The sequence below is a fragment of the Novosphingobium capsulatum NBRC 12533 genome (assembly GCF_001598375.1).
Taxonomy (GTDB): Bacteria; Pseudomonadota; Alphaproteobacteria; order Sphingomonadales; family Sphingomonadaceae; genus Novosphingobium; species Novosphingobium capsulatum.
The window spans coordinates 169,672-225,234 of sequence record NZ_BCYV01000006.1; the positions used below are offsets into that span (position 1 = coordinate 169,672).

The following is a 55,563-nucleotide window of genomic DNA, read 5'->3' on the forward strand; positions in this document are numbered from 1 at the left end:
AACCGCCCGCGCCGCCTGCAGCTGGCGATGTGCCGCCGGAGCCCCCTGCACCGCGAGCACCCAAGGCGGCACCGAAACGCGATAACGTCAGCGTGCGCCATCATGCTGATGGCACTACCGAAATCACCGCGCCCGGCGTGCATATCATCACGCGCGAACCAGCCACGCCCGCCACCACCGCGCAGGAGATCAACCAGGATATCAACAAGGACGAGGGCTGGCAGGAACTGACCGATATTGCGCTGGGCCGCTATTTCCTGCTGATCGCCTGGGCGGCGCTCTATCTGGCGCTGGGCAATGCCGAGCAGCGCCGCGCCGCCGAATGGCGCGAAGGCGAATATCGCCGCGCTGCCAAGGCGGCGGAACTGCGCAGCTTGCGCTATCAGGTCAACCCGCACTTCCTGTTCAACACCTTGAATTCGCTCTCGGCGCTGGTCATGGTCGGCCGCACCGAAGAAGCCGAGCGGATGATCCAGACGATTTCCAGCTTCTATCGCCACAGCCTGGCCGGCGATCCCACCGCTGACGTTACCCTGGCCGACGAGATCGCGCTGCAGCGGCACTACCTGGCGATCGAAGGCGTGCGCTTTCCCGATCGCTTGCGCGTGGAATTCGATGTGCCCGAGGATGTGAGCGAGGCCTGCGTGCCGGGCATGATCCTGCAACCGCTGGTTGAAAATTCGATCAAGTATGCCGTGTCGGCCACCACCCGGCCGGTGACGATCAGCATCCGCGCGCGCCTTTCGGCCGGGCTACTGGTGCTGACCGTGGCCGATGATGGCCCTGGCGCCGATCATGCCAGCCTGCCCACGGGCGGCACCGGCATTGGCCTTGCCAACGTGCGCAGCCGCCTGGCCGCACGCTTTGGCGCCCAGGCGCGGGTGGAAAGCGCGCCTTTGCCGGCCGGCGGCTATGCCACCGTGCTGACCCTGCCCATCGTATCCATTCTTGCTTGAGGCCCCCATGCGCACCCTGATCGTGGACGACGAACCCCTGGCCATCGAACGCATGCAGATCCTGTGTGCGCGCATTCCCGCGTTGCAGATCGTGGGCACCGCCGCCGATGGGGCGGCCGCCCTGCGGCTGGTAGAGGCGCTTTCGCCGGCGCTCGTGCTGCTCGACATGACGATGCCCGAACTCGACGGCCTGAGCGTGGCGCGCGCCCTCGTGCGGCAGAATCCCAAGCCGATGGTGATCTTCGTGACCGCGCACGATCACTTCGCGGTCGAGGCGTTCGATTGCGAGGCGGTCGACTATGTGCTCAAGCCCGTGGCGCAAGAGCGGCTGGAACGCGCGGTGGAGCGTGCCCTGTCGCGCCAGGCTGCCTTGGCCGATCCGGTCCTTGCCCCGGCGCCCACCGTGCCCGCGGCTGTCCCCGCTCATGACGATGCCACGGCGCCGGCCGCGCAGTGGATCGAGGAATTCTGGGTGCCCCACCGCAGCGAACTGGTGCGCGTGGCCGCCGGCGATATCGATCGCATCGATGCCGAGCGCGACTATGTGCGCCTGCACGTGGGCCAGCGCAGCTATCTCATGCTGCACACCATCCAGCGGCTGGAAGACCGGCTCGACCCGGCGCATTTCATCCGCCTGCACCGCTCCACCATCGTGCGGCGCAACCGCATCCTGGGTCTGCGTCACGATGGCCTGGGCGTGTGGTCGGCCGAACTCGCCGATGGCACCATGCTGCGCATCGGCCGGACCTATCTGGCCAAGGCCAAGGCCATGGCCGGACGGTAGGGGGTCAGGCCCGGGGCGCTGTCCGGCGATAGCTGAGCGCCTCGGCCACATGCACCCGGCCGATGCCTTCGGCCCCGGCCAGATCGGCAATGGTGCGCGCCACGCGCAGGATGCGGGTGTAGCCGCGCGCGGAAAGGCGCATCGCCTCGGCCGCCTTGAACAGCAGCTGGCGCCCGGCCTCGTCCGGCGTGGCAAAGCGGTCGAGCAGGTCGCCGTCCAGCTCGGCATTGTTGCGCCGGCCGCTGCCTTCCAGCCGCGCGGTCTGGCGCGCTCGCGCCGCGCCCACCCGCGCAGCCACTTGCGCCGATCCTTCGGCCGGTGGCGGCAGGGCCAGATCCGCCGCCGATACCGGATCGACTTCTACATGCAGGTCGATGCGGTCGAGCAGCGGACCGGATACCTTTGACTGGTAATCGGCGGCGCATTTGGGCGCGCGGCTGCAGCCCAGCGCCGGATCACCCAGGTGGCCGCAGCGGCAGGGGTTCATTGCCGCGATCAACTGCACCCGCGCCGGGAACGTCACGTGGGCATTGGCACGGGCCACCGTGACTTCCCCGGTTTCCAGCGGCTGGCGCAGCGAATCGAGCACCGCGCGCTGGAATTCGGGCAGTTCATCGAGGAACAGCACGCCCAGATGCGCCAGGCTCACTTCGCCCGGCCGCACGCGCAGTCCGCCGCCGGTCAGCGCCGCCATCGAGGCGGAATGATGGGGACTGCGAAACGGCCGTGCGCGGCTGATCCGGCCCTCTTCCAGCGTGCCCGCCACCGAGGCGACCAGCGAGGTTTCGAGCGCCTCGCCCGGCGTGAGTTCGGGCAGAATGCCGGGCAGGCACGAGGCCATCAACGATTTGCCAGCGCCGGGCGGGCCGATCAGCAAGAGATTGTGCCCACCGGCAGCGGCGATTTCCAGGGCGCGCTTGGCGGTTTCCTGGCCCTTCACCTGCTTGAGATCGGCCAGCCGCACCGGCGGCAGCGCCTCGCCCACCTCGGGTGGGGCCAGGCGTTGCGTGCCTTTCAGGTGGTTGAGCAGCGCGATCAGATCGGGTGCGGCAATCACATCGATGCCGCTGGCCCAGCGCGCCTCGGTGCCTTGCGCGGCGGGGCAGATCAGGCCCTTTTCGGCCCCGCTGGCATGCAGCGCGGCCAGAAGTACGCCGGGGCTGGGGATGATCCGCCCATCCAGCGCCAGTTCGCCCACCGCCACGTAATCGGCAATGGTTTCGCGATCGACTACGCCCATCGCTGCCAGCAGGGCCAGCGCGATCGGCAGGTCGTAATGCGATCCTTCCTTGGGCAGGTCGGCCGGTGACAGGTTGATGGTGATGCGCTTGGGCGGCAGGCTCAGGCCCAGCGCCGCCAGCGCGGAATGCACGCGTTCGCGGCTTTCGCCCACGGCCTTGTCGGGCAGGCCGACCACGCGGAACGAAGGCAGCCCCGGCGCCACCTGGCACTGCACTTCCACCGCGCGGGCTTCCAGGCCGAGATAGGCCACGGTCGAGACAAGCGAAACCATGCCGGCACGGTGGCCGATGGCGCCGCGGGGTCACAAGGGGGCGGGTGGGGGTGCTGCCAAATCGGTGGCAGTTGTTGGTGTCACATGCCCTCCCCCCGACCCCCTCCCGCAAGCGGGAGGGGGAGAAGCAGGATGATCCCCTTCTGCGTCCGGGAAGGGGAGAAGGGTTAGCTCCCCTCCCGCCTGCGGGAGGGGCTGGGGGGAGGGCGTGTTGCGCGTTTAGTGCGCCGCGCCCCAGCTCCGCCCGGTGCCGATCTCCACGCCCAGCGGCACGGTCAATTGCACCGATGGCGCTGCCGCCCCCGCCATCACCGCGCGAATCACCTCGCTCGCGGCGGCCACGTCTTCCTCGGGCAGTTCGAACACCAGTTCGTCGTGCACCTGCAGCAGCATCTTCACGCGCGGCAGCCCGGCTTCTGCCAGCGCGGGCAGCATGCGGGCCATGGCGCGCTTGATGATATCGGCGCTGGTGCCCTGGATCGGCGCATTGATCGCTGCACGCTCGCTGCCCTGGCGCTCGGCCTGGGTGCCCGAATTGATGCGCGGGAACCAGGTCTTGCGGCCAAACAGCGTTTCGGAAAAACCGTTGGCGCGCACGCTTTCCAGCGTTTCGTGAATATAGCGCTGGATGCCGGGGAACCGCTCGAAATAGCGGTCGATCATCGCCTGGGCTTCGTCGGCCGTGGTGCCCAGCCGCGTGGCCAGGCCCCAGCGGCTGATGCCATAGAGGATGGCGAAGTTGATCGTCTTGGCACGGCCGCGAGTGTCGCGGTTCACCTCGCCGAACAGCTCGCGCGCGGTGCGGGCGTGGATGTCCTCGCCCTGCTCGAACGCTTCGCGCAACGGCGCAACGTCAGCGATATGCGCGGCCAGGCGCAGCTCGATCTGCGAATAGTCGGCGCTCAGCAGCACATGGCCCGGCTCGGCCACGAAGGCCTCGCGAATCTCGCGCCCGATCTCGGTGCGGATCGGAATGTTCTGCAGGTTGGGATCGTTGGACGAAAGCCGCCCGGTCTGCGCGCCGACCAGGCTATAGCTGGTGTGGACGCGGCCGGTATCGGGGTTGATCGCGGCCTGCAGCGCATCGGTGTAGGTGCTTTTGAGCTTGGATAGCTGGCGCCATTCCAGCACCAGCGTGGCCACTTCCGCGCCCTGGCCGGCCAGCGTTTCCAGCACCGACTGGTCGGTGGAATACTGCCCGCTCTTGCCCTTCTTGCCGCCCTTGTAGCCCAGCTTGTCGAACAACACGTCGCCCAGCTGCTTGGGGCTGCCGATGGTGAACGGGCCACCGGCCTTTTCGTGGATCACGGCTTCGAGCCGCGCGATCTCGGCGGCAAAGCGGGTGGACAGGTTGACCAGCTGCTCGCGATCGACGCGGATACCGTGGCGCTCCATCTGCGCCACCACCGGCACCAGCGGACGATCGACCCGCTGATAGATGCGCGTGCCGCCCTCGTCGGCCAGGCGCGGGGCAAACAGCTGGTGTAGCCGCCAGGTCACGTCGGCATCCTCGGCGGCATAGCGCGTGGCGTCGGGCAGCGGCACTTCGGCGAACGAGATCTGCTTCTTGCCGCTGCCGCACACGTCCTTGAACAGCATGGTGGTGTGCTGGAGATGGCGCCCGGCCAGTTCATCCATGCCATGGCCGGCCAGGCCGGTTTCGCTGCGCCCGGCATCGAGGCAGAAGCTCATCACCATGGTATCGTCGATCGGCGCCACAGCAATGCCGTGCCGGGCCAGCACGGTCAGATCATACTTGATGTTCTGGCCCACCTTGATCACCGCCGCGCTTTCCAGCAGCGGCTTGAGCGCGGCCAGCGCCGCCTCGCGCGGGATCTGCCTGGGCACCTCGCTGAACATGTCGGTGCCGCGATGGCCCAGCGGGATATAGCAGGCCTGGCCTGCGCCCACCGCCAGGCTCACGCCGACCAGATCGGCGCGCATCGAATCGAGGGCCGAGGTTTCGGTATCGATCGCCACCAGCCGCGCGGCAAAGGCGCGGTCGATCCATTCCTGCAAGGCCTCCAGCGTTTGCACGCACGGATAGGCGTCGCGGTCGATCGCCGGCCAGGTCGGCAGTGGCTGGCGCGTCGATTCGGCCGGGGCGGGCGTGGCCGCCGTGCCCGATGCCGGCGAATCGCCCGCCGGCGCGGCCGCAGCGGCAGGCGCGGGGGTGCCCAGCTTGCGCAGCAGGCTGGTGAAACCATGGGTCGTCAGGAAGGCGGCCAGCGGCTCGGGCGGGATCGCCCCCAGGACAAAGTCTTCCAGCGGCACGGGCAGCGGGCAGTCTTCCTTGAGCGCCACCAGCTGGCGCGACAGGCGCGCCATGTCGGCCTGCTCGATCAGGCTGTCGCGCAGCTTGCCCGCCTTCATCGTCGGCGCGGCGGCGAGCGCGCCTTCCAGGCCGCCGTGTTCCACGATCAGCTTGGTCGCAGTCTTGGGGCCGATGCCGCGAATGCCGGGTACGTTGTCCACCGCATCGCCCATCAGCGCCAGCACATCGCCCACCAGTTCGGGCGGAACGCCAAACTTTTCCACCACTTCGGGAATGCCGATGCGCTGGTTCTTCATCGTGTCGAGCATGTCGACGCAGCCCGTGCCGCCCTGGGCGCATTTGCCCACCAGCTGCATCAGGTCCTTGTCGGACGACACGATCGTCACGTCCCAGCCCTGGGCCGTGGCGGCGCGGGCATAGCTGGCGATCAGGTCGTCCGCCTCCAGGCCTTCTTCCTCGATGCAGGCCAGGCTGAACGCGCGCGTCGCATCGCGGATCAGCGGGAACTGCGGCTTGAGGTCTTCAGGCGGCGGCGGCCGGTTGGCCTTGTACTGATCGTACAGGGCGTTGCGGAACGTGATCGAGCTTTTGTCGAGGATCACCGCCAGGTGGGTGGGGCCATCGGCCTTGTGCAGGTCTTCGGCCAGGCGCCACAGCATGGTGGTATAGCCATAGACCGCGCCCACCGGCACGCCTTGCGGGTTGGTCAGCGGCGGTAGGCGGTGATAGGCCCGAAAAATATAGGCCGAGCCATCGACGAGATAGAGGTGGTTGCGGGAATCCATGGCCAGTGTCCTAGGCGGGGTGGACAAATTCCACAACGCCGGGCGTGGGGCCGGGCGTTGCCCGGCATGGCCGATCACGCGCGGGTCAGGCAAATCCGCCCATGCAGGCAGTATGTTGGATCATATTCGCACAGGTCTGGTGCTGAATCTGGAACAGGCCGCGCCGTTTGCGGTTGCACCCTTATGAATGTGTGCAGTTGCGTAAGGGAATGACGCGGATTTAACGGCTCATCGCTTTGACAGGGCGCTTTGGCGCAGCAGCGCTCGCGCAAAAAACCCTTGCCGCTAAGGGCGATAGCGACGGCCCGTCGCAATGCTGTCGTCTTGTGCTTGCAAGCCGATGAATTGCCGATTAATTGGGACGTCGAAGTCTACCGTGGGAGTAGGCTTTGCGGCGGGCTTTGCCCGGCGCGGTTCACTTCAATCCAGGGATTGTAACGCATGCGCAAGCTCATCCTCGCCGCCGTCGCCGGCACCGCCTTCGCCCTCGCCGGCTGCTCGGAAAAGCCGGCTGACACCGCCACTGAAGCTGCCAGCGAAGCTGCTGACGCTTCGGCCGACGCTTCGGCTGCTGCTGCTGACGCCAGCGCTTCGGCTTCGGAAGCCGCCGCTGACGCGAGCGCTGCCGCGAAGATGTAATCCCCGCCCGCAAGGGCAGGTTACAGATAGAAAAGGGCGTGACCTTCGTGGTCGCGCCCTTTTTCGCGTGTGCGGCGCGAATCGCGATAAAACGGCTTGTGCGGCGCAGCGATGTCAGTGGCGTCCATCACCACCCCCGCTCCCCTCGGAAGAGGAGGAGCAGAACGCCAAAAGCCCCCTCTTCTTTAGAGGAGGGGGCTTGGGGATGGTGCTGGGCCTTGCGCTAACGGGCTTCGACAAGCTCAGCCCGAACGGCGCTCGTGCTGGACTGTCAACGGTCCCGTCCGCCCTGAGCCTGTCGAAGGGCGCTAGCGCGACGCGGCGTTACCGCCGGCGCGAAACTTCGCCCGTCAGGTTCGGTCCGTCTGACGGCTGGAGGAATCCGGTATAGAGCGCGCTGGCAATGCGCGCGATCATCCCGGCCTGGGCCGTGTGGTTTTCCGGCCCGGCCACGAAGATCGCCATGGCCAGGTGGCGGCCATCGGGCATGCGCACGATGCCCACGTCATCGGTCACCCCGGCCAGCGTGCCGGTCTTGTGGGCCAGCAGCACGCCCTCGGGCAAGCCGGCGCGGATGCGGTTGCGGCCGGTGCTGGTGCGGGTCATCGTATCGAGCAGCACGGCGCGGGCCTGTGGGCCCAGCGCGCCACCGCGGTCGATCGCCGAAAGCAGCGCGATCATCGCCCGCGGCGTGCTCGACGTGCCGGTGTCGATGGCGCGGGCCGGGTTGATTCGCCCATCGTCACGCACCAGCGTGGCCATGGTGTGATCAAGGTGCTGGCCGGAAATGCCGGTCTGCGTCAGGAAGCGGTTGACCGCGCCGATGCCACCCACCGCCGCGATCAGCCCATCGGTGGCGTGGTTGTCGCTGCGCGTGATGGATTTTTCGATCAGGGTCTGTGCGGTATAGACCGGGCCAGGGCGAACCATCGCCACGAGATTGCGGCGTCCGGCCGCCTCGGGCACCGGCATCATCATCGGCAGGGGCTGGTCCAGCCGGAACCGGCCCTGCTCCACCATCTGCAGGAACGTGGCGGATACGGCCACTTTGGCGGTGCTCGCCATGGGAAAGGGCATGTCGCCATTGATCAGCACTTGCCCGCCGCCGTCCAGGTCCATCGCGGCAACGCCCACGCGGCCGCGCGCGGCAGCAGCAATGGAGGCGACGCGTTGCTGAATGGCAAGGTCACGCGCGCTTTGTACTGCGGCCGGCGGGCGGCTTTGCACCGCAGGCGATGTGGCCGCCAGGGCCGGAAAGGCTGCCAGTGCAGCAGCCAGGATGCGCAATTTACGCTTTGATGGAAGCCCGACCATTATGAGGGATTAACCCAACCCGCCTTATTATTTCGTTGCGCCACGATAAGCCATTGTGACTCTGGCGCAAAGGCGGGTGGTTCCCTGATTCGACGCCGCCCGGCGCATGCGCGCTGCGTTTCGTCGCAACTGTAAAACCGGTGGCCGGTTGAAAGCGCGGCGGCGGGCAAATTGCACGGCCCGCCAAGGGCATCAATCGTCCATGTCGTGCATCATCTGGTCGGGCGCCAGATCGCTGAATCGGGTGATCCGCGCCTCGAAACGCAGGCGCACCTTGCCGGTGGAGCCATGGCGCTGCTTGGCCACGATCAGCTCGGCCAAGCCGAACACGCGCTCCATCTCGGCCATCCAGGCGGCATGGGCTTCGTGGGTCTTGGCGTCATCGCTTTCGACCGGGCGCTTGGGCTCGCGCGAGGCAACGTAATAGTCTTCGCGGAACACGAACCAGACCATGTCGGCGTCCTGCTCGATCGAGCCCGATTCGCGCAGGTCCGAGAGCATCGGCCGCTTGTCGTCGCGCTGTTCCACCGCGCGCGACAGCTGCGACAGCGCGATCACCGGAACCGCCAGTTCTTTGGCCAGAGTCTTGAGCCCGCGCGAGATTTCCGAGATTTCGTTGACGCGATTGTCAGATTTGCCCGAGCCGGACAGCAGCTGAAGATAGTCGACCACGATCAGGCCGATATCGTGCCGGCGCTTAAGCCGGCGGGCGCGGGTGCGCAGCGCACCGATCGATAGGCCGGGGGTATCGTCGATGAACAGCGGCAGCTCGGCCAGGCGCTGGCTGGCGAACGACAGCTGCTGGAAATCCTCGCGGCTGATCCGGCCCATGCGCAGCGATTCGGAACTGATGCCCGATTGTTCGGCCAGAATACGCGTGGCGAGCTGATCCGCGCTCATTTCCAGGCTGAAGAAGGCGACCGCCGCACCGACCGAATCCTTGGCCGGGATGCCGCGCGCCATGTCATCGCGCAGCCGGTCGGCGCAGTTGAACGCGATGTTGGTGACCAGCGAGGTCTTGCCCATGCCGGGGCGGCCAGCCAGGATGATAAGGTCGGAATCGTGCAGGCCGCCGATCTTTTCGTTGACCGAGGTAAGGCCGGTGGTCGTGCCCGAGATGTGGCCGCCCGACAGCAGCGCCTTCTCGATCATTTCCAGGCTGGCGCGGGTGGCTTGGCCAAAGGTCTGCGCTTCGTTGCCGGTCTGCGCGCCTTCGGCCACGGAAAACAGCGCGGCTTCGGCCTGCTCCACCTGCTTCAACGGCTCGACCGTCTCGCTGGTGTCCATCGCGCCTTCGACCAGGTTGCGGCCCACGCTGATCAATTCGCGCAGCAGCGCCAGGTCATAGATCTGTTGCGCCAGCTCGCGCGGTGCCAGCAGGCCCTGGCCATCGGCGGTGAGGCGGGCAAGGTAGGCGGTGCCGCCCAGTTCCTTGAGTTCCTCGTCGCTTTCGAAATAGGGCTTGAGCGTGACCGGGGTGACCACGGCCTTGCGATCGATCAGCGCCAGGATGCGCTCGAACACGCGCCCGTGCACCGGGGCAAAGAAGTGATCGGGCCGCAGCGGCACGGTCATTTCTTCCATGATGCGGTTGTCGATCAGCACGGCGCCCAGAAAGGCGGCCTCTGCCTCGACATTGGCGGGAAGCGCACGGACCTCACTGGCCGGACGCGCGAGAATGGCTTCGCTGGCGGACATGCCTGTCAAAATGAACCAGTCTCAAGGGTGTGGCAAGGCGGCGACGTGCGCGATCCGCGCAGGCGTTTTCCACAGGCTGTGGACGGTTTGGCCCCCTCTTCCACCAAGGTAGCATGCTCTGCGCCCGGCAAGGCGCTTGCTGCGCGGCCCGCCATGTTGCAACACTCGAGATCTTATGGCGGACCCGCGCATCTCGCATATCGAGCTGGACGAAACGACGATCGTCTGGCGCAACGCCGATGTGGAGCAGGAGCGCCGCGTGGCGATCTTCGACCTGATCGAGGAAAACACGTTCCGCCCCTTGCGCTCCTGCGCCGCCGGTCATGAAGGCCCCTATCGCCTGCGCCTCTCGGTGCTCGATGGCCGCCTCACGCTCGACATTGCCGACGAGAGCGGCAGCCTGCTGGAAAGCATCGTGCTGGGCCTGGGGCGGTTCCGCCGCCCGATCCGCGAATACTTCGCGATCTGCGACAGCTATTACCAGGCGATCCGCCGCGCCACCGCGCAAGAGATCGAAACGATCGACATGGCCCGGCGCGGGGTCCACAACGAAGCGGCTGAAATGCTGCTCGAACGGCTCGACGGCAAGGTGGAAACCGATTTCGCCACGGCGCGCCGCCTGTTCACCCTGATCTGCGTGCTGCATATCCGGGGGTAGGTACGCAGGGGCATGGCCCCCCTCCGACGGCCTGCGGCCGCCACCTCCCCCCGCGAGCGGAGGGAGGATCAAAAGCCCCATCCTCTTTAGAGGAGGGGGTTTGGGGGTGGTGGAAATCTGCGCGAGTCCGGACGCCGTCAATTTTGACGTCATCCTGCCCATGCCCTATGGGCCGCGCTTTCACACCAGGGCTTGGGCGAATCTCTTTCATGGCAAAGCGCAGGAATTCGGCGTTGCGGCGCGCGCTGGCGGCATTGCTGCTGGCCGTGCTGGTGGGCGCGGGCCTGCTGTGGTGGCAATCGCGTGTGTGGCGGCCTGATCGGCAGCATTTTCCGGTGCAGGGCGCCTGGGCCGATGTGCATGATGCCCCGATCGATTGGCGCCTCCTCAAGGGCGATGGCGCCGATTTCGTCTATCTGACGGCCAGCGAAGGCCCGCAGCGGCGCGACGATGCCTTTACCGACAGCCTCGACCAGGCGCGCACCGCCGGGCTGCAGGTGGGCGCGGTGCATGTCTATGATCTGTGCGCGCCGGGCGATGCGCAGGCGGCCAATTTCGTCACCATGGTCCCGCGCGAGGATGCGCTGCTGCCCCCGGCGGTCGCGCTCGATATCAACCAGCGCAGCTGCCCCACCCCGCCAACCGAAGCCGCGCTGCAAAGCGAGTTGACGACGTTCCTCAACCAGGTGGAAATGCACGCTGGCAAGCCGGCGATCCTGATGCTCTCGCGCGGGATCGAAAGCCGCTATCACCTGGCCGCGGTGATCGATCGCAACATCTGGGTGCGCCAGGACTATATCGAGCCTGGCTATGCCGGCCGGCCTTTCGTGATGTGGACCGCCACCGATCGCTACCACGGCAAGGCCGCGCCCGGCCCGCTGCGCTGGGTGGTGGTGCAACCCTGATGGATTTGAAGATGATGCCTGATGACGCAAACCGCACCGCGCTGATCGCCGCTGCCCGCGCTGCGCGTGAAACTGCCTATGCGCCCTATTCGCATTTCACCGTGGGCGCTGCGCTGCTGTTCGGCGATGGCAGCGTGGTGACCGGCTGCAACGTTGAAAATGCCAGCTATGGCCTGTCGCTTTGCGCCGAGACCGTGGCCAGTGCCACGGCCACCGCCGCCGGTGGGCATGCCGGGCAGCGCGGCGGGCTTGTTGCCGTGGCCGTGGCCGGCGGGCCCGAGGGCGTGGATGGCGAGCCGATCACCCCGTGCGGCCGCTGCCGCCAAGTGCTGTATGAACAGGCTGCGCTGGGCGGCACCGACCCGCTGGTGCTCAGTGCCGGGGGCGACGGGGTCGTGGTTGAAGAACGCCTGTCATTCCTGCTACCGCGCGCGTTCGGCCCAGCCTACCTGGGCTGAGCTTTTTTCTGGCTGCACACGCAAAGGACCGGCCTTGTCCATTCTTTCCGACAAGTGGATTCGCAACAAGGCGCTGACCGAGGGCATGATCGAGCCTTTCGTGGAAAATCAGCGCCGCGATGGCTGCATCAGCTATGGCCTGTCATCCTATGGCTATGACGCGCGCGTGGCCGATGAATTCAAGATCTTCACCAATGTCGATTCGGCCGTGGTCGATCCCAAGGATTTTGCCGCCAACTCGTTCGTCGATCGCAAGACCGATGTCTGCGTGATCCCGCCCAACTCTTTCGCCCTGGCGCGCACCGTCGAATATTTCCGCGTGCCGCGCGATGTGCTGGTGATTTGCCTCGGCAAGTCCACCTATGCCCGCTGTGGCATCATCGTGAATGTCACCCCGCTCGAACCCGGCTGGGAAGGACACGTGACGCTGGAGTTTTCCAACACCACGCCGCTGCCCGCGCGCATCTATGCCAACGAGGGGGCGTGCCAGTTCCTGTTCCTTCAGGGCAACGAGCCGTGCGAGATCAGCTATGCCGATCGCGCCGGCAAATACATGGGCCAGCGCGGGGTAACCCTGCCGCGCCTGTAATGGCGCGGCAGTTCAATGCGCCTCATGCCGCGGCATAGGCTTCCGCTTCGGCGGCGATGAGAATGTCGGCCAGCATCCAATAGGCTTCGCCCCAGGCGGCCAGCACGGCATCGGTCGCCACCTCGGCGCCCAGCACATCGCGAATCGCCGGCAGCAGCGCTTCTGCCACCAGCGGATAGTGTTCCGCCTTCACGCCGGTTTCCACGTGGCGCGCCACCATGCGCTGTACCGGACCGGTGAGCGCGCCGAGTTTGTCGATATTGCGGGCATAGGCCAGGATCGCGGCCGCCAGCCGGCGTGGCTGTTCGCCGCTGTCCTGCGCCGCACGATCAAACATCGCTGCCACTTCCGCGTTTTCGAACAAGCGCTTGTACATGGCGGTGGTGATGGCGAGCCCGTGCTTTTCCAGCGCCGGGGCAGTGGCCTTGACCGTGGCGATGGCTTGGGCGGAAGCGGTTCGCATCGACGTTCTCCTAATGTGGTATCCAAAATACCGGTATTTGTTTTACTTGATTCGTGCAAGCGCTTTGCCGCAGGCTGGGCCGATGCAATTGACCCAGCACACCGACTATGGCCTGCGCCTGCTGATCGCCATGACGCGGCACCCGGATGCGCCGCTGGCGCTGCCCGGCTTTGCGGCAGAACAGGGGCTGTCCTACCATCACGTGGCCAAGGTGGCGCAGGCGCTGGTCCATGAAGGCTTTGCCATCAGCGTGCGGGGCCGCAACGGCGGGCTGTGCCTGGCCCAGCCGCCGGCAGCGCTGCGCGTCGGCCAGGTCGTGCGCGCGCTGGAAAAGGGGTTGCGCCTGGTCGATTGCGCCAATTGCCGCATGAACGGGGATTGCGCGCTGAGCGGCGCCCTCGCCCGCGCACTGGAGGCATTCCTGGCGGTGCTGGACGAAGTGACGCTGGAACAGGCCGCGCGCCCCGGTGTGTCGGCCTTTGCCCCATGGCTGGTCAGCAGCGATTCGCGCCCGCAATCAGCCCTGCCGTTGGGGGGTGATGGTGTGCCCTGTCGAGCGGGCCAAGGAACCTAACCGGCCTTGCCACCATTGTTGCCCCGTAACCTCATCGGAGGACGGGGGTGGACACTGGCATGGAAAGGTACGCCCATGAACACCATCGCGGCCTTGGCAGGGCGAATCCTGCTGTCGCTTCTTTTCATTATATCTGGCATGGGAAAGCTGTTTGACGTCAGCGGCACGCAAGTGGCGCTCGCCGGTGTCGGCCTGACGCCCGATCTGGCGCTGCCCGTCGGGCTGTTCGAGCTGATCGGCGGGTTGGCGCTGATGTTCGGCGTGGCCACGCGGATCTTTGCCGTGCTGCTGGCCGGCTTTACCCTGCTGACCATACTGTTCTTCCACCACAACCTGCTCGATCATACGCAGGTGGTCGAAGCGCTCAAGAACCTGGCGATTGCCGGCGGCCTGCTGGCGCTGTTCGCCCACCGCCAGGTGGCGTGGAGCTATGACGGGCTGCGGAACCGTCGTGATCGCGAGAGCGCCGCGCGTGACGCGGAAATGCGCGCGGCGCGGGCGGAAGGCCGGGCCGAGGCGCTGTCTGAAATGCCCGTGGTGGAAACGCCGGCCACGCGCGTGGAAACCATTACCGATGTCGATGGTCATCCCACCGGCACCGTGGCGGTCGCCCGCCGCAAGTGGTGGCAGGTCTGACCTGATCGCGCGGCATACCGGCCCGGCACGATGCCGCGGCCGGTATAGCCCCGCGGCTCAGGGGCGCTGGCGCAGGGCCGCGACGCAGGCGGCGCGGTCCACCTCGCGCCCATCGCCCCGCCGCGCATCGACATAGGTGGCGATGGGGCGGCCACCGCCCTGTGGCGGGTAGAGATAGGCATCGAGAATGCACGCGGTGCCGCTCCATTGCAGCTTGCGCGCGTCTTCTTCCTTGATGTCCAGCCGGGGCTGGCCGAACTGGCGCACCAGGCCTTCGGCATCGCTGCCGATCACGCCCTGCAATCCGGGGGCGATCTGGATGGTGGGGGCAGGGCGCGGCTGCGGCGCGGGCAGATGCGTGGACGGCCGGCCGCCCGGCGTGCGGCCTGGCGCGGGCAAGCGCCCGGGACCCTTGCTGCTCGGCACGGCGCCGCTGCACCCGGCCAACAGCGCCGCGCCGATGGCGGCGGCCATCCATGCCCGCCACGCAGGGCGGGCGGAAGCGTTCGCGAAAGGGCTGGGAAGGGCGGCGACCGGAACAGGGCGTAACATGGCGCGGTGATGGCGCGGCGCGGGCGCGGATGCAAGCCAACGCATGCAGCCTTGCGGCCGGCCGACGCTGCGGGTAGGCGGCAGGGTTATTGCCTTCCCCATTCGTTGCGAAAGAGACCATGGCCGACACTTCCGCCGCCCAACCCGCCGTAGCGCGCCGTTTTGACGTCATTGCCATCGGCAATGCCATCGTCGACGTCATGGCCCCTGCCACCGACGATGCGATTGCCGAACTGGGCCTCGCCAAGGGCGGGATGACCCTGGTCGACGCCGAACGCGCTGCCGCGCTCTATGCCGCGATGGGCCCGGCGCGCGAAATCTCTGGCGGTTCGGCCGCCAATACGCTGGCCGGCCTCGCCGCGCTGGGCGCCTCGTGCGCGTTCATCGGCCAGGTGGCCGATGACCAGTTCGGCCGGGTCTTTGCCCACGATATCCGCGCCGGCAAGATCGCCTTCGATACGGCTGCACGTGCGGGTGATCCGCCCACGGCGCAGTGCCTGATTTTCGTGACGCCCGATGGCCAGCGCACGATGAACACGTTCCTGGGCGCTTCGCAGTTCCTGCCGGCGGCCGCGCTGGATGAAGGCGTCATCGCTGCATCGGGCGTGCTCTATCTCGAAGGCTATCTGTGGGACCCGGAAGAGCCCCGCGCCGCCATGCGCAAGGCGATCGCCGCGGCGCGCGCCGCTGGCACGCAGGTGGCCTTCACCCTGTCGGATGCCTTTGTCATCTCGCGCCATGGCGATGATTTCCGCGCGCTGATCGCCGATGGCATGATCGATATCCTGTTCGCCAACGAGCACGAACTGGCCGCGCTGACCGGGCATGACGACTTTCACGATGGCATGGCCGCGCTCAGCGGCAAGGTGCCCACGCTGGTCGTCACGCGTGGCGCGCAGGGCGCCCATGCCTGCCACGCCGGCGAGGAAGCCCATGTTTCGGCCCAGCCGATCGACAAGGTGGTCGACACCACGGGTGCGGGCGATCTGTTTGCCGCCGGGTTCCTCTATGGCCATGTGCGCGGGCTGCCGCTCGCTGAAAGTCTGCGCCTGGGCGCGGTCTGCGCGGCTGAGATCATCTCGCACTATGGCGCCCGCCCCGAAGCCGATCTCAAGGCGCTGACCGGGCTGGCCTGATCACAAGATCTTTTACACAAAGCCACGAAGCCGCCAAGGAAACCACAGTTTCTCTTTGTGCCTTCGTGGCTTCGTGTGAATGACGTTCTTACAACATGTCTTTCAGCGGCACGCTGGCATCGGCCAGGCGCTCTGCCGCGATCTGCGAACGCGCTTCCACCAGTTTCTTGCCCTGGACATAGTCCTTGACCATGTTCACGCAATCGAGCGCGATCACCTTGCCCTGCTTGAGATAGACCACCGAAAAGCTGCGCGTGGCCGGATCGCCGCGCAGCACGGCGAGATCATGGCCGGTCGACAGGCCCACGGTCTGCAGGCGCAAGTCATACTGGTTGGACCAGAACCACGGCGTGGCCTTGTACGGCACCAGCGTGCCACAGATCGCCTTGGCGGCCGTGGTCGCCTGGTCGTTGGCATTCTGCACCGATTCCAGGCGGATCACCGCGCCATCGGCAAAATCGTTGGCATGGGCGGCGCAATCGCCGATCGCATAGATATGCGGCAGCGACGTGCGGCAATATTCGTCCACGTCCACCCCGTTGCCTCCGGCGGCGCCAGCGGCCAGCAGCGGGCCAACCTGGGGAATGATGCCGATACCCACGATCACCAGATCGGCCGGCAGCACATGGCCATCGGCCAGGCGCACGCCGGTCACCTTGGTGCCATCGCCTTCCAGGCAATCGACCGCCACTTCGGTGCGCAGGTCAACGCCATGGGCGCGGTGCTCGTCCTGGTAAAAGGTGGACAGCGCCTCTCCGGCCACGCGCGCCAGCACGCGGGGCAAGGCTTCCAGCAGGGTGACATGGCAGCCCAGCTTGGTCAGCACCGCGGCTGCTTCCAGCCCGATATAGCCGCCGCCGATCACCACCGCACGCTTGGCCCCGGCGTCGAGCTCGGCCATCAGGCGATCGGCATCGGCGCGGGTGCGCACGCCGTGCACGCCGGCCAGATCGTGCCCGGCGCAGGACAGGCGCCGCGCGTCGCCGCCGGTGGCCCAGATCAGGTTGCCATAGCTGAGCGTGGCGCCATCGGCGGTGCGCAGGCTGCGCGCCTCGGGATCGACTGCGACCACTTCGTGGCCCAGCGCCATTTCCACGCCCTTGTCCTGCCAAAAAGCGCCAGGGCGGATCATGATCCGCTCGAACGTCTTGTCGCGGGCCAGGTATTCCTTGGACAGCGGCGGGCGTTCATAGGGCAATTCGGGCTCGCGACCGATCACCAGGATCGATCCCTCAAAGCCGTTCTGCCGCAGGGCAATGGCCGCCTGCGCGCCGCCATGGCCTGCGCCGACGATCACCACATCTGCAAAACCGGCCTCGAATGTACCCATGAAGTCCTCCTCTCGCGTGGGGAGGAGGGTTGTGGACAAATGGTGCGGCGCGTCAAGCGCGCCGCACCATTAATTTACGTCATTCAACGCAGCAGCAGGCTGCGCGCCTGGCTGGCGATCTGGGCCAGCATGGCCGGGGTTACCGCTGCGGTTGCCTGGGCGCGGGCGATCAGGCTGCGCAGCTGGCGCACGGGATCGGCCTTGGCCTTGAGCCACTGATGCGCGCTGGCATCGGGATTGCTGCCGCCCATGCGGCGCAGGAATTCCATGCGCATCTGCTGGAAATCACGGGCCAGGCCAGCCACCAGCAGGCGCTCCCACGGATCGGACGGGTTCATCCGTGCGGCCGTCTGCTGGGCCCAGTCGATCCCGAGGTTGGCCCCCAGATCGGCAAAGGCGCCGGTCAGCACCACCGCGTCCACATCCAGCTCGTCGGCCAGGTGCGCCAGGCCGATCGCGCCATCCAGATCGAACAGATGCACCACGCGGTCAGCCACGTCCTGCGGCGTGCCTGCATCGGTCAGTTCCTGGCCCAGCCGCCGGGCCTGCGCCTGCGCTTCGCCGCGCAGCAGTTCGGCCGTGGTGTGCGACAGCCGGCCCACCCCGCCGCACAGATCCTCGATCAGGGCGTCGGGCTTGAGCGTGCCATGGCACGAGCGCAGCACATCGGCGATGTGCCCACGCAGCGCCTGCGCGGTGCGTTCGAACAGCGACAGGCGCAGTGCCTCGCCCATCGGCGCGGTATCGAGCAGCGCCCAGGTTTCCGCCAGGCCGAGCAGGCGCTCTGCCGCCACGAATGCCGCAGCGACCTGGGCCAGGGTCATCCCTTCTTCTTCGGCCAGCTCGAACGGGTGCACCGGGCCAAGCCGGTTGACGATGCGGTTGGCCAGCTTGGTCGCGATGATTTCGCGGCGCAGGCGGTGATGCACGATATCGGTCTCGAACGTCTCGCGCATCGCGGCGGGGAAGGCGCCGAGCAGTTCTTCTTCCAGCACCGGATCGTCAACCACCGGGCTTTCTTCCAGCGCGCGCTGCAAGACCAGCTTGGTGGAAGATACCAGCACGGCCAGTTCGGGCCGGGTCAGCCCCATGCCGGCCGCCGCGCGGCGGGCATAGTCATCCGACGGCGCTAGCCCTTCGGTCTTGCGATCGAGATCGCCACTTTCTTCCAGCACGTCGATCAGTCGGGTCAGCGCCGGCACCGCCTGCGTGCCGCCCCGCTCGGCGATGGACAGGCCCAGCGCCTGCAGGCGGTTGTCCTCCAGCACCAGGTGCGCCACCGCGTCGGTCATGCTGGACAGCAGGGCGACGCGGCCATCCTCGTCCAGGCGGCCGGCGCGCTTGGCACTGGCCAGCGCGATCTTGATGTTGACCTCGTTGTCCGAACAATCGACGCCGGCCGAATTGTCGATGAAGTCGGTGTTCACGCGGCCACCGTGCAGGGCATATTCGATGCGCGCGGCCTGGGTCATGCCCAGGTTGGCGCCTTCGCCGATCACCCGCGCGCGCACTTCGTTGGCCGAAATGCGATAGGCATCGTTGGCCGGATCGCCGACGTTGACGTTCGCCTCGCTCGACGCCTTGAGATAGGTGCCGATGCCGCCAAACCACAGCAGGTCGACCGGCGCCTGGAGGATCAGCGCGATCAGCGTGTCGGGATCGAGTTCGTCGACCGCAACGCCGAGGATCGCCTGGACCTGCGGGCTGAGCGGAATGGCCTTGAGGCTGCGCGGGAACACGCCGCCGCCTTGCGAAATCAGGCTCTTGTCATAATCGTCCCAGCTCGACCGGGGCAGCGCGAACATGCGCGCGCGCTCTTCCCAGCTCTTGGCCGGATCGGGATCGGGATCGAGGAACACATGGCGATGATCGAACGCCGCCACGATCTTGAGCGACTTGGACAAGAGCATGCCGTTGCCGAACACGTCGCCCGACATGTCGCCCACGCCGACCACGCGCACAGGGTCGGTCTGCACATCGACGCCCAGTTCCAGGAAGTGGCGCTGAACCGACAGCCAGGCACCCTTGGCGGTAATGCCCATCGCCTTGTGGTCATAGCCCTTGGAACCGCCGCTGGCGAAGGCGTCGTCCAGCCAGAAGTTGCGCTCGGCCGCGATCGCATTGGCCACGTCGGAAAACGTCGCCGTGCCCTTGTCTGCGGCGACCACGAAATAGGGGTCTTCGCCGTCGCGGATCAGCACGCCTTCGGGATGGACCACGGCGCCATCGACGATGTTGTCGGTGATCGACAGCAGCGTGCGGATGAACACCTGATAGCTCGTCTTGCCCTCGGCCAGCCAGGCTTCGCGCTCGCGCACGGGATCGGGCAACTGCTTGGGATAAAAGCCGCCTTTGGCCCCGGTCGGCACGATCACCGCGTTCTTCACGCGCTGCGCCTTCATCAGGCCGAGGATTTCGGTGCGGAAATCGTCGCGGCGGTCAGACCAGCGCAGGCCACCGCGCGCCACTGGCCCGGCGCGCAGGTGAATGCCTTCCACTCGCGGCGAATAGACGAAGATTTCGCGCCACGGCACCGGCTTGGGCAGGCCGGGCACCAGCGCCGAATCGATCTTGAAAGCCACTGCCTCGGCCGCTGCCGGGGCAAAGGCATTGGTGCGCAGGATCGCCTCGACCAGTGCGCGGAAGCTGCGCAGCAGGCGGTCGTCGTTGATCGCGGCGACCTGGCCCAGGCCCGTGCGGATCTGCTCGGCCGCGGCCTCGCCGCCGTGCTTGCGGTCACCGGCAAAGGCGGGATCGTGGCGGGCGCGGAAGAAGCCGATGAGGCCACGCGTGACGTCGGGCGCGTTCTTGAGCGCGTCGACGACGGTGGCGATGCCAAAGGTCATGCCGGCCTGGCGCAGATAGCGATACCAGGCGCGCAGCCAGTTGGCCTCGGTCGCGGTCAGGCCCACGGCCACGATCAGGCGATTGAACGCATCATCCTCGGCCACGCCGTTGAGCACGGCGGCCAGCGATTCCTCGATCGCCGTCGCGCGCGCCAGCAGCGCCTCGGGCGTGGTATCGGCGGGGTGGGCAACCAGGAAATCGTGGATGAAGCCCAGCTTGCCATGGTCGAGCGCGGTGGGCACTTCTTCCAGCGCGCGGAAGCCGAAGTTTTCCAGCACCGGCACGGCATCGGACAGCACGATCGCGCCTTCGCGCTGATAGAGCTTGAGCCGCAGAGCCGATTCGCCGCTCAGCCGGTGCAGCCGCACGGCGCGACGTGGCGCATCGTCAGCCGTCAGCGCGCGCAGCACGCGGATATCGCCTGCGGCCTCTGCCGCGCCATAGCCGGCGCGATAGCCCACGGGGAACGCCGGGGCATAGCGCGAGGCGATCGCGGCGGCACGGGTCGGTTCCTCGGTCTTGGCCAGTTCGGCTTCCACCGCCGCTTCCCAGCCGCGCACCAGGGTCTGGAATGCGGCGTCGAGCGCTGCTTCGTCGATCCCTTCGCCGTCGTCGGCAAGCGTGTCTTCCTCGCCGCGCATGTCGATGGCAAAGCGGGTCAGCGCCAGGGTGCTGCCTTCGACCTGCAGGCTCCAATCGAGCACCTGGCCGCCTGTGGCCTGCTCCAGCATCTGCGCGACCTGTTCACGCACTTGCGTCGATTGGCTGTCGCGCGGCTGCCAGACGAATGCATAGAGATGCCGCTCCAGCGGCGCGCGCACCAGCGCCAGGCGCGGGCGCGGGCGATCGACCAGCACCATCATGGTGGTGGCGATGCGTTCCAGATCGGCATCGGAAAAGCTGATCAGCAGATCGTGCGGCAGCGCCGTCAGCGCGTGTACCAGCGCCTTGCCGGCATGGCCGGCCGGATCGAAGCCCAGCTTCTTCATCAGCGTATCGAGCTGGCTGCGCATGCGCGGCACGCGATCGGGCGTGGCCGCCAGGGCAGAGCTGGTCCATACCCCGGCGTGAACCGACAGCGCGGTGATCCTGCCACCCTCGCTCACCGGCACCAGGAACAGGTCGAGCGGCACCTGGCGGTGCACCAGGGCAATGCGGTTGGCCTTGACGATCAGCGGGATGCGCACCGCGTCTTCGCCGCGCGTGCCGATCTTGTCGAACCAGGCAAAGGCGCGGGCATAAGAGGCATCGGACAAGAGCGGCGCATCGGTGGCGCGGCAGATGCCCAGCGCCTCGGTCACGGTGCCATCGCGGTGGCGGGTGACGTGGCCCAGCTGGGTCAGCATGCCATCGGCCAGCCAGCGCAGCAGCGCGGCGCCTTCGGAATCGGGCAGGCCGCGCGCATCATGCTGCATCAGGCCCTGCATCTGCGGCCAATCGGCCACCGCGGCGTGGACATCGGCCAGCGTCGCGCTCAGCGCGGCGGCCAGCTCGCGGCGGGCCTTGGCATCGGCCCGCTCGGTTTCCAGGTAGATCATGGATTCGCGTAGCTCGCCGATCGCCTCGCCGCTCGGCAGGTCGATCAGCGCGCCATGCGGATCGCGCCGCACCGCCAGCACGGGGTGCAGCAGCTTTTCGATGGTCAGGCCCTGCGCGGTGATCGTTGCCGCGATCGAATCCACCAGGAACGGCATGTCGTCGTTGATCACGGCAATGCGCAGCGCGCGCTGCCCGCCCATCGATTCGATCGCCACGGCGGCATCGGGCCCCTGGCGCAGGGCGGCGGTGGCCAGGGTGAAGCGGGCGGCCTCGGTCAGGCGCTCCCCGGTAAAGTCCGCCTCGTCACCAGGCAGCAAGGCGCCGGCCAGGCGCGCAGCCAGGGCTGAAACCAGATGCTCGGCATCGGGCCCGCCCCCGCCTGCCCCGGCTGAGGGCGTGACTGGGGCATTGGGATCAATCGTGCTCGCCATGGCGTTCGCTTCCTGCATTCCCGGGCGGGTCGGGTTCATATGCCCGCCGTTTCGTTATCGTTGGCTGGGTGGTAACGAATGAAACCTGAATTGAAAACCGCCGCTCTGACGTCGCGGGGTCGGAAACCGCTGGTGATGGCATGAAAGCCTCACCATCGCCCTCATCTGCCCCTTAGGTATTCGCCGCAGCCGGCATCAGCGCATCCATGGTGAGCCTGAGCGAGCGGCGGCGCAAGGCCGGATCGAACGTGGCCCCGGCCACGATCAGCTCATCGGCGCCGGTGCGGTGTTGAAAGGCTTCCAGCCCGGCGCGCACCGTGGCGGGGCTGCCGATCGCGCTCACCTGCCGGAAATGGTCGAGCGTCGCCAGTTGCGGGCCGGCCAGCGTCTCGCGATAGCCGGCGATTGGCGGCGGCAGGCGCCCGGGATCGCCGCTGCGCAGCCGCACGAACGACTGGTCCTGGCTGCTCGCCAGGAACTGCGCCTCTTCATCGCTGGGCGCGCAGAGCACATTGATCGCCGCCATGACATAGGGCTGTTCGAGGCTGGCAGAAGGCTGGAACCGCTCACGATAGAGCTTGATCGCGCCGTCGAGATGATCGGGCGCGAAGTGGCTGGCAAAGGCATAGGGCAGGCCCAGCATGGCGGCCAGTTGTGCGCCGAACAGGCTCGACCCCAGGATCCACAGATCGACCGGGGCGCCATGGCCGGGCGTGGCAGCCAGTGGCAGGCGCGCATCGCCGGCAAACTGGGCCTGGAGTTCGACCACGTCGGCCGGGAAATCCTCGGCCGCGCGGTTCACATCCTTGCGCAGCGCGCGCACGATGCGCTGGTCGGCACCGGGCGCGCGGCCCAGCCCCAGGTCGATGCGGCCGGGATAGAGCGCATCAAGCGCGCCGAACTGTTCGGCAATCACCAGCGGGTTGTGGTTGGGCAGCATGATGCCGCCCGCGCCCAGCCGGATGGTCTGGGTGTGGTGCCCGACATGGGCCAGCACGACTGAGACCGCCGCGCCGGCAATGCCGGGCATGCCGTGGTGTTCGGCCACCCAATAGCGGTGATAGCCGGCCTCTTCGGCGGCCTTGGCCAGCAGCGCGGCATCGGCCATGGCCTGGGGGATGGTGCCGCCCTCGATCACCGGCACCAGATCGAGAACGGACAGTTTCATCGGGTAATTTCCTCATCCTGGCCCGGCTTGGGCGGAACAGGACTGGATGTGGGGGCCGCGCCGATCTGTTCAAGGTAGCCACGGGCAACGCGGGCCTCGTCGCTGGCGGGAGACATCGCCACCACCGATTGCCACGATTGCTTTGCGGCATCCTCGCGGTTGCCCAGCATGGCGATCACGCCGGCTTCCACGCCCACGGCGGGATCGCGCGGGGACAGGCGCGCGGCCTCTTCGATATCGTGCTGCGCGGCGGCGAGGTTCTTGTCGCGGCGATAGAGCGTGGCCGACAGCAGCCAGCCTTCGGCATTCTGCGGCGCGAGTTCGTGCGACTTGGCGAGTGCGGCCATGGCATCCGCGTTGCGGTTGAGCGCCACCAGGGCGCGGGCGCGGTCATCCTGGATCGCGGCCATGGCCAGATTGTCGGCAAAGCCGTGCACCACGGTGGCGCGATCCAGCCAGGTCAAGGCATCCTGCGGCTTGCCAGCGGCCAGCGCGGCATTGCCGGCCATCGCCATCAGCGGCACCGCGCCCACCGCCTGGGCTTCGGGGATCAGGCCCACGGCATCGCCAAAGGCGGCCACGGCGCCATCGAAATCGCCCTGCTGGCTCAGCATCATGCCCAGGCACTGGTTGGCGCGCACGCGTTCCGACGGCAGCTTCACTTCGTCCAGCCAATGCCGCGCCAGGCTGATCGCCAGGCCGGGATTGCTGCGCCCCACGGTCAGGCAGTCGGCCAGGCGATCATGCTTTTCCGGGGCCGGCTCGGCCTCGTTCCCGCTGGCGGCATTGCGGCGGCGGCCGGGCGTGGGCAGGGCGCCGAATTCCATCGGCCGGGGATTGGGCCCAACCTGATGCGCCACCGGCGCGGGCAGGGCGGGAGAGGCAAGCAGGGCGGCAGCGGCCAGGAGCATGGGGGGTATCGCTCTATTCGGACAGAAGCTGGGTCAGCGTGGCGAGCAGCACGGCAATGTCCTGCGGCCGCGACAGGCGGTGGTCGCCGTCCTTGATCAGGTGGACCTGCACATCGGCTGAACGCAGGGCCGCGGCGAGGCGCAGCGCGATGTTCCACGGCACATCGGCATCGGCCTGGCCATGGATCAGGCGCACGGCGCCATCGAATGGAACGGTATCGTTCAATTGCAACAGGGCCTGGCCATCCGCCCAGAACGCGGCATGGGTTGGCGTGGGTTCGGGGCCATAGGGATTGTCTTCAAGGATCGTCTCGCCCGCCGCCAGCGCGGCCTGCTGATCGGCATCATAGCCCCAGGTGGTGAAATCGGGGGCAGCGGCGAGGCCCACCAGCGCGCGCGCCTTGGTGCCCAGCGCCTGCGCCACCAGCAGCATGAGCCAGCCGCCCATGCTCGACCCGATCAGCACCACTGCGTCGAGATCATGCGCCGCGACCAGCGCCACGACCTCGTCCCGCCAGCGCGACAGCGTGCCTTGGGCAAATTCGCCTTCCGACAGGCCGCAGCCGGAATAATCGAGCAACAGGCAGGCACGCCCCTGTGCCACCGCCCAATCCATCACCGCCTGGGCCTTTCCCCCCGCCATGTCTGACATGTAGCCGGGCAGGAACACCAGCGCCGGGCCAGTGCCGGGCACAAAGCGGGTGGCCAGGCGCAGGCCGTGCGGGCCGGGGATGAAGCGAGGGGGCAGCGGTGTGGTCATGGCGCTCGTGCTACCGATAGCGGGCGGCATATGTCCACAGGCACTTGAGCAGCCTGCCTGCCGCGCCTATCTCGCAAGGCATGAGCCAGCCCTCCATCATCCTCGCCCCCTCGGCCGCCGCGCGCGTGGCCACGATCGCCGCCAAGCAGGCCAAGCCCGCGATCCTGCGCCTGGCCGTGGAAGGGGGCGGCTGTTCGGGCTTTCAATACCGCTTTGGCCTGGCCGAGGCGGTCGAGGCTGACGATACCGTGGTGGAAACCGACGGCGTGCGCCTGGTGGTCGATGCGATGAGCCTCGATCTGGTTGGCGGGGCGACAGTCGATTATGTCGAATCGCTGGGCGGCGCGGCCTTCCGCGTGACCAATCCCAATGCCGCATCGGGCTGTGGCTGCGGCGCGAGTTTCTCGGTGTGAGCACCGCGCCCGCGCATACCCCGCTCAAGCTGGCCAGCTTCAACATCAACGGCATCAAGGCGCGCCTGCCGCGCCTGCTCGAATGGCTGGAGGAAACCCGGCCGCACGTGGCCTGCCTGCAGGAAATCAAGACGCAGGACGAAGGCTTTCCGGCGGCCGAGTTCGAGAAGATCGGCTATCACGCCATCTGGCACGGCCAGAAGGGCTTCAATGGCGTGGCGATCCTGGCCGACGGGCAAAAGCCGGTGGAAGTGCAGCGCGGCCTGGCCGGAGAGCCGGAGGACGAGCATTCCCGCTATCTCGAGGCCGATGTGTTCGGCGTGCGCGTGGTGTGCATCTACCTGCCCAACGGCAATCCCCAGCCTGGCCCCAAGTTCGATTACAAGCTGCGCTGGATGGACCGCCTGCACGCGCGCATGGACCAGATCTGGGCCGAGGAAGTGCCCGCCGCGATCCTGGGCGATTACAACGTGATCCCGCGTGAGAACGATATCTGGGACACGCGCGCCATGGCCGATGACGCGCTGATGCAGCCGCAATCGCGCGATGCCTATCACCGCCTGCTGGGCGCGGGATGGACCGACGCGATCGGCCTGCACCATCCGCAAGGCGGCGTCTGGACGTTCTGGGACTATCAGGCCGGTGCCTGGCAACGTGACCACGGCTTTCGCATCGATCACGCGCTGCTCAGCCCCGAACTGGCCGATCGGCTGGTGTCGGCCGGCGTCGACAAGGCCTATCGCGGGCGGGAAAAGGCCAGCGACCACGCCCCGGTGTGGGTGACCCTGCGGCCCTGATCCGGGCTAGGTTCACGCCGTTCGTCGAACAATATGCACGGTTGGGCAGTGATTTTCCGCCACATGGCCGATTTGGCACTAGGGCAAACGTCGCTTCTGTGCTAAGTGGCATTTTGAAACTGATTATTGCCGGAACTTCAACATGGGTTTGCTTCGCAAAGATTTCTTCCGTTCGCTCCTGGTTGGCTTCGCTATCGGCGCCGTCGCCATGGGGTTTACGGTGTTCAACGCGGCCCATGTCTTCGCGCCGGTTGCGGCGGCATCGGCCGCGCCGACCGTGGGGTCTGAGCAGTGAGCGCGCGCCGCTTTCTGGCATGGCCGGGGGCGGCATTTCCCGCACTGCTGGCGCTGGCCCTGTCGGCCTGCCTGCAGCCCGCCCATGCCGATGCGCCGGTCAAGGCGCCCCCTGCGGTGATTGCCGCCCATGAAACCCCCGGCCTCAAGACCGCGGTCTTTGCCGGTGGCTGCTATTGGGGAATGGAGGCGGTGTTCAGCCACCTGGTCGGCGTGACCAGTGTGGTGTCAGGCTTCGAGGGCGGCCGCGCTGCCGACGCGGATTACGAGACGGTGAGCACCGGCACGACCGGCCATGCCGAATCGATCCGCGTGACCTATGATCCCGCGCGCATCCGCTATGACCAGCTGCTCCAGGTCTTTTTCGGCGTGGCCAGCGATCCCACCCAGCTTGACCGGCAGGAACCCGATGTCGGCCCGCAATACCGCAACGCGCTGGTGCCGATCGGGCCGGAACAGGCCCGCGTGGCGCGTGCCTATGTGGCGCAGCTCAAGGCGCTCAAGCTGTGGCGCCAGCCGATCGTGACGCGCATCGAGCCGTGGCGCGGCTTCTATCCCGGCCCGGCCGAGCATCAGGACTTTGCCTTCCGCAATCCGCGCCATCCCTATATCCTGCGCTGGGACGTGGCGCGGGTGGATGCATTGCACCGCACGTTCCCGCAGTGGTGGAAGCCCGATTTCACGCAGCACTGATTTGCAACTGCGTGGGCAAATGCCTATCTCTGGGACATGGGTTCCCACCTTCATCATGACTATGCCGGCGAAGGCCTGGTTTCTGCCGCGCGCGAGGCGCTGACCGTTTCTGGCGAGCAGTGGACCGACATGCGCGCCGATGTCTTTGCCGCGCTTGCCGCGCAGGAACGTCCGGCCTCGGCCTATGACATTGCCGAAAGCGTGGGGCAGCGCCGGGGCAAGCGCGTGGCCGCCAACAGCGTCTATCGCATCCTCGACCTGTTCGTGCGCACCAACCTGGCGCGCCGGGTGGAAAGCGCCAATGCCTATGTTGCCAACAGCCACCCCGGCTGCCGCCACGATTGCATCTTCCTGATCTGCGACGCCTGCGGCCAGGTGACCCACATCGACAACGACAGCCTGACCGGCCACCTGCGCGAAGCTGCCCGCGACGCCGGCTTTGCCGACGTGCGCCCCGTGGTGGAAATCCGTGGCCGCTGCCAGGCCTGCGCCGCGGCTTGAGGCATCGGTAATTCGACGGCTGGCGTGGGACCCCGGATCAAGTCCGGGGTGACGAAAAATATAGTTGGCGTAAAAACTTATCGTCACCCCGGACTTGATCCGGGGTCCCGCTGATGGGCGGAAAACGTCGCGCAGCCAGAAACGAAAAGAGGCCAGAGTCGGTGCTGACCCTGGCCTCTTGTTCATGCCACTTGCGCGGAAGCGCGGCTTATTCGGCTGCGGCCTTGGCGGCCTTGGCTTCGTTGTAGCGGACAATGGCTTCGGTGGTGATGCGGCGGGCATCGTCGGCGCCGCCCCAGGTGCCCACGCGCACCCACTTTTCCTTTTCCAGGTCCTTGTAGTGGGTGAAGAAGTGCTCGATCTGCTTGAGCACGATCTCGGGCAGGTGATCCTTTTCCAGCACTTCGGTGTAGTAGGGGAAAGTCGAATCCACCGGCACGCAGACCAGCTTTTCGTCGCCGCCCTGTTCGTCTTCCAGGTTCAGCACCGCGATCGGGCGGGCACGCACGACGCAGCCGGGGATGAACGGCGAACGCGCGATCACCAGGGCATCGAGCGGATCACCATCGGGCGACAGGGTGTGCGGCACGAAGCCGTAGTTGGCCGGATAGCGCATCGGCGTGTGCAGGATGCGATCGACGAACAGCGCGCCCGAATCCTTGTCGAATTCATACTTCACCGGTTCGCCGCCAACCGGCACTTCGATGACCACGTTGAGGCTTTCGGGCGGATTGTCCCCGGTGGGGATAAGGTCGATGCGCATCGGTTCTGTCTTGCCTTGGTTCAGGCCCGCGCGGGGCCGGTTGTTGTTCGCAGTGCTACGCGCTCTAGCGCCGTGGCTGTTGCGCCGCAACAATACTTGTGATCGATAGCCCGCCGCTTTGGTTAACCCGCACCCAGCGCGTTGATGGTGAAAGCGATCACACCGATGTTGAAAACGAACGCGGCAAACGAATGCAGCGTGACGATGCGGCGGATCCGGCCGGAGGTGATCCCGGTGTCCGAAGTCTGGAACGTCATGCCCAAGGTGAATGAAAAATAGGCGAAATCGAAGTAGTCGGGAGTGTCGGTGCCGGGAAAGTCCAGCCCGCCGCGATCGCGCCCGTTGCTGTCATCGCGGGTATAGTAAAGATGGGCATAGTGCAGCCCATAGACCGTGTTGGCAAAAAGCCAGGTCAGCACCAGCGTCCCGATCAGCCGGAGCTTTGCCAGCGAATCGCCATGTGCCGCGCGGGGCAGCTCGCCGGCGATCGATGCCATCACCACTGCGGTCAGAACGGTGGTGATGCACAGCACCAGCACGCGGTTGGCATCGTTGTCCACCGCGCTTTGCCGCATCGTATCGGCATCGGCACAGCGCAGCAGTGGCACCAGCGACAACAGGAATGCCAGCGCCGCAAAATCAAAGCCCATGGCCAGCGAATCGGCCAGTTCGCCACTGTTGCGGGTGAGGGGATGCCACACCCACCACGCCCCGGTGCCGCCCATCAGCAGCACCAGGAACAGGATGAAGCGGGGTGGGGCCAGGCGGCCCAGATGCAGGCTTGGCCCGGCCCCTGACATCACTTGGCAGCCTTGCCCACGGGCAGCTTGCTGGCGTGCGGGGCCAGCAGCTTGTCCAGCCCGGTCGGTGCCGTGCCCGGCGCCGTGCGCACCAGCCACGGCCAGCGCAGGCCATCGGCATAGGTGATCGGCAGCGTGACAAAGCGATCGTCACGCTTGACCAGCAGTTCGATCGGGCGGCCGGCGCCGGGGTTGCCGGTCTTGGCATTGGTGATCGCGCCCTTGAGCTTGTCCGCGTCATAGGCGTCGCCGTTCACGGCCATCACCTGCATGCCCGAAACCAGCCCCGCCTTGAACGCCGGGCCATCCCAGCGCGAGGCGGTGACTTTGCCGTCCTTGTCCAGCGTCACGCCCAGCGAGTTGAACAGGCTGAGCACCTTGGCATCGGCCATGCGCGCCTTGTCATAGGGGTTGGGCTCGTCCTTGAATTCCAGCTTGTAGCCGCCGCGCTCGATCCCGCCGAGCGGCACCGGCTGGCCCGGCGTCTGCAGGCGGGTCTTGAGGAACGTGGCCCAGTCATAGGGATAGACGCCGTTGAGGGTCTTGACCACGTCATCGAATTCATAGGTCAGCACGCCCCAATCGCCGTCGCGCACGCCAAAGAACGCCTTGGCGAAATCATCCAGGCCCTTCTTGCCGCCGGTGCCATCGCGGATGATCTGGTCCGCTTCCAGCCACACCAGCGCGCCTTCGGTGTAATAGTCCTCGTTACGGGTAAGCGAGGAATAGGGCTTGGGCTTGCGGGCGGCGAAGATGGGATCCATCGTCGTGTCTTCCACCGAGCGCCAGTCGCGCCCGGCGGTCTGGGTGAACGTGCCGGCATAGTTGGCGAGGCTGCCCAAGACCACGTCCTTGCTCTGCACGCCCGAGCGTGCGGCCAGGACCAGGCCCCAGAACTGCGTCTGCCCTTCATAGACCCACAGCAGGTTGTCCTGCATCGGCTGGCGATAGTCGGGCGTCCACAGCTTGGCCGAGCGGCGATACTTGCCATCCCAGCTGTGGCTGAATTCGTGGGCGATCACGTTGCGGTCCCAGTCATAGGCGGCCCAGTCGGTCAGGCTCTTGGGTTCCTGCTGGTTTTCGCTGGAACGGTGGTGTTCCAGGCCGATGCTGCCCATGCGATCGGTCAGCGCGAGCAGGAAATCGTAGTGATCGAAATGGCGCGCGCCGAATGCGCCCACGGCTTCGTCGGCCAGGTTGCGATAGGCGGCCAGGTTTTCCGGCTTGATCGCCAGCAGCTCGGGCTTGTCGGCCACCAGATCGAAATAGACGTTGTGGCCCAGATCATGCCGCGCGGCATAGAGCCCGGCAAAGATCGGCGAATCGACCAGGGTTTCATAGTCGGTTTCGGCCCAGGTCACGGTATTGCCCGCGCCGCTCTGCGTCTTGCCATCCAGCGCGGTGAACACGGTCCAGCCCTGCGGGAAGCTGACGGTGGGACGCACCTTGATCTGCCGCACATAGTGACCGGCGGGATAGAGGCTCATCTTCTCCCACTGCACGTTGAGCATTTCGCGCGTAACGGTGATGCGGCCTTCGCTGTCGCGCAGCGGCGAGGTGTGGATGAAGCGGGCCACCACTTCGCTGGTGCCGGCGGGCAGGGGGATGTGGAACGCGTTCACTTCCACCGGGTCGCGGGTCCAGGCCAGCTTCTGGCCCTTGGCTTCAAACGTGATGCCGGCCAGCTCGGCCACGGGGCCGCGATTGCCATGCTCACCCGGCAGCCAGGCCGGCAGTTGCAGGATCAGTTCCTTGGCATCGGCCGCCACCGGCACGGTTTCCACCACCCGGAACGCCCCGGTGGCCAGATCGGTGGCATCGATCTGCAGCCCGATCGTGCCGGGATAGGGCACGTCCTGCGCATCGGGCACCCCATGAGCGATCGGCACTGCCATCGGGCGGCTGTTGCTCGCCGGCTGCACCTGCGCCAGCGCGGGCTGCGCCAGGATCAGGGTGGCAAGTGCCAAGGTGGACGTGGAAAGGGCGGAAAGCAGGCCAATGCCTTGGGGGGTTTTGCGCATGGCGCCTTTCATGCCGCCAAGCGGTCTCATCTGCAACGGCCAGATGGGCACAATACGCGGCGGATCGCCACGGATGCTTCCCCCACCGCGCGAAAGCCGCTATCCGCGCGCGCCATGAGCAAGCAAACCATTCCGACACCCAAGGCTATTCGTGGCACCCAGGACATTTTCGGGCTTGAGGCCGAGGCCTTTGGCCATGTCGTGGAAACGTTCGAGCGCGTGCGCAAGCTCTATCGCTTTCGCCGGGTGGAAATGCCGGTCTTCGAAAAGACCACGGTGTTCTCGCGCTCGCTGGGCGAAACCACCGACGTGGTATCGAAGGAAATGTATTCGTTCGAGGATCGCGGCGGCGAATCGCTGACGCTGCGGCCCGAATTCACCGCCGGCCTCGCCCGCGCCTATCTCACCAATGGCTGGCAGCAGCACGCCCCGCTCAAGATCGCGACGCACGGGGCCCTGTTCCGCTATGAGCGCCCGCAAAAGGGCCGCTATCGCCAGTTTCACCAGATCGATGCCGAAGTGATCGGCGCGGCCGAACCGCAGGCCGACGTGGAACTGCTGGTCATGGCCGATCAGTTGCTGCGCGAACTGGGCATTGCCGATGGCGTGACGCTCAACCTCAATACCCTGGGCGATGCGCCGAGCCGCGAAGCCTGGCGTGAGGCCCTGATCCGTTATTTCCGGCGTTATGAAGCAGATCTTTCCGACGAATCGAAGGAGCGGCTTGAGAAAAACCCGCTCCGGATTCTCGATTCCAAGGACCCGCGCGACAAGGCACTTACTCAGACTGCGCCCCAGATTGACGAATATCTTACTGATGAGGCGCAGGATTTCTTTGGCAAGGTGACGGCCGGCCTCGATGCCGCCGGCGTTGCTTGGGTGCGCGCGCCGGCGCTGGTGCGCGGGCTGGATTACTATCGCCACACCGCGTTCGAATTCATCACCGACCGGCTGGGCGCGCAGGGCACCGTGCTGGGCGGCGGGCGCTATGACGGCCTGCTCGAAGCGCTGGGTGGCCCGGCCACCCCGGCCGTGGGCTGGGCCGCGGGGATCGAACGCCTGGCCATGCTGGTGGCCGATGCGCGCACCATCACCGAGCCGGCCGCCGACGTGGCGATCGTGCCGATGGGCGCTGCGGCCGAGGCCGCCTGCCTGGGCCTGGCGGCCACGCTGCGGCGCGGCGGCCTGACGGTGGACATGGGCTATCGCGGCAACATGAAGAAGCGGATGAGCCGCGCCAACGAAAGCGGCGCGCGCTTTGCCCTGATCGTGGGGGACGAGGAACTGGCGGCGGGCGAAGCCACGGTCAAGAACCTGGCCACCGGCACGCAGGAACGCATGGCGCTGCACGCGATTCCGGCGCACATCGCCGCCTGATGGCCGTTTCCGACGCACGTCTGGGCCAGATCGGCGCGCGCTTTGCCGAACTGGAAGCGCGCCTGGCTTCGGGCACGCTGGAAGGGGAGGCATTCGTGGCCGCCAGCCGCGACTATGCCGAGCTGGAGCCGGTCGCCCGCGCGGCCCGCGCGGTGCAGGTGATGCGCGACGAGCTGGCCAGCCTGGCCGCGCTCAACGAACCCGATGCCGAGATGCGCGCCCTGGCCGAAGAGGAAATGCAGCAGCTGCGCGGCGCCTTGCCCGAGGCCGAACGCGCACTGGCCATCGCCATGCTGCCACGCGATTCGGCCGACGTGCGCCCGGCCATGCTGGAAATCCGCGCCGGCACCGGTGGCGATGAAGCCGCGCTGTTCGCCGCAGACCTGTTCCGCATGTACGAACGCTTTGCCGCCGAACAGGGCTGGAAGGTGGAAGTGATCAGCGCCAACGCCAGCGAGCTGGGCGGCTTCAAGGAAGTGATCGCCCATGTCGCCGGCCAAGGCGTGTTCGCGCGGCTGAAGTTCGAAAGCGGGGTGCACCGCGTGCAGCGCGTGCCCGTGACGGAAAGCGGCGGCCGTATCCACACCAGCGCCGCCACCGTGGCGGTACTGCCCGAGGCCGACGAAGTGGACGTGGCGATCGAGGACAAGGACCTCAAGATCGACATCTACCGCGCCAGCGGCGCCGGTGGCCAGCACGTCAACACCACGGATTCGGCTGTGCGCATCACTCACCTGCCCACTGGCTTGGTGGTGACCCAGCAGGACGAGCGCAGCCAGCACAAGAACCGTGCCAAGGCGATTCAGGTGCTGCGCACGCGGCTGTATGACTTGCGCCGCGAACAGGCCCAGGGCGCCGAGGCCGAGGCCCGCCGCGCCCTGGTCGGCTCGGGCGACCGCTCGGAACGCATCCGCACCTACAACTTCCCACAAGGCCGGGTGACCGACCACCGCATCAACCTGACGCTCCACCGCCTGCCCGAAGTGCTGGCCGGGCCGGGGCTGGGCGAACTGATCGACGCGCTGACCGCCGAAGACCAGGCCAAGCGTCTGGCCGCGATGGATGACTGAGAAGCGCGGTTCAGGCCGCCACCACCCCCCGACCCCCTCCTCTGAAGAGGAGGGGGAGCATAAGGCCGCAAAAGCCCCCTCTAACCCAGCGGGGCAAGGCGCGGTCAAATCTCCCCCTCCTCTTCAGAGGAGGGGGTCGGGGGGTGGTGAAAACCACACGCAAACCCTGCGCCAATACGCTCGCACCATGCGCCGCGTGCCGACCGAGCCCGAGCGCCGCCTGTGGCAGGCGCTGCGGGCCAGTCAACTGGGTGGCCTCAAGTTCCGCCGTCAGGCTGCGGTGGAGCGGCGCATCCTTGATTTCCTGTGCCCGGCCAAGGGTCTGGCGATCGAGATCGATGGCATCACCCACGATGCCAAGGCAGACGAACGTCGCGATGCCACGCTGCTGCGCGAGCATGGGCTGACCACGCTGCGTTTCACCAATGACGAGGTGATGCGCAATCTGGAGGGGGTTTTGACGCGCATCGTCGAGGTGGCAGCGGGGTTGCCTGATCGCTGGCCTGGGCTCTCGGCCTCGCACCACCCCCCGACCCCCTCCTCTGAAGAGGAGGGGGAGAACAACGACAAAGCCCCATCCTCTTTAGAGGAGGGGGTCGGGGGTGGTGGAAACCACGCGCAAACCGTCCGCCAGGCGCTCTTCCAGGCGGCGCAGATGCTCGCCCCCACCAGCGATACCGCGCGGCTCGATGCCGAGGTCTTGATGGCTCATGCGCTGGGCTGCACGCGCACCGATGTGCTGCTGCGCCACATGGACGCGCCGGTGCCGGGCGGATTTGCCCGGCTGGTGGCGCGCCGGCAGGGGCACGAGCCGGTGGCCTATATCGTCGGCAGCCAGGAGTTCTATGGGCTGGACCTGGCGGTCAGCCCGGCGGTGCTGATCCCGCGCGGGGATAGCGAGACGCTGATCGAGGTGGCGCGGCAGGCCTTGGCCGGGCGGCCGCCAGCGCGCATTCTCGATCTGGGCACTGGTTCGGGCGCACTGCTGCTGGCGGCACTGTCGATCTGGCCGCAGGCAATGGGCACCGGCATTGAACGGTCTGATGCGGCGCGGGTCGTGGCGGCGGGCAATGCCTTGCGCCTGGGCCTGGATGCGCGGGCGCGCATGCAGCCGGGCGATTGGACCAAGCCCAACTGGGCCGCCGCGCTGGGGCGGTTCGATCTGATCCTGGCCAACCCGCCCTATGTGGAAAGCGATGCCGCGCTCGATCCTGGCGTGCGCGATTTCGAGCCGGCCAGCGCGCTGTTTGCCGGGGCAGACGGCATGGCCGATTATGCCGTGCTGGTGCCGCAACTGCCTGATCTTCTGGCCCCTGGCGGCCTGGCCGTGGTGGAGATCGGCTGGCGGCAGGGGGCGGCCGTGGCGGCCCTCGCGCACGACCATGGCATGGCGGCGCGCGTCCATCCCGATCTTGCCGGGCGTGACAGGGCTGTGGAAATGACGCTTTGCCACAATATTTCGCTTGGCAAGCCGACCAGCGATCACTAATTGTCCCATCAGGCAGGGCGACGGATGAAGGCTTCCCGTCCCGGCCAACTCCACCATTTGCGCCCGCATCGGCCTCTCACCAGGGGCTTTCGGCTGGCAGATGCTGGGAATCTGCGCACCCGCGCGTTGCGGGCGCGTGGCGGAGGGTTGCGCGGCGACAGGATCGGCAAAAGCTACCGACAGCCGCCCCAAACAAGGACGTGCCTGAGTTGAACAACAATCGTGGGAACAACCGCCGGCGCGGCCGCGGTAACAATCGTCCGCAAGGTGGCGGCCAGCAGCTCAATCGCATCGACAGCCGCGCGCGGGGCAATGCCCCCCAGCTGCTCGAAAAGTATCGCAAGATGGCGCAGGATGCCCACCTCAACGGGGATCGTGTCCAGGCCGAATACTATCTGCAATTTGCCGACCATTATTTCCGCGTGATTGCCGATACCCGGCTGCGCCAGGAAGAAGCCCGCCAGCGCCACAGCGGCAATGGCGAGCGCTGGAGCGAGGGCGAGCCCGAAGACGACGGCATGGACTTCTCGATCGAAGGGGATTTCCCCGCGTTCGATCGTCCCTATGTCCGCCGCGAGGAACGCGAAGTGCGCACCGCCGATCGTCAGGATCGGCCCGAACGCCAAGATCGTCAGGATCGCCAGGAGCGGCCCGAACGGTCTGAACGCCAGGATCGCCCGGAACGCCAGGAGCGGGCAGACCGCACCGAACGCCAGGGTGAAACCGGCAACGATCGCGGTTCCGACCGTGGCGCTGATCGCGCTTCGGACCGCTCGGGCAGCCGTCGCCGCTTTGAAGATCGCCGCCCCTCGGCCGCTGTTGCCAACGCCGCTGATACCGATCAGCCCGTGCCGCTCGAAGGCGTGCGCGCCGATGAAGGCGAGCCGGTCACCGATGTGAGCGACAACCCGTTCATCCGCGAAAGCCGCAGCCCGCGTGGGCCGCGCCAGCAGCGCACCGAACGCCGCCCGCGCCGCAGCGCGGTGGCCTCTGAAGGGCTCGACCCGGCCAGCCTGCCGCCCGCGATCGGCGTGCGCAGCGAGCCGGCCGCCGAAGCCCCGGCGCCCGCGCCCGCTCCGGCCGTCACTCCGGCTCCTGCCCCTGCGGCCGAGCCGGCGAGCGACGCTTCGGCCGAAGCCGCACCGGCGCCCAAGCGCCGTGGCCGCCCGCGCAAGAACCCCTTGCCGGAAAGCGCCGAAGGCTGAACCCTTTGGCCAATCCAGGCCTGGTAATATGACAAAGGCGCCCGCACTCCGGGCGCCTTTTTCGTTGCGGCGCACGCCCTGGCGCAACCGCGCTTGCCCTTGCTGGGCCGCCGCCGCATAGAACCGGGCAATGAAGGCTTGGCTCCGTTCCCGTTTCGCCGCGCTGGTTGCGCTGGGCGATGATCGTTTGTCCCGCCGCAGCGAAGCGGCCGTGCTTGTCATGGCCGGCGGCCTGGGGGCGCTGGGCTTCGCCCCGCTCAACTGGTGGCCGCTGACGCTGCTGGCGCTGGCCGTGCTGGCGGCGCGGATGCAGCGCGCGCGAGGTCCCGTCCATGCCCTGCTGGTGGGCGAGCTGTGGGGCTGGGGCCACTTTTCGGTGGGCAATGGCTGGATCGCCACGGCCTTTACCTATCAGGCGCAGATGCCGGCCTGGCTGGGCTGGATCGCGGTGCTGCTGCTGGCGGTCTATCTTGCGCTGTTTCCTGCCGTGGCCACGCTGGCGGCATGGTGGCTGGGGCGGCGCTGGCGTCTGGCGCCGGTGCCGGCGCTGGCCGCGCTGTGGATCGTGACCGAATGGGCGCGGGGCTGGGTCTGCACCGGTTTCCCGTGGAACCCGCTGGCCGCCACGGCGCTGGGCGGGTTCGATCGGCCCGGCCTGGCGCGCGTGCTGCCGTGGCTAGGCACTTATGCACTGTCGGGCCTGGTCGTGCTGCTTGCCGGGCAATGGCTGTTTGCCCTGCGCGCCGGGGCGCAGCGTCGCTGGGGCCTGGCGGCGGCTCACTTTGCGCTGCCGGCAGTATTGTTCCTGCTACCGCTGGGCGGGCAAACGGCCACGGGCAGCGTGCCGTTCACCCTGGTCCAGCCCAATATCGGCCAGGACGAGATCAACGACGCCAGCCGCTATGAGGAACAGTTCCAGCGCGCCGCCGCACTCAGCCTGCCGCGCCAGCCGGGGCAGCGGCGCCTGGTGCTGTGGCCTGAAAGCGGCGTGCCCGACTATCTGCAGGAAGGCTATCCCCGCGCCTGGTATGCCGGCACCACCTATGGCGGCGACCCACTGCTGGCGCGGGCGCGCATGGGCCGCGTGGTCGGGCCGGGCGCGCTGCTGCTGACCGGCGCGGTCGACCTGGTGTTTCCGCCCAATCCGGCCCCGGCCGCCATGCCGGTCGGCGCGTGGAACGTGGTGACCGCGATCGACAGCCAGGGCGTGATCCAGGGCCATTATGCCAAGGCGCACCTTGTGCCTTATGGCGAATACCTGCCGATGCGCGGACTGCTCACGCCGCTGGGCCTGTCGCGCCTGGTGGCGGGCGATTTCGATTACTGGTCGGGGCCAGGGCCGCGCACGCTGGATTTTTCGGCGCTGGGCCTGCCGCGCGTGGGCGTGCAGGTGTGCTATGAAATCATCTTTTCGGGCCAGGTGATCGACCGCGCCCACCGCCCGGATGTGCTGTTCAACCCGACCAACGATGGCTGGTTCGGCGCCTGGGGCCCGCCACAGCATCTGGCCCAGGCCCGGCTGCGCGCGATCGAGGAAGGGCTGCCGGTGCTGCGCTCCACCACCAACGGCATTTCGGCGGTGATCGATGCCCGTGGCGGCGTACGCGCCTTTGCCCCGCAGCACGTGGCGAGCCGCATCGAAGGGCTGGTGCCACCCGCGCTGCCCCCTACGCCGTTTGCGCGAATGGGCAACATATTGCCGCTTTTGTGGGCTGCAGCGCTTCTTTTGGCCGCGCTGGTTGCCTCCCGCCGTCGCCCGCGCTAGAGGCGGCACATAAAGATTGCTTTATATCGGACCCTTTGCCCATGCGCAGCGATTACCTGTTCACTTCCGAAAGCGTCTCCGAAGGCCATCCCGACAAGGTGGCGGACCAGATCAGCGACGCCATCGTCGACCTGTTCCTGAGCAAGGATCCCGAGGCGCGCATTGCCTGCGAAACCTTGACGACGACCAATCTGGTGGTGCTGGCCGGCGAAATTCGCGGGCGCGGCATCATGGATGCCAAGGGCGAATGGGCGCCCGGCGTGCGCGAGGAAGTGGAAGCCGTGGTGCGTGCCACCGTGCGGCGCATCGGCTATGAGCAGGACGGTTTCCATTGGGAAAACTTCCGCTTTGAAAACAACCTTCATGCCCAGTCGGCGCACATTGCCCAGGGCGTGGATGCTGGCGAGAACAAGGACGAAGGCGCCGGCGACCAGGGCATCATGTTCGGCTTTGCCTGCGATGAGACGCCCGATCTCATGCCCGCGACGCTCGATTACAGCCACAAGATCCTGCAGCGCCTGGCCGCCGACCGCCATTCCGGCGCCGCGCCGTTCCTGGAGCCCGATGCCAAGAGCCAGGTGACCCTGCGCTTCAAGGACGGCAGCCCGGCGGCCTGCACCGCGATCGTCGTCTCCACCCAGCACAAGCCGGGCTATGACGAAGGCGCCAAGGATGCCGAACTGAAAGCCTGGGTGAAGCAGGCCGTGGCCGCGGTGATCCCGGCAGAGCTGCTGTCGGACCAGACCGTCTATCACATCAACCCCACCGGCAGCTTTGAAATCGGTGGCCCCGATGGCGACGCTGGCCTGACCGGGCGCAAGATCATCGTCGATACCTATGGCGGCGCAGCGCCACACGGCGGCGGCGCGTTTTCGGGCAAGGACCCGACCAAGGTTGACCGTTCGGCCGCCTATGTCACGCGCTATATCGCCAAGAACATCGTGGCGGCGGGCCTGGCCAAGCGCTGCACGATCCAGGTGGCCTATGCCATCGGCGTGTCGCAGCCGCTGTCGCTCTATGTCGATACGCACGGCACCGGCACGGTGGACGATGCCACGCTGGAACGCGCGGTGGAACTCGTCGCCAAGCAGCGCCTGGGCGGGTTGACGCCGCGCGGCATTCGCGTCGGTCTGTCGCTCAACAAGCCGATCTATGGCGTGACGGCGGCCTATGGCCACTTTGGCCGCACGCCCGAAGGTGACCTGTTCCCCTGGGAACGCACCGACCTGGTGGATGATCTCAAGGCCGCACTGGCCTGACGCTCAAGCCCGCCGTCAGTTCGATAGCCGTCAGTTCATCAGGCGGCGGGCAGCACGCTCCAGCAGCGGTTCATCGTCCAGCACTTCGCCCAGCACGGCCAGCGTGCCGTCGGGCATGCGCCGCACCATCACCAGCGAAAATTCGCGGCCGTCGGCAGGAATGTCGGCCAGGCTGCGTGCCGGCAGGGTGCGCAGGGAGGCCTCGAGCGCGGCGCGCGGATCGCTGCGCGCCTGGCCTTCCTCGCTGCGGCGCAGGCGGCGCTCGGCCGCGACCACGCCCTTGAGGCCCCCCGGCGTATTGGCCAGGAATCTGGCCAGTTCCCCGCGTGACAGGCCCAGGCGATGGGCATGGGCCAGGGCCGTGGCATATTCGGTCAGCCGCGTTTTGTCGTACTGCGCGCCGAACACCAGCTTGACCACCGGGATCAGCGGCGCGCGCGCCTGCATCGTCAGCCCGGCATCGGCCACCAGCGCGGCCAGATCATCGGGTTCCGCCTCTGCCGCCAGGGCAAAGTCCCAGGCGCGGCCGATCGCGGCATAGAGCGCGTGACGGGTGCGGTCCTCGCTACCCAGGGCTAGGTCAGCCATGGCGCGGGCGCTGGCCAGCCAATCGGCCAGGCTGTCGGGCTCGGGCTGGTCCAGCCCTTCGGCAAAGGCGGCCGTTGGAAACGCGTCTTGCGCAAAGGGATCGAGCGGGGCCAGATCGAGCGCGGGCAGGATTTCCAGCGCCACTTCGCCGAGATCGAGTTCATCGGCGTCTGCCCCGGCGTCTGCCCCGGCGTCTTGCGGGGCCAGGTTGCGCGGATCGCGCGGACGCACCGGGCCATCGGCCCACTGGCCCAGCGAATCGGCCAGGCTGCCCCAAGGCTCGCCCGGTTCGGCACCGCTCGGCGCGGGATCGGCAAAGGCGGGCAGCGGCAGATCGGGGCGGGCGTGCGTGGCGGCACTGTCTGCGCCATCGCCCCCGCGCAGAGCGGTCACCGCCTTGCGGCGCGGTTTCTTTTCGCTCAGCACCAGGCCGATTTCGGCCATCAGCTCGTTGGTGGTCGCCTGGTCGGCCAGTTCCTTCCAGTTGATCACGCCAAAGATGTAGTCGAGCGTGTCACCGCTGGACGAGAACGGCAGCAGGATGCCGCGATAGAGGATCGTGCGCCCGCGCTGGTTGGCAAATTCCGCCTCGAAGCCGATCGGCGCCTCGTTGGCCACGATCTGCATGTAGTGATCGGTGATGCGCGACAGGATCGAGCGGCCCGGCACCTGGCTCAACCGCGCCAGTGGGCCTTCGCCCGCGCAATCGGCCAGCAATGCCTCGCCGACATAGGCGATGGCGGGATCATCGAGCCCGGCGTCGAACTGCAGCAGCACCGCATGATCGGCAAAGTCAGGCCATTGCCCGGCCAGCAGCGGGCCGACCAGCGGCAGGCGGCTGTCGCCCAGCATCCCGGCCCAAAAGTTGTAGGCGCGCACCTGCATGCGCCGCTCGTCCGCGCCCATCAGCGGCGGCAGCGGCTGATCGACCAGATCGCCGTCGAGCAGGTCATCGTCGGGATCGCTGCCGGCAAACAGGCCCAAGGGGCCGGGTTCGTCGGCAAATCCGCGCATGCTGTCCATTACCAAGCCCTTCGTCACGCTCCTTGCCCCAGTCTGGCGCAACATGGTGAAGAAGCGATTAAGTTGCGCCGATGGATTTCCGGGTGTTGGGAAGGTGTTGCCGGCGTTGCTGGCCTAACCGCGCGCGGCAATGGCGCGGGCCTTGGCCAGCAGCCGCTCGGCCATGTCACGGTGCAGCAGTTCGGCCATCTTGCCGTTGACGCGCAGCGCACCCTGGCCGGCATTGGCGGGATCGGCAAAGGCCGCGACGATCGCTTCTGCCTCGGCCAGTTCGGCTTCGCCCGGCGCGAACACGCGGTTGGCCACGGGCAGTTGCGCGGGATGGATCAGGGTCTTGCCGTCAAAGCCAAAGGCGCGTGCCTGGGTGCATTCGGCCTCAAGCAGGGCAAGATCGTCGATCGCGTTGCACACCCCGTCGAGCACGATCAGGCCGTTGGCGCGGGCAGCCAGCACGGCCTGCGCCATGAGCGGCACGAACGCGGCGCGGCCCGGCGCCTGGGCCATGCCGGTGTCCTTGGCCAGATCGTTGAGGCCCAGCACCAGGCCAGCCAGGCGCGTGGTGGCGGCGCAATCGGCGATCCGTTCCAGCGCCAGGACCGCGCGCGGGGTTTCGATCATCACCCACAGCCGCACCTCGTTGGCAAAGCCGGCGCGGTCCATCGCGGCCGACAGCGTCACGATATCGGCCGCGTCTGCCACCTTGGGTGCCAGCACGGCCTCAAGCGGCGCGGCGGCGAGGGCCGCCAGATCATCGTGCCCCCATGGGCCATCGAGCCCGTTGCACCGCGCGATCAGGCGGCGATGGCCAAAGCCGCCCGCCTGCGCCTCGGCCACCAGGGCGACACGAGCCTGCGCCTTGTGATCGGGCGCGACTGCGTCTTCCAGATCGAGCACGACCGCATCGCAATCGAGGCTGCGCGCCTTGGCAAGGGCACGGGCATTGCTGGCGGGCATGTAGAGCGCAGAACGCAAGGGGCGGGGATCGGTCACGGCATCAACCTTTGCGAGGGGCGGCGCCACGCGGCGCGGGTTCCTTGACGGTATCGACACGGCCTTCCTCGCGCGCGGGCATCGGCACGAACAGGCGCAGCACGAGATTGCCGACCAGCCAGAGCGCGGCGGCATGGAGTGCGAAGGTCAGGCCACGCTGATCGGCGACCCAGCCCCAGACCCACGCGCCGACCGCCATCGAGCCGAACGTGATCGCCTGGTAGAGCGACAGACAGCGCCCCAGGATGGCCTCGGGCGAGCGCAACTGCATGGCGACGTTCAGGCTGGTCAGCGCCGCGACCCAGCCCGATCCGCCGACAAAGCCGGCGACCATGGCGATTGGCAGGCTGTGGGCCTGGGCCAGCAGGAGCAGCGCGCCGATGAAGCCGACCGTCGCGCCGGTGATGATCACTTCTGCGCCAAAGCGGCGGCGCGCCTTGGTGATCCACAGCGCATTGACGATCGACCCCACGCCGAACGATCCGAGAATCAGGCCATAGTCCAGCTCGGTCCCGGCCAGGGTATCGTGCGCCACAGCGGGGATCAGCGCCTGGAATGCGCTGGCACCCATGCCGAACATCGCCCCACGCAATAGCACCTTGCGGATCGGGACGGAGCCGGCGCAGAACACCAGGCCCACCTTGATCGATTGCAGCATGGGCTGGCGCTGCGGCGCGCGCGCCTCTGGCCGCCAGCGCGCCAGCACCACCAGCATGCCGACATAGCTGATCGCATTGGCGGCAAAGGCCGCGCTCACGCTCAGGATCGAGATCAGCACCCCGCCCAGCGCCGGGCCGACGCTGCGCGCTAGATTGTTGGACATGGAATTGAGCGCGATCGCTTGGGGCAGATCGGCCTTGCCCACCTGCAACCGCACCGAAGCCTGCCAGGCCGGCTGGTTGATCGCGGTGCCCATGCCGACCATCAGGGTGAGCAGCAGCAGCGACAGCGGCCCCAGCGCGCCGCGATAGCCCAGCACCGCCAGCACGGCGGAAACCACCAGCATGGCGGTCTGTGCCCAGATCATCACGCGGCGGCGGTCAAAGTTGTCGGCAATCGCCCCGGCGAACAGGCCCAGCAGCAGGATCGGCAGGCTGGACGATGACTGCACCAGGGCGATCAGCACATGGCTGCGCGTCAACTCGGTCATCAGCCAGGCGGCCGCGGCCGACTGGATCATCGATCCCAGGTTGGAGACCAGGTTGGCCGTCCAGATCGCGCGAAACGCGGGATAGCGAAACGGCGCCAGCGCGCCACCGGGTTGAGGTTGGGAAGCGGCGCCCTGGGTCAAAGCAGATAGCGCATGCGGATCGACGTGGTCATCTGCGCTTCGCCCAAGGTAAAGGCGGCGGCAGAAAAGCGCGGCGGGCCAAACCGGATCGGCGCATCGCGCGAAAAGCCAAAGCCTTCGCGCGGCATCATGAACATCTTGTCGAGCCGGCCATTGGCGTTTTCATCGTGGAACAGCGCCACGGCATAGCGGCCGGGCAGCACGTGCTGGAACGCGATCATGTCGTTTCCGGCGGCGGGCACGGTCTGGTGCAGCGCCTGCGGATCCTTTTCGCAATCGGGAAAGGTGCCCGGATCGGCGGTGAGGCAGGCCTGGATCAGCCCCTTGTGCGAGCGCAGGCCGACCACATCGACCAGCACCGTGGTGCGATCGGGCAGCACGGCGCCGCCCTGGCTGAGCGCGAGTGCGCCCAGCACCAGGCCGCGTGTCGCGGCCCGGCGAATCGCCTGTGCCTTCACCGAACTTTCCTTTCCTGCCAGCCGGCCAGGCCGGCGTCCGTGCCGCAAAGGCGATCCCATACGCGAAAATAGAGGCCGTAGTTGCACCGATACCGCTCGTGATGCTGATGATGATGGCTGGCCGTTATCAGCCACTTCCCTGCCCGGGAATGAACCAGCCCGGCCGGAAAGATCTCCCAGCCCATGTGGTTGGTCACGCCCATCACCGTCATCACCACCAGAACGCAGGCGAGCACCCCGGCCTGGATCGGCACCACGAAGACCAGCGCGGGAATAAACAGGCCGACCACGGCCGCCTCGATCGGGTGGAAATTCATCGCTGCCCAGGCCGTGGGCGGGCGGCTGGCATGGTGGATGGCATGCACGCTGCGAAACACGCGTGGCCGGTGCATCCAGCGGTGCGTCCAATAGAACCAGGTATCGTGGGCAAACAGATAGACCAGCAGCGACACCGGCATCCACCACAGCGGATAGGCGTGGGGATCGGCATAGATGCGGGTCCACCCGTGCTGCTGCCAGCCCCAGGCGATGATTCCGGCAGGCACGCCATAGATCGCCGCAGAGGCCAGGCTCCAGCCGATCTCGCGGCGGATCTGCGCCTCGAGCCCGGCATAATGGCCAGGCAGGCGCCGCTGGGTAAGCCAGGCAAACAGCCCGCTGGCCGCCACATAGCGCACCGCGACGATCGCGGTCATGGCGAGCGCCGACAGCAGCAGCGCGGCAAGCGTTGGACTGGTCATGCTTTTCCCGATCGGCGCACGATGCGCCTGGCTGCCCCTATGCCAAGCCGGGCCGGCGCTGCCCAGCCCGATTTTCGCCCATGCAGCATAGACAAGGTGCCCTTGCCAGCGCGGGGCGGCGCGCCTAGATAACCGGAGCGATTCGGTCTGATTTGCGCACGCCTGTCGAAACGGCGGAATCGGGCCGACCCCACCCACGGTTGCGAGCAGGTGCGATGCGATTGTCGAGCATGGCTGACTATGCCGTTGTCATGATGTGCGCTGCCGCGCGCCATTGCGGCTGCCACGCGGCCGATCGCCCCCTGCTCTCGGCCCAGCAGCTCGCTGCCGAAACCGGCTTGCCCGCGCCCACCGTGCAGAAGCTGGTCAGCAAGATGTCGGCAGCCGGCCTGCTCAAGTCGGTGCGGGGCGCGCGCGGCGGGCTCAAGCTGGCGCGCCCGGCCGCGGCGATCAGCCTGGCCGATGTGATCGAGGCGGTCGAAGGGCCGATTGCCATGGCCGCGTGCAGCGGGCATGGGCGCGGCGATTGCACGCTGGAAGGCGCCTGCATGGTGCGCCCGCACTGGCCGGCGGTGGATGCCGCACTGCGCGCCGCGCTTTCGAGTGTGTCGCTGGTGCAGCTTGCCCGCCCGGCCCAAACCGGCCATCTGGCCACCCCTGCGGCGGCCATGATGCCTGCCGCATCCCCCATTCCTGCCGAGTTGCCCGCATGACCGAAGAAACCCTGAACGACACGCCGGTTAAGGACCAGGCCGCGCGCGACGCGGCCGCCCGCGTGGCGGAATACGAGCACGGCTGGGCTTCGGACATCGAGCAGGAATATGGCCCCAAGGGCCTGTCGGAAGACACCGTGCGCTTCATCTCGGCCAAGAAGGACGAGCCGGAGTGGATGCTGGAATGGCGGCTCAAGGCCTATCGCCACTGGCTGACCATGCCGATGCCCGACTGGGCCAAGCTGAACATTCCGCCGATCGATTACCAGGACGCCTATTACTGGGCCGCGCCCAAGAAGAAGGACGGCCCCAAGTCCCTGGACGAGGTCGATCCCGAAATCCTGCGGGTCTATGAAAAGCTGGGCATCCCGCTGGCCGAGCAGGAAGTGCTCGCCGGCGTGGAAGGCGCGCGCAAGATCGCCGTGGACGCGGTGTTCGACAGCGTCTCGGTGGCGACCACGTTCCGCAAGGAGCTGGAAGCGGCCGGCGTCATCTTCCGCTCGATCAGCGAGGCGATCCGCGAGTTTCCCGATCTGGTGCGCCGCTGGCTGGGCAAGGTCGTGCCGATGCACGACAACTATTTTGCGGCCTTGAACTGCGCGGTCTTTTCCGATGGCACTTTCGTCTACATTCCCGAAGGCGTGCGCTGCCCGATGGAGCTGTCGACCTATTTCCGCATCAATGCGGAAAATACCGGCCAGTTCGAACGCACCCTGATCGTGGCCGACAAGGGCGCCTATGTCTCGTACCTGGAAGGCTGCACCGCGCCGCAGCGTGACGAGAACCAGCTGCATGCCGCAGTGGTCGAACTCGTCGCGCTCGACGATGCCGAGATCAAGTATTCCACGGTGCAGAACTGGTATCCCGGCGACGCGCAAGGCAAGGGCGGCATCTACAACTTCGTGACTAAGCGCGCGCTGTGCCAGGGCGCCCGGTCCAAGGTGTCGTGGACCCAGGTGGAAACCGGCTCGGCCGTCACGTGGAAGTATCCCAGCTGCGTGCTGAACGGTGAGGATTCGGTCGGCGAATTCTATTCCGTCGCCGTCACCAACAACTACCAGCAGGCCGATACCGGCACCAAGATGATCCACAACGGCAAGCGCAGCCGCTCGACCATCGTGTCCAAGGGGATCAGCGCGGGCAAGTCCAACAACACCTATCGCGGGTTGGTGCGCGTGGCGCCGCAGGCCGAGGGCGTGCGCAACTTCACCCAGTGCGACAGCCTGCTGCTGGGGGCGGAATGCGGCGCCCATACCGTGCCCTATATCGAGGTGAAGAACCCTTCGGCGACGATCGAGCACGAGGCGACGACCAGCAAGATCAGCGATGACCAGCTGTTCTACGCGATGCAGCGCGGGCTGGACCAGGAACAGGCCGTGGCACTGATCGTCAACGGCTTTGCCAAGGAAGTCCTGCAGCAGCTGCCGATGGAATTTGCCGTGGAAGCGCAAAAGCTTCTGGGCATCAGCCTGGAAGGCAGCGTGGGATGAGCGCGCTTTTGATCATGGCGCTGGCCACGGTCACCGCGCCCGACAGCGCCCCGGCGCTGGCAGCGGTGCAGAAGTGCGACAAGCAGGCCATGCGCGCCATGGCCACGGGCGAGCCGCACCGCCGCACCGAATTTGCCGCCGCCGTCTATGCCGAGCAGCGCGCGATCGCGCAGGAACGCGCCGCGCTGCTCGATGCGCAGATCGCTGGCACGCCCAGCCCCAGCGGCGCGGCCACGGCGGCCACTGCCCTTGGCCAGATCGACGCCCGGCAGAAGGAGCTGGACGACGTGAAAGCCATCGAAAAATCGTGGCGCGACCTGTTCGACGAGGTTCGCGCCGACTTCCTAGCCAATTGCTCGAGCGGAAAACGCAATGCTGACGATAAGTGACCTCTCCAACGAAATCGCCGGCAAGGCCATTCTCAAGGGGCTTTCGCTCACCATCAAGGCGGGCGAGATCCACGCGATCATGGGCCCCAATGGTGCGGGCAAATCAACGCTGGCCTATACCCTGGGCGGCCGCCCCGGCTATGACGTGACCGGCGGCAGCGTGGATTTCGATGGCCAGGATCTGCTCGCCATGGACCCGCATGAGCGTGCCGCGGCCGGGTTGTTCCTGGGCTTCCAGTATCCGGTGGAAATCCCCGGCGTGTCCAACGTGCAGTTCCTGCGCGAAGCGCTCAATGCGCAGCGCAAGCAGCGTGGGGAAGAGCCGCTCTCGGGCGGCGCTTTCCTCAAGCTGGCGCGCGAAAAGGCCGACCTGCTGCGCATGGACATGGACATGCTCAAGCGCCCGGTGAACGTGGGCTTTTCCGGCGGCGAGAAGAAGCGCGCCGAGATGGTCCAGATGGGCATTCTCGATCCCAAGCTGGCGATCCTGGATGAAACCGATTCGGGCCTGGACATCGATGCGCTGCGCATCTGCGGCGAAGGCATCAACGCGATCATGCGCAAGCCCGACAAGGCCGTACTGCTGATCACGCACTACCAGCGCCTGCTCGACTATGTGAAGCCCGATTTCGTCCACGTCCTGGCCGGCGGTCGCATCGTCCGCTCGGGTGGGGCCGAACTCGCGCTGGAACTGGAACAGCACGGTTACGAGGCGGTGGCGTGACCACGGCCACGCTTGTGCCAACCCGGGCGGACGAGGCGTTCCGCTATGCCGATCTGGCCGCGCTGGCCACGCTGTGGCCGCTGCCGACGCAGGCGGTGGACGTGGCGGCAGGTGAAAGCGGCAGCCTGTCGGTGGTCCTGGCCGGCCACGCGCCCGAGGCGCGCGATCTGGTGATCACCCTGGGCGAAGGCGCGCAATACGATCTGCGCCTGCTCAATGCCGGCAGCGCCTATGGCCGCATCGCGGTGAAAGTGCGTCTGGCCAAGGGCGCACGGTTCCACCTGGGCGCGGCGCAGCTGGGCGGCGGCAACCAGACGGTCGAAATCGTCACCGAGGTAGTCCACGCCGAGCCTGACGCCGTGTCGAGCCAGGTGGTCCGCTCCGTTCTGGCGGGCCACGCGACCGGCACCTATCTCGGCCGCGTGGTGGTTGATCGCGGCGCGGTGGGCACCGATGGCGAACAGTCGATCCGCGCCATGCTGCTTGATCGCACCGCCACGGCCAATGCCCGGCCCGAACTGGAAATCTATGCCGACGACGTGAAGTGCGCGCATGGCTGCGCCGTGGGCGAACTGGATGCGCAGGGCCTGTTCTACCTGCAATCGCGCGGCTTGCCGCCGGCAGAGGCCAAGAAGCTGATGCTGCAGGCCTTCATCGCCGAAGCCTTTGTCGATGCGCCCGAGGAAGACGTGCTGACGCAGGCCGCACTCGCCGCGCTGGGAGGGTTGCTATGACCACGCTTGCCGCCACCACGCTGACGCAGGCGTCCGATTGGCCGGGCCTCGCCAATCCTGACGGCACGCGCTGGCACTATCTCGATACCGGCGCCACCGCGCAAAAGCCGCAGGTGGTGATCGATGCGGTAACCCGCGCCATCGGCGTGGACTATGCCACGGTGCATCGCGGGGTCTATACCCGCTCGGCCGAGATGACGCTGGGCTTTGAAGCGGCGCGGCGCAAGGTGGCGGGCCTGCTCGGCGCGCACGAGGGCGAGATCGTGTTCACGCGCGGCGCGACCGAGGCGATCAACCTGGTGGCGCAGACCTGGGGCCTCGCTAATCTCAAGGCCGGGGACCGCGTGCTGCTCTCGATGCTGGAGCACCATTCCAACATCGTGCCCTGGCAATTGCTGGCGCAGCGCACTGGCGTTGCCATCGACGTCTGCCCGCTGACCGCCGATGGCCAGATCGATCTTGACGCGGCCGAACGCATGCTGACCGGCGCGCACAAGCTGGTGGCGCTGGGCCATGTGTCCAACGTGCTGGGCAGCGTGCTCGATGTGCCACGCGCCGTGGCGCTGGCCCATGGCGTAGGCGCGAATATCCTGATCGATGGCTGCCAGGCAGTGCCGCGCCTGACCGTGGACGTGAAGGCGCTCGACGTCGATTTCTACGTCTTTTCCGGGCACAAGCTCTATGGGCCGACCGGCATCGGCGCGCTCTATGCCAAGGCCGAGCTGCTCGATGCCATGCCGCCGTGGCAGGGCGGCGGGGCGATGATCGATCGCGTGTCGTTTGCCGGCACTACCTTTGCCCCCGCGCCGCAGCGGTTCGAGGCGGGCACGCCTGCCATCGTCGAGGCGATTGGCCTGGGCGTGGCGGTGGATTTCGTCCAGGGACTGGGGCTTGCTGCCATCCATGCCCACGAAACCGCGCTGGTGCGCACCGCGCGCGAGGCGCTGCGCGAATTCAATGCCGTGCGCCTGTTCGGCCCGGATGATGCCGCCGGGATCGTCAGTTTCGTGATCGAGGGGGTGCATCCGCACGACCTTGGCACCATATTGGACGAAGAAGGCGTGGCAATCCGCGCCGGCCACCACTGCGCCCAGCCGCTGATGGAGCATCTGGGCGTGCCGGCCACGGCCCGCGCCAGCTTTGGCGTCTATAACGATGAAAGCGATGTCGCAGCGCTCGTGCGCGGCATTGCGCGAACCTTGAGGATCTTCGGATGAGCGCCGATACCCCCCGCTTCACGGTCGAGGAAGTCGATGCGGTGAACCCGCCGCGCCGGGCCCATGTGGACGATATTCCCGAGCCGGCGCCCGAAGCTGCCCCGGTTGAAACGGCCGGCGAGCGCAAGCGCGACTATCTGTCGGGCTTCCTGGCGGAAAAGCCGCAAGGGGTGAACCCTGGCGAGCCGGGCGGCGAGATCTACGAAGGCGTAGTTGCCGCGCTGCGCGACATCTTCGACCCGGAAATCCCGGTCAATATCTATGACCTGGGGCTGATCTATGGCGTCGACGTGGCCGAAGACGGGCACGTGGCGGTGACCATGACGCTGACCACGCCGCATTGCCCGGTGGCCGAATCGATGCCCGGCGAAGTGGAACTGCGCGTGAGCGCGGTGCCCGGCGTGCGCGACGCCGAAGTGAACCTGGTGTGGGACCCGCCGTGGGACCCGCAGAAGATGAGCGATGATGCCAAGCTCGAACTCGGGATGCTCTAAGCCATGACCGATGCCCCCACCCGCACCCGCCAGCGCCCTGCGGCGGTCAATCTGACCCCGTCTGCCCATGCGCGCATCGCCACCTTGATGGCCAGCGCGCCGGCCGACGCCATTGGCGTCAAGCTGTCCACCCCGCGCCGGGGCTGTTCGGGCCTCGCCTATTCGGTGGACTATGTGAACGCCGCCAACCCGATGGACGAGCGCATCGATACGCCCGGCGGCACCTTGTTCATCGATGGCGCTTCGGTGCTCTACCTGATCGGCAGCACGATGGATTGGGTCGAAGACGATTTCCAGGCCGGCTTCGTCTTTGCCAATCCCAACGCCAAGGGCACCTGCGGCTGCGGCGAAAGCTTCACGATCTGATCTAATCTAATCTAATCTAATCTAAGTCAGCCGCGCGAGGGCCCAGCGCGCGGCATCGGCCACGGCCGGATCGGGATCGTCCAATAGCGCGCGCACCGGCGCCATCAGTGCCGGATCGCCGCTGTTGCCCGCGGCATAGAGACAGTTGCGCACCATGCGATCGCGCCCGATCCGCTTGATCGGGGAGCCGGCAAAGACCTGGCGGAACGTGGCGTCATCCAGCGCCAGCAGTTCCGCGAGGCGCGGCGCCACCAGTTCGGCGCGGGGCAGGAACGCGCGGTTGTCGGCCGCGGCCTGGGCAAAGCGGTTCCACGGGCACACCGCCAGGCAATCATCACAGCCATAGATGCGGTTGCCCAGCGCGGCGCGATAGCGTTCGTCCACCGGCCCCTTGTGTTCGATGGTGAGATAGGAAATGCAGGCCCGCGCATCGAGCTGATAGGGCGCGGGAAAGGCCCCGGTGGGGCAGGCATCCTGGCAGGCGGTGCAACTGCCGCAGCGATCGGCGTGGGGTGCATCGGGCGTGAGGCGCAGCGTGGTATAGATCGCGCCCAGGAATAGCCATGAGCCGTGGCGGCGGCTGACCAGGTTGGTGTGCTTGCCCTGCCAGCCCAGCCCGGCGGCCTGGCCAAGCGGCTTTTCCATGACCGGCGCGGTATCGACGAAGACCTTCACCTCGGCACCCGGCTCGGTCGCCACCAGCCAGCGGGCCAGCGCCTTGAGTGCGCGCTTGATCACGTCGTGATAATCCACGCCCTGGGCATAGACGGAAATCCGGCCGCGATCGGGCACATCGGCCAGGGCCAGCGGATCGTGCGCGGGAGCATAGCTCATGCCCAGGGCGATCACGCTCTGCGCCTGCGGCCACAGCGATTGCGGCCCCTGGCGCTGTTCCTTGCGGGTCTCCATCCATTCCATGCTGCCATGGCGCCCATCGGCCAGCCACTGGTGCAGGTGCGCGCTGCGCTGCGGATCGTCTGTGGCCGGGGCAATGCCGCAAGTGGCAAAGCCCAGGCGCAGCGCCTCTTCGCGCAGGCGTTGTTCCAGGGGGGCGGGCGGGGTTTTAACCAAGTCTTCCGTCTCTTGCGTTCATGGGGCTATGTGGACCAATTAAAAGGGGCATGGCGTGGCGATGACGATTGGGCAAGACGGCGATTGGGCGATCGAGGCCCGCGGGCTGGTCAAGCGGTTCGATGGTTTCACCGCCGTGGACGGGGTGGACATCCGCGTGCCGCGCGGCGCGATCTATGGCATTCTTGGCCCCAACGGCGCGGGCAAGACCACCACGCTGCGCATGCTGCTGGGCATTATCGATCCCGATGCGGGCATGCGCCGGGTGCTAGGCCATGAACGCCCGACCGATGTGGCGCGGCGAATCGGCTATCTGCCCGAAGAGCGCGGGCTCTATCCGGCGATGAAAACGACCGAGGCGATCGCGTTTCTAGCCGCGCTGCGCGGGGTGCCGCTCAAGACCGGGCGGGCGCGGGCGCGCGAACTGCTGGAAGAGCATGGCCTGGGCTATGCCGCCGATCGCCAGATCCGCCAGCTGTCCAAGGGCATGGCGCAGCAGGTGCAGTTGCTCGGCACGCTGGTGCATCAACCTGAGCTGGTGGTGTTCGATGAACCGTTCTCGGGGCTCGACGCGCTCAACCAGGGCAAGCTGGAAAAGATGATCCGCGCCCTGGCGCAGGGCGGCACCACGGTGATCTTTTCCACCCATGTCATCGCCCATGCCGAACGCCTGTGCGACCAGGTGGCGATCATCGCGGGGGGCAAGGTGCCGTTTGCCGGGCTGGTCGACGATGCGCGCGACCGGTTGCGCCCGCAGGTGCGGCTGGAAACCCGCGCGCGCGATGGCGCCTGGCGCGCGGCGCTGCCGGCCGATGCGCGGGGCGAGGGCGCCTTCTGGCATTTCACCCTGCCCGAAAGCGGGGTTGAACCCCTGTTGCGCGCCCTGATCGAAGGGGATGCGGGCATTCTTTCGCTGTCGATCGAGCGGCCCGGCCTGCACGACGCCTTCGTGGCCATCGCCGGCGAGGCGGCGGCGCGCGCGCTGGAAGAAAACGCATCCGGCCAGGAGAAGGCGGCATGATTCCCGAAAAACTACGCGCCGCCTGGGTGATTGCCCGCCGCGATTTCGTGGCGGTGATCTTTTCCAAGAGCTTTGTCTTCTTCCTGCTCGGGCCGCTGTTCCCGCTCATCGTGGGCGGCATGGCCGGCGCGATCGGCGCCAAGGTGCAGCGCGATCTGGACAACCCGCAGATCGGCATCGCCCTGCCGGCAGACGAGGCGGCGCGAATGATGGCGGCGCATCGCGCCCTGGCCGATGCCATGCCCGGCGATGTGCCCGATTTCGTCGTGCTCGATGCGCCATGGGGTGGGCGCACCTATGATGCGCGTGCCGCGCTTGCCGGCAGCCATCGCGCCGGCACTGCCGAGCATGACCGGCCAGTGGGCCAGCTGGCCGCCGTGGTGTCGGGCAGTCTCGCCCACCCGGTCTTGACTGCCACGCCCGAGCGGGCGCGGATGTGGCAGGGCATGATCGCGCTGTTTGCCGCCCATGCGCAAAGCGTGGCGCCGGCCGCCCTGCCACCCGTCGCGGTGGACGAGGTGGCCAGCAGCGCCGCCTCGGTACAGACCGGCCAGGTCAGCACCGCGCAGGCGGGGCAGGTGGCGCTGTTCCTGCTCACCATGCTGCTGGCGGGCATGGTGCTGTCCAACCTGGTGGAGGAAAAGGCCAACAAGATCATCGAGGTCTTGGCTGCCTCGATCCCAATGGACGCCCTGTTCCTGGGCAAGCTCTTTGCCATGCTTGGCGTGAGCCTGGTGGGCATGGCGGTGTGGGGCGCGGCCTGGGGCGGGCTGATGGTCATGGGCATGAAATCGCTGCCGCTGCTGGCCGCGCCGGCGGTGGGTTGGCCGGTGTTCATCCTGCTGGGCTTCCTCTATTTCGCCATGGCCTACCTGCTGCTGGGTTCGCTGTTCCTGTCGATCGGCGGCATGGCCACCACCGTGCGCGAGGTGCAGACGCTGTCGATGCCGGTCACCATGCTGCAGCTGATGGTGTTCTTCTTTGCCAGCTATGCCCTGGCGCGGCCGGGCAGCTGGGTGGATTGGGCGGCGCGGGTGTTTCCGCTGTCCTCGCCCTTTGCCATGCTGGCGCGCGCGGCGCGCGATCCGGTGATCTGGCCGCACCTGCTGGCGCTGGGGTGGCAGGCACTGTGCGTGATGCTGATCGTGCGCACCGGCGCGCAGCTGTTCCGCCGCACCGTGATGAAGTCTGGCCCCGCCAGGGGGCGCAAGGTGCGCAAGGGCGGGCTGCTTGGCTTGCTGAAGCCTGACCGCACCGCTCAGGATCGGTTCAGCCAGGGTGAAGCATAACGATCGGGTCTCGCGGGCAGGTTGCCATCATGGCACGCCCCCCCGCCCTGCCCGCGAGGCCATCTTGCCCCGGCTGCCTGCCAGCCCGACAAGGCGTTCATGGTGATGACGAACGGCTCAGCCCCCCCTTCCGCCCATCCGTCGCGCCGCCGCCTGTTGGGCTGGCTGGGCGCCGGGCTTGCCTTGCCCATGGCCAGCGCCTGCCGCGCCCGCCCGGCTGCCCCCAAGGAAGTCTTTCCGGTGCAGCACAGCGAGGCGGAATGGCGCCGCCTGCTCACCCCCGAACAGTTCTTCATCCTGCGCGAGGCGGGCACCGAGCGTCCGTTCAGCTCACCCCTGCTGAACGAGCATCGCAAGGGCACTTTTGCCTGCGCGGCTGATCGCCAGCTGCTGTTTTCCTCAACCACCAAGTTTGACAGCGGCACGGGCTGGCCCAGCTTCTGGAAACCTTTGCCCAATGCCGTGGGCCTGCGCAGCGACAGCTCGTTCGGCATGGACCGCACCGAGGTCTATTGCCGCCGCTGTGGCGGACATCTCGGCCATGTCTTTGATGATGGTCCGCCGCCCACGGGCAAGCGCTATTGCATGAACGGCAAGGGCATGATTTTCCTACCGGCCTGAGCGCCGCAGGGCTTTCCCGCTCCGGCCATCCGTGCCAAGGCCGCAGGCGATGCGCCGTATCGCCCTTTTCCTGCTCGTGCTGGCCTTGGTGCCCACGATCTATGTGCGCCAGCCGTTTCCCCCGCCCAATCCCGACGACCGGGTGTTCTATCACGATCTGCTGCCCGGCCTGCGTGCCGGTGGCACGCTGCCGCGCTATGGCGCCCTGACGCTGGTGGGGGCGTGGCAACTGACCAGCCCCGATCGCGAATTCGGCAATTTTTCGGCGCTGGCGGTGCGCAACCGGCGCGATCTGCTGGCCGTGAGCGATCGCAATGCGGTGATGGTCTTTACCCGGCCCGATCAGCCGCTGCCCTGGCGCACGTGGCGGCGCGAAACCATTCATCCGGCATGGTCGGGCCAGGAAATCGACACCGACAGCGAATCGGTCTCGGTCGATCCGCGCAATGGCCAGGTGCTGATCGGCTATGAAGGGGCGGGCGCATTTCATCTGTTCAGCCCGGATTTCAGCCGCGATCGCGCGATCGCCGCGCCCGTGCTGCTGGAATGGCCCAACAACCAGGGGCCAGAGGCGATGCGCCAGCTGGCTGACGGGCGCACCGTGGTGATTGGCGAGGTCTTTGCCCACTGGTGGTCGCGCCGCCGCCATCCTGGGCTGATCTGGCCGGGCCTGCCGCGTAGCGGCCAGGCGCCGGCGCGGTTCGAGCTGGTCATGCCCGAAGGCTATCGCCCGGTGGAGCTTGCCCAGGCGCCCGATGGCCGCCTGCTGGTGCTGGGGCGCAAGTTCACGCTGGGCGGGTTTCGCACCGTGGTCACCATGATCGACGATCCGGCGGCGATTCGCCCCGGTGCGCAGGTAGAGCCGCGCCCGATCGCGTGGATCGCCGATCCGCGCATCCGCGACAACTATGAAGGCATGGTCGCCACGGCCGAGGCCGATGGCAGCACCGCGATCTGGCTGATTTCCGACAGCAAC

Annotated in this window: 52 protein-coding genes and 2 pseudogenes (2 of these 54 cut by a window edge); 34 read left to right on the plus strand and 20 right to left on the minus strand. The window is 67.3% G+C overall.

The genetic code is table 11. The features are described from left to right. On the plus strand, positions 1-956 hold the 3' portion of the coding sequence (locus SCA01S_RS04460) for a sensor histidine kinase (RefSeq protein ID WP_062783669.1). 514 nt of this gene lie to the left of the window's left edge; the window shows 956 of its 1,470 coding nt (coding positions 515-1,470); the start codon falls outside the window, past its left edge; the stop codon is at positions 954-956. A 7-nt stretch (positions 957-963) separates the two neighbouring features. Then, positions 964-1,740 (plus strand): LytR/AlgR family response regulator transcription factor, encoded by a 777-nt coding sequence (locus SCA01S_RS04465; RefSeq protein ID WP_062783334.1) that lies wholly within the window; start codon positions 964-966, stop codon positions 1,738-1,740. 4 nt (positions 1,741-1,744) lie between these two features. Here the strand turns inward: SCA01S_RS04465 and SCA01S_RS04470 are convergent, their stop codons facing one another. Both SCA01S_RS04470 and polA read right to left on the minus strand, forming a co-directional pair. Beyond that, a complete protein-coding gene (locus tag SCA01S_RS04470) occupies positions 1,745-3,253 on the minus strand; it encodes a YifB family Mg chelatase-like AAA ATPase (RefSeq protein WP_062783336.1) in 1,509 nt (502 codons plus the stop codon). Positions 3,254-3,472: 219 nt separating this feature from the next. Then, on the minus strand, positions 3,473-6,313 hold the full coding sequence (polA, locus tag SCA01S_RS04475; protein ID WP_062783339.1) for a DNA polymerase I: 2,841 nt from the start codon (positions 6,311-6,313) through the stop codon (positions 3,473-3,475). Positions 6,314-6,754: 441 nt separating this feature from the next. On the opposite strand from polA, the gene SCA01S_RS04480 reads away from it, so the two are divergent. After that, positions 6,755-6,952, plus strand: a complete 198-nt coding sequence (locus SCA01S_RS04480; RefSeq protein ID WP_022677666.1) for a hypothetical protein — start codon at positions 6,755-6,757, stop codon at positions 6,950-6,952. 324 nt (positions 6,953-7,276) lie between these two features. On the opposite strand, the gene SCA01S_RS04485 is transcribed toward SCA01S_RS04480, so the two are convergent. After that, positions 7,277-8,239 carry a class A beta-lactamase gene (locus tag SCA01S_RS04485; RefSeq protein WP_022677664.1) on the minus strand — a complete coding sequence of 321 codons (963 nt, stop codon included), beginning with the start codon at positions 8,237-8,239 and terminating at the stop codon, positions 7,277-7,279. 219 nt (positions 8,240-8,458) lie between these two features. Continuing rightward, the gene (locus SCA01S_RS04490; RefSeq protein ID WP_054131702.1) at positions 8,459-9,964 is read right to left on the minus strand and encodes a replicative DNA helicase; all 1,506 of its coding nucleotides are present in this window, start codon (positions 9,962-9,964) and stop codon (positions 8,459-8,461) included. Between the two features lie 175 nt (positions 9,965-10,139). Here SCA01S_RS04490 and SCA01S_RS04495 point away from each other — a divergent pair, with 175 nt between their 5' ends. The 4 genes from SCA01S_RS04495 (at position 10,140) to dcd (ending at position 12,574) form a co-directional block, all read left to right on the plus strand. After that, positions 10,140-10,622, plus strand: a complete 483-nt coding sequence (locus tag SCA01S_RS04495) for a UPF0262 family protein (protein ID WP_022677662.1) — start codon at positions 10,140-10,142, stop codon at positions 10,620-10,622. Positions 10,623-10,831: 209 nt separating this feature from the next. Continuing rightward, the gene (locus SCA01S_RS04500) at positions 10,832-11,527 is read left to right on the plus strand and encodes a glycoside hydrolase family 25 protein (protein ID WP_054131703.1); all 696 of its coding nucleotides are present in this window, start codon (positions 10,832-10,834) and stop codon (positions 11,525-11,527) included. An 11-nt stretch (positions 11,528-11,538) separates the two neighbouring features. Then, positions 11,539-11,985, plus strand: a complete 447-nt coding sequence (locus SCA01S_RS04505) for a cytidine deaminase (RefSeq protein WP_233250983.1) — start codon at positions 11,539-11,541, stop codon at positions 11,983-11,985. A 34-nt stretch (positions 11,986-12,019) separates the two neighbouring features. Next, positions 12,020-12,574 carry a dCTP deaminase gene (dcd, locus tag SCA01S_RS04510; protein WP_062783342.1) on the plus strand — a complete coding sequence of 185 codons (555 nt, stop codon included), beginning with the start codon at positions 12,020-12,022 and terminating at the stop codon, positions 12,572-12,574. A gap of 22 nt (positions 12,575-12,596) precedes the next feature. On the opposite strand, the gene SCA01S_RS04515 is transcribed toward dcd, so the two are convergent. Further along, positions 12,597-13,037 (minus strand): globin domain-containing protein, encoded by a 441-nt coding sequence (locus SCA01S_RS04515; protein ID WP_062783345.1) that lies wholly within the window; start codon positions 13,035-13,037, stop codon positions 12,597-12,599. A gap of 82 nt (positions 13,038-13,119) precedes the next feature. Here SCA01S_RS04515 and SCA01S_RS04520 point away from each other — a divergent pair, with 82 nt between their 5' ends. Together SCA01S_RS04520 and SCA01S_RS04525 are read left to right on the plus strand one after the other, a co-directional pair. Continuing rightward, positions 13,120-13,611 (plus strand): RrF2 family transcriptional regulator, encoded by a 492-nt coding sequence (locus SCA01S_RS04520; RefSeq protein WP_084390768.1) that lies wholly within the window; start codon positions 13,120-13,122, stop codon positions 13,609-13,611. Between the two features lie 75 nt (positions 13,612-13,686). Continuing rightward, complete coding sequence (locus SCA01S_RS04525) at positions 13,687-14,247, plus strand: DoxX family protein (protein WP_084390769.1); 561 nt, start codon at positions 13,687-13,689, stop codon at positions 14,245-14,247. Between the two features lie 57 nt (positions 14,248-14,304). Here the strand turns inward: SCA01S_RS04525 and SCA01S_RS04530 are convergent, their stop codons facing one another. Continuing rightward, entirely contained in the window at positions 14,305-14,721 is a 417-nt protein-coding gene (locus tag SCA01S_RS04530; RefSeq protein ID WP_062783348.1) for a hypothetical protein, read from the minus strand. A gap of 197 nt (positions 14,722-14,918) precedes the next feature. On the opposite strand from SCA01S_RS04530, the gene SCA01S_RS04535 reads away from it, so the two are divergent. Further along, positions 14,919-15,935, plus strand: a complete 1,017-nt coding sequence (locus tag SCA01S_RS04535) for an adenosine kinase (protein WP_022674531.1) — start codon at positions 14,919-14,921, stop codon at positions 15,933-15,935. Between the two features lie 88 nt (positions 15,936-16,023). Here SCA01S_RS04535 and SCA01S_RS04540 read toward each other — a convergent pair whose 3' ends face one another. The 5 genes from SCA01S_RS04540 to SCA01S_RS04560 all read right to left on the minus strand — a co-directional run bounded on the left by SCA01S_RS04540 (position 16,024) and on the right by SCA01S_RS04560 (position 24,921). Next, positions 16,024-17,265 (minus strand): NAD(P)/FAD-dependent oxidoreductase, encoded by a 1,242-nt coding sequence (locus tag SCA01S_RS04540; RefSeq protein ID WP_062783351.1) that lies wholly within the window; start codon positions 17,263-17,265, stop codon positions 16,024-16,026. Between the two features lie 83 nt (positions 17,266-17,348). Beyond that, positions 17,349-22,082, minus strand: coding sequence for an NAD-glutamate dehydrogenase domain-containing protein (locus tag SCA01S_RS04545; protein WP_084390790.1), 4,734 nt, complete (start codon positions 22,080-22,082; stop codon positions 17,349-17,351). A 172-nt stretch (positions 22,083-22,254) separates the two neighbouring features. Next, positions 22,255-23,250, minus strand: a complete 996-nt coding sequence (locus SCA01S_RS04550; RefSeq protein ID WP_062783354.1) for an LLM class flavin-dependent oxidoreductase — start codon at positions 23,248-23,250, stop codon at positions 22,255-22,257. Further along, positions 23,247-24,161 carry a tetratricopeptide repeat protein gene (locus SCA01S_RS04555; RefSeq protein ID WP_062783357.1) on the minus strand — a complete coding sequence of 305 codons (915 nt, stop codon included), beginning with the start codon at positions 24,159-24,161 and terminating at the stop codon, positions 23,247-23,249. The genes SCA01S_RS04550 and SCA01S_RS04555 overlap by 4 nt, the downstream gene beginning before the upstream one ends. Before the next feature lie 13 nt (positions 24,162-24,174). Beyond that, entirely contained in the window at positions 24,175-24,921 is a 747-nt protein-coding gene (locus tag SCA01S_RS04560) for an alpha/beta fold hydrolase (RefSeq protein WP_062783360.1), read from the minus strand. Between the two features lie 80 nt (positions 24,922-25,001). On the opposite strand from SCA01S_RS04560, the gene erpA reads away from it, so the two are divergent. The 5 genes from erpA (at position 25,002) to SCA01S_RS04580 (ending at position 27,619) form a co-directional block, all read left to right on the plus strand. Next, a complete protein-coding gene (erpA, locus tag SCA01S_RS04565) occupies positions 25,002-25,334 on the plus strand; it encodes an iron-sulfur cluster insertion protein ErpA (RefSeq protein WP_022674525.1) in 333 nt (110 codons plus the stop codon). Further along, positions 25,331-26,131: an exodeoxyribonuclease III gene (xth, locus tag SCA01S_RS04570; protein WP_062783363.1), complete on the plus strand. Its 801-nt coding sequence runs from the start codon at positions 25,331-25,333 to the stop codon at positions 26,129-26,131. Before erpA ends, xth begins: the two co-directional genes overlap by 4 nt. Before the next feature lie 142 nt (positions 26,132-26,273). Next, positions 26,274-26,426, plus strand: a complete 153-nt coding sequence (locus tag SCA01S_RS22070) for a hypothetical protein (protein WP_156306527.1) — start codon at positions 26,274-26,276, stop codon at positions 26,424-26,426. After that, positions 26,423-27,118 (plus strand): peptide-methionine (S)-S-oxide reductase MsrA, encoded by a 696-nt coding sequence (msrA, locus tag SCA01S_RS04575; protein WP_084390770.1) that lies wholly within the window; start codon positions 26,423-26,425, stop codon positions 27,116-27,118. Before SCA01S_RS22070 ends, msrA begins: the two co-directional genes overlap by 4 nt. A gap of 36 nt (positions 27,119-27,154) precedes the next feature. Next, complete coding sequence (locus SCA01S_RS04580) at positions 27,155-27,619, plus strand: Fur family transcriptional regulator (protein WP_022674521.1); 465 nt, start codon at positions 27,155-27,157, stop codon at positions 27,617-27,619. 208 nt (positions 27,620-27,827) lie between these two features. On the opposite strand, the gene ppa is transcribed toward SCA01S_RS04580, so the two are convergent. From ppa to SCA01S_RS04595, 3 genes are all read right to left on the minus strand, one after another. After that, positions 27,828-28,382 carry an inorganic diphosphatase gene (gene ppa, locus SCA01S_RS04585; RefSeq protein WP_062783366.1) on the minus strand — a complete coding sequence of 185 codons (555 nt, stop codon included), beginning with the start codon at positions 28,380-28,382 and terminating at the stop codon, positions 27,828-27,830. Positions 28,383-28,504: 122 nt separating this feature from the next. Continuing rightward, entirely contained in the window at positions 28,505-29,182 is a 678-nt protein-coding gene (locus tag SCA01S_RS04590; RefSeq protein ID WP_062783369.1) for a DUF1345 domain-containing protein, read from the minus strand. Next, the gene (locus SCA01S_RS04595; RefSeq protein ID WP_062783684.1) at positions 29,182-31,203 is read right to left on the minus strand and encodes a M61 family metallopeptidase; all 2,022 of its coding nucleotides are present in this window, start codon (positions 31,201-31,203) and stop codon (positions 29,182-29,184) included. Before SCA01S_RS04595 ends, SCA01S_RS04590 begins: the two co-directional genes overlap by 1 nt. 114 nt (positions 31,204-31,317) lie before the next feature. On the opposite strand from SCA01S_RS04595, the gene hisS reads away from it, so the two are divergent. From hisS to metK, 7 genes and pseudogenes are all read left to right on the plus strand, one after another. Next, positions 31,318-32,580, plus strand: a complete 1,263-nt coding sequence (gene hisS, locus SCA01S_RS04600; protein WP_062783372.1) for a histidine--tRNA ligase — start codon at positions 31,318-31,320, stop codon at positions 32,578-32,580. Beyond that, positions 32,580-33,650, plus strand: a complete 1,071-nt coding sequence (prfA, locus tag SCA01S_RS04605) for a peptide chain release factor 1 (protein ID WP_062783375.1) — start codon at positions 32,580-32,582, stop codon at positions 33,648-33,650. The genes hisS and prfA overlap by 1 nt, the downstream gene beginning before the upstream one ends. Then, positions 33,643-34,116 (plus strand): annotated as a pseudogene (locus SCA01S_RS23005) (endonuclease domain-containing protein); the annotation flags it as partial. The gene prfA and the pseudogene SCA01S_RS23005, both read left to right, overlap by 8 nt. Before the next feature lie 156 nt (positions 34,117-34,272). Beyond that, positions 34,273-35,139 (plus strand): annotated as a pseudogene (gene prmC, locus SCA01S_RS22510) (peptide chain release factor N(5)-glutamine methyltransferase); the annotation flags it as partial. Between the two features lie 200 nt (positions 35,140-35,339). Next, complete coding sequence (locus tag SCA01S_RS04615) at positions 35,340-36,344, plus strand: DUF4167 domain-containing protein (protein WP_412103050.1); 1,005 nt, start codon at positions 35,340-35,342, stop codon at positions 36,342-36,344. A gap of 130 nt (positions 36,345-36,474) precedes the next feature. Then, positions 36,475-38,109 carry an apolipoprotein N-acyltransferase gene (gene lnt / locus SCA01S_RS04620; protein WP_174544782.1) on the plus strand — a complete coding sequence of 545 codons (1,635 nt, stop codon included), beginning with the start codon at positions 36,475-36,477 and terminating at the stop codon, positions 38,107-38,109. A gap of 41 nt (positions 38,110-38,150) precedes the next feature. Then, positions 38,151-39,368 carry a methionine adenosyltransferase gene (metK, locus tag SCA01S_RS04625; protein ID WP_062783381.1) on the plus strand — a complete coding sequence of 406 codons (1,218 nt, stop codon included), beginning with the start codon at positions 38,151-38,153 and terminating at the stop codon, positions 39,366-39,368. Between the two features lie 30 nt (positions 39,369-39,398). Here metK and SCA01S_RS04630 read toward each other — a convergent pair whose 3' ends face one another. The 5 genes from SCA01S_RS04630 to SCA01S_RS04650 all read right to left on the minus strand — a co-directional run bounded on the left by SCA01S_RS04630 (position 39,399) and on the right by SCA01S_RS04650 (position 44,458). Beyond that, on the minus strand, positions 39,399-40,979 hold the full coding sequence (locus SCA01S_RS04630) for a hypothetical protein (protein ID WP_062783384.1): 1,581 nt from the start codon (positions 40,977-40,979) through the stop codon (positions 39,399-39,401). A gap of 114 nt (positions 40,980-41,093) precedes the next feature. Continuing rightward, complete coding sequence (locus SCA01S_RS04635) at positions 41,094-41,969, minus strand: HpcH/HpaI aldolase/citrate lyase family protein (RefSeq protein WP_281191300.1); 876 nt, start codon at positions 41,967-41,969, stop codon at positions 41,094-41,096. Positions 41,970-41,973: 4 nt separating this feature from the next. Then, on the minus strand, positions 41,974-43,260 hold the full coding sequence (locus SCA01S_RS04640) for an MFS transporter (protein ID WP_062783387.1): 1,287 nt from the start codon (positions 43,258-43,260) through the stop codon (positions 41,974-41,976). Further along, positions 43,257-43,718 carry a DUF2141 domain-containing protein gene (locus SCA01S_RS04645; protein WP_245652440.1) on the minus strand — a complete coding sequence of 154 codons (462 nt, stop codon included), beginning with the start codon at positions 43,716-43,718 and terminating at the stop codon, positions 43,257-43,259. Before SCA01S_RS04645 ends, SCA01S_RS04640 begins: the two co-directional genes overlap by 4 nt. Beyond that, a complete protein-coding gene (locus tag SCA01S_RS04650; protein WP_022676216.1) occupies positions 43,715-44,458 on the minus strand; it encodes a sterol desaturase family protein in 744 nt (247 codons plus the stop codon). The genes SCA01S_RS04645 and SCA01S_RS04650 overlap by 4 nt, the downstream gene beginning before the upstream one ends. A gap of 215 nt (positions 44,459-44,673) precedes the next feature. On the opposite strand from SCA01S_RS04650, the gene SCA01S_RS04655 reads away from it, so the two are divergent. From SCA01S_RS04655 to SCA01S_RS04690, 8 genes are read left to right on the plus strand one after another with little or no spacing between them, the layout of a single operon-like run. Beyond that, positions 44,674-45,171: an RrF2 family transcriptional regulator gene (locus tag SCA01S_RS04655; protein WP_054131720.1), complete on the plus strand. Its 498-nt coding sequence runs from the start codon at positions 44,674-44,676 to the stop codon at positions 45,169-45,171. After that, positions 45,168-46,661, plus strand: coding sequence for a Fe-S cluster assembly protein SufB (gene sufB / locus SCA01S_RS04660; protein ID WP_022676729.1), 1,494 nt, complete (start codon positions 45,168-45,170; stop codon positions 46,659-46,661). Before SCA01S_RS04655 ends, sufB begins: the two co-directional genes overlap by 4 nt. Beyond that, positions 46,658-47,050 carry a hypothetical protein gene (locus tag SCA01S_RS04665; protein ID WP_022676728.1) on the plus strand — a complete coding sequence of 131 codons (393 nt, stop codon included), beginning with the start codon at positions 46,658-46,660 and terminating at the stop codon, positions 47,048-47,050. Before sufB ends, SCA01S_RS04665 begins: the two co-directional genes overlap by 4 nt. Further along, positions 47,034-47,774 carry a Fe-S cluster assembly ATPase SufC gene (gene sufC / locus SCA01S_RS04670; RefSeq protein WP_062783390.1) on the plus strand — a complete coding sequence of 247 codons (741 nt, stop codon included), beginning with the start codon at positions 47,034-47,036 and terminating at the stop codon, positions 47,772-47,774. Before SCA01S_RS04665 ends, sufC begins: the two co-directional genes overlap by 17 nt. Next, complete coding sequence (locus tag SCA01S_RS04675; RefSeq protein WP_062783393.1) at positions 47,771-48,508, plus strand: SufD family Fe-S cluster assembly protein; 738 nt, start codon at positions 47,771-47,773, stop codon at positions 48,506-48,508. Before sufC ends, SCA01S_RS04675 begins: the two co-directional genes overlap by 4 nt. Then, a complete protein-coding gene (locus tag SCA01S_RS04680; protein WP_062783396.1) occupies positions 48,505-49,725 on the plus strand; it encodes a cysteine desulfurase in 1,221 nt (406 codons plus the stop codon). The genes SCA01S_RS04675 and SCA01S_RS04680 overlap by 4 nt, the downstream gene beginning before the upstream one ends. Then, entirely contained in the window at positions 49,722-50,219 is a 498-nt protein-coding gene (locus SCA01S_RS04685; RefSeq protein ID WP_022676725.1) for an SUF system Fe-S cluster assembly protein, read from the plus strand. The genes SCA01S_RS04680 and SCA01S_RS04685 overlap by 4 nt, the downstream gene beginning before the upstream one ends. Before the next feature lie 3 nt (positions 50,220-50,222). Beyond that, the gene (locus tag SCA01S_RS04690) at positions 50,223-50,585 is read left to right on the plus strand and encodes a HesB/IscA family protein (protein ID WP_062783399.1); all 363 of its coding nucleotides are present in this window, start codon (positions 50,223-50,225) and stop codon (positions 50,583-50,585) included. A gap of 21 nt (positions 50,586-50,606) precedes the next feature. On the opposite strand, the gene queG is transcribed toward SCA01S_RS04690, so the two are convergent. After that, positions 50,607-51,656: a tRNA epoxyqueuosine(34) reductase QueG gene (gene queG, locus SCA01S_RS04695; protein ID WP_412103049.1), complete on the minus strand. Its 1,050-nt coding sequence runs from the start codon at positions 51,654-51,656 to the stop codon at positions 50,607-50,609. A 61-nt stretch (positions 51,657-51,717) separates the two neighbouring features. Between queG and SCA01S_RS04700 the strand changes: the two genes are divergently transcribed. The 4 genes from SCA01S_RS04700 to SCA01S_RS04715 form a co-directional block, all read left to right on the plus strand. After that, positions 51,718-52,677, plus strand: coding sequence for an ABC transporter ATP-binding protein (locus SCA01S_RS04700; protein WP_062783402.1), 960 nt, complete (start codon positions 51,718-51,720; stop codon positions 52,675-52,677). Continuing rightward, positions 52,674-53,966, plus strand: coding sequence for an ABC transporter permease (locus tag SCA01S_RS04705; RefSeq protein ID WP_062783405.1), 1,293 nt, complete (start codon positions 52,674-52,676; stop codon positions 53,964-53,966). The genes SCA01S_RS04700 and SCA01S_RS04705 overlap by 4 nt, the downstream gene beginning before the upstream one ends. Before the next feature lie 99 nt (positions 53,967-54,065). Beyond that, positions 54,066-54,587: a peptide-methionine (R)-S-oxide reductase MsrB gene (gene msrB / locus SCA01S_RS04710; RefSeq protein WP_022676720.1), complete on the plus strand. Its 522-nt coding sequence runs from the start codon at positions 54,066-54,068 to the stop codon at positions 54,585-54,587. 49 nt (positions 54,588-54,636) lie between these two features. Beyond that, positions 54,637-55,563 carry the 5' portion of an esterase-like activity of phytase family protein gene (locus tag SCA01S_RS04715; RefSeq protein WP_062783408.1) on the plus strand. It continues 60 nt past the right edge of the window, so 927 of the gene's 987 nt are visible here — the first part of the coding sequence; its start codon is at positions 54,637-54,639; the stop codon falls past the right edge of the window.

What these genes read in the sequence shown, in the direction of transcription:
- SCA01S_RS04465 (WP_062783334.1), top strand. Translation starts at nt 964, where the DNA reads ATGCGCACCCTGATCGTGGACGACGAACCCCTGGCCATCGAACGCATG.
- SCA01S_RS04470 (WP_062783336.1), bottom strand. Translation starts at nt 3,253, where the DNA reads ATGGTTTCGCTTGTCTCGACCGTGGCCTATCTCGGCCTGGAAGCCCGC.
- polA (WP_062783339.1), bottom strand. Translation starts at nt 6,313, where the DNA reads ATGGATTCCCGCAACCACCTCTATCTCGTCGATGGCTCGGCCTATATT.
- SCA01S_RS04480 (WP_022677666.1), top strand. Translation starts at nt 6,755, where the DNA reads ATGCGCAAGCTCATCCTCGCCGCCGTCGCCGGCACCGCCTTCGCCCTC.
- SCA01S_RS04490 (WP_054131702.1), bottom strand. Translation starts at nt 9,964, where the DNA reads ATGTCCGCCAGCGAAGCCATTCTCGCGCGTCCGGCCAGTGAGGTCCGT.
- SCA01S_RS04495 (WP_022677662.1), top strand. Translation starts at nt 10,140, where the DNA reads ATGGCGGACCCGCGCATCTCGCATATCGAGCTGGACGAAACGACGATC.
- SCA01S_RS04500 (WP_054131703.1), top strand. Translation starts at nt 10,832, where the DNA reads ATGGCAAAGCGCAGGAATTCGGCGTTGCGGCGCGCGCTGGCGGCATTG.
- SCA01S_RS04505 (WP_233250983.1), top strand. Translation starts at nt 11,539, where the DNA reads ATGATGCCTGATGACGCAAACCGCACCGCGCTGATCGCCGCTGCCCGC.
- SCA01S_RS04515 (WP_062783345.1), bottom strand. Translation starts at nt 13,037, where the DNA reads ATGCGAACCGCTTCCGCCCAAGCCATCGCCACGGTCAAGGCCACTGCC.
- SCA01S_RS04520 (WP_084390768.1), top strand. Translation starts at nt 13,120, where the DNA reads ATGCAATTGACCCAGCACACCGACTATGGCCTGCGCCTGCTGATCGCC.
- SCA01S_RS04525 (WP_084390769.1), top strand. Translation starts at nt 13,687, where the DNA reads ATGAACACCATCGCGGCCTTGGCAGGGCGAATCCTGCTGTCGCTTCTT.
- SCA01S_RS04530 (WP_062783348.1), bottom strand. Translation starts at nt 14,721, where the DNA reads ATGGCCGCCGCCATCGGCGCGGCGCTGTTGGCCGGGTGCAGCGGCGCC.
- SCA01S_RS04535 (WP_022674531.1), top strand. Translation starts at nt 14,919, where the DNA reads ATGGCCGACACTTCCGCCGCCCAACCCGCCGTAGCGCGCCGTTTTGAC.
- SCA01S_RS04540 (WP_062783351.1), bottom strand. Translation starts at nt 17,265, where the DNA reads ATGGGTACATTCGAGGCCGGTTTTGCAGATGTGGTGATCGTCGGCGCA.
- SCA01S_RS04545 (WP_084390790.1), bottom strand. Translation starts at nt 22,082, where the DNA reads ATGGCGAGCACGATTGATCCCAATGCCCCAGTCACGCCCTCAGCCGGG.
- SCA01S_RS04550 (WP_062783354.1), bottom strand. Translation starts at nt 23,250, where the DNA reads ATGAAACTGTCCGTTCTCGATCTGGTGCCGGTGATCGAGGGCGGCACC.
- SCA01S_RS04555 (WP_062783357.1), bottom strand. Translation starts at nt 24,161, where the DNA reads ATGCTCCTGGCCGCTGCCGCCCTGCTTGCCTCTCCCGCCCTGCCCGCG.
- SCA01S_RS04560 (WP_062783360.1), bottom strand. Translation starts at nt 24,921, where the DNA reads ATGACCACACCGCTGCCCCCTCGCTTCATCCCCGGCCCGCACGGCCTG.
- erpA (WP_022674525.1), top strand. Translation starts at nt 25,002, where the DNA reads ATGAGCCAGCCCTCCATCATCCTCGCCCCCTCGGCCGCCGCGCGCGTG.
- SCA01S_RS22070 (WP_156306527.1), top strand. Translation starts at nt 26,274, where the DNA reads ATGGGTTTGCTTCGCAAAGATTTCTTCCGTTCGCTCCTGGTTGGCTTC.
- SCA01S_RS04580 (WP_022674521.1), top strand. Translation starts at nt 27,155, where the DNA reads ATGGGTTCCCACCTTCATCATGACTATGCCGGCGAAGGCCTGGTTTCT.
- ppa (WP_062783366.1), bottom strand. Translation starts at nt 28,382, where the DNA reads ATGCGCATCGACCTTATCCCCACCGGGGACAATCCGCCCGAAAGCCTC.
- SCA01S_RS04590 (WP_062783369.1), bottom strand. Translation starts at nt 29,182, where the DNA reads ATGTCAGGGGCCGGGCCAAGCCTGCATCTGGGCCGCCTGGCCCCACCC.
- SCA01S_RS04595 (WP_062783684.1), bottom strand. Translation starts at nt 31,203, where the DNA reads ATGCGCAAAACCCCCCAAGGCATTGGCCTGCTTTCCGCCCTTTCCACG.
- hisS (WP_062783372.1), top strand. Translation starts at nt 31,318, where the DNA reads ATGAGCAAGCAAACCATTCCGACACCCAAGGCTATTCGTGGCACCCAG.
- prfA (WP_062783375.1), top strand. Translation starts at nt 32,580, where the DNA reads ATGGCCGTTTCCGACGCACGTCTGGGCCAGATCGGCGCGCGCTTTGCC.
- lnt (WP_174544782.1), top strand. Translation starts at nt 36,475, where the DNA reads ATGAAGGCTTGGCTCCGTTCCCGTTTCGCCGCGCTGGTTGCGCTGGGC.
- metK (WP_062783381.1), top strand. Translation starts at nt 38,151, where the DNA reads ATGCGCAGCGATTACCTGTTCACTTCCGAAAGCGTCTCCGAAGGCCAT.
- SCA01S_RS04630 (WP_062783384.1), bottom strand. Translation starts at nt 40,979, where the DNA reads ATGGACAGCATGCGCGGATTTGCCGACGAACCCGGCCCCTTGGGCCTG.
- SCA01S_RS04650 (WP_022676216.1), bottom strand. Translation starts at nt 44,458, where the DNA reads ATGACCAGTCCAACGCTTGCCGCGCTGCTGCTGTCGGCGCTCGCCATG.
- SCA01S_RS04655 (WP_054131720.1), top strand. Translation starts at nt 44,674, where the DNA reads ATGCGATTGTCGAGCATGGCTGACTATGCCGTTGTCATGATGTGCGCT.
- sufB (WP_022676729.1), top strand. Translation starts at nt 45,168, where the DNA reads ATGACCGAAGAAACCCTGAACGACACGCCGGTTAAGGACCAGGCCGCG.
- SCA01S_RS04665 (WP_022676728.1), top strand. Translation starts at nt 46,658, where the DNA reads ATGAGCGCGCTTTTGATCATGGCGCTGGCCACGGTCACCGCGCCCGAC.
- sufC (WP_062783390.1), top strand. Translation starts at nt 47,034, where the DNA reads ATGCTGACGATAAGTGACCTCTCCAACGAAATCGCCGGCAAGGCCATT.
- SCA01S_RS04680 (WP_062783396.1), top strand. Translation starts at nt 48,505, where the DNA reads ATGACCACGCTTGCCGCCACCACGCTGACGCAGGCGTCCGATTGGCCG.
- SCA01S_RS04685 (WP_022676725.1), top strand. Translation starts at nt 49,722, where the DNA reads ATGAGCGCCGATACCCCCCGCTTCACGGTCGAGGAAGTCGATGCGGTG.
- SCA01S_RS04690 (WP_062783399.1), top strand. Translation starts at nt 50,223, where the DNA reads ATGACCGATGCCCCCACCCGCACCCGCCAGCGCCCTGCGGCGGTCAAT.
- SCA01S_RS04700 (WP_062783402.1), top strand. Translation starts at nt 51,718, where the DNA reads ATGACGATTGGGCAAGACGGCGATTGGGCGATCGAGGCCCGCGGGCTG.
- SCA01S_RS04705 (WP_062783405.1), top strand. Translation starts at nt 52,674, where the DNA reads ATGATTCCCGAAAAACTACGCGCCGCCTGGGTGATTGCCCGCCGCGAT.
- msrB (WP_022676720.1), top strand. Translation starts at nt 54,066, where the DNA reads ATGGTGATGACGAACGGCTCAGCCCCCCCTTCCGCCCATCCGTCGCGC.